Source organism: Paraburkholderia hiiakae (genome assembly GCF_904848665.1).
In the GTDB taxonomy this organism is placed as follows: Bacteria; Pseudomonadota; Gammaproteobacteria; order Burkholderiales; family Burkholderiaceae; genus Paraburkholderia; species Paraburkholderia hiiakae.
Map to the genome: position 1 here is coordinate 687,752 of NZ_CAJHCQ010000001.1, position 56,939 is coordinate 744,690.

Genomic DNA, 56,939 nt, shown 5'->3' on the forward strand with positions numbered 1-56,939 from the left:
TACGTGGCGTTGCTCGAAGCCCATCTGGAAACGCGGCTCATCAACCGCAACACGCGCAGCGCGTCGCTCACCGAGGCAGGAGCCGCCTATGCTCAGGGCTGCCGTCAGGTCCTCGACGATCTGGCGCGCATCGAAACGCATATCGCGCATGGCGTATCGGTACCGTCAGGCACGTTGCGCGTCGTCGCGCATGCATCGTTTTCACTGCACGGCCTCACGCCGATGATCAAGTGCTACCTCGACGCGTTTCCGAAAGTCCGCCTCTCGCTTACGCTGCTGCACCGTCCGGTCGACCTGATCGAGGAAGGTTTCGACGCCGGCATCGTGGCGCCCCGCCAGGTGAGCGGCGGCACGCTGATCCGCCGCCCGCTTTTGAGCGTCGCGCCGGTCGCCGTCGCCTCGGCCGCCTACCTCGCTTGCCATGCGACGCCGCAATGCCCCGCCGATCTCCCCCGCCACACGCTGCTCGCGCCTTCCGCCGATATTCACGGCAACGAATGGCACTTCGAAGGCCCAGGCGGCGACCGCGAACCTGTGCGGATCGAGCCGGCGTACGCTGTGAACAATTCCGTGATGCTGCGTCAGGCCGCGATCGCCGGTATGGGCATCACGATCCTTCCGGCAAACCAGGTGGACGCCGATCTCGCATCCGGCCGGCTCGTGCGCGTGCTCGCCGGGTGGGACATTCGTGACGCAGACAAGGAACTCTCGCTCGTCTACCCCGGCCGCCGCCACGTTCCGGCAAAAACACGTTCGTTCGTTGACTTCACAGTCGAATGGTTTCGCCGGCGCGACACCTCAACGGCAAGCGCGATTACCAGCATTCCCTGTAATAGTTAATTGATCGAAATTGTCTCGATTTCTTTCTGGCCGCCGACTAAGCTAGGAACTGCGAGAAGTGACTCTTCATCGAAGGGTCTCCAAGCTTGAACGCGGCTTCGGCCGCGTTTTTTTTCGCCCGTTTTTCGCCCGCCTAGTGCCCCGTTTTTGCCCGCTTGTTGCTCCTATTCCCCTGCGGCCGTCCATTTCCTGATGTACATCATTCACGCGAGCAGAGCGGCCTGTTGCTCGATTCCGCCCAGCATCGCCTGGCACGTGCGGATGAGCGCGTTGCCTTCCTCACGCAGTTGCTCGGCAGTGTGACTGTTCATGTGACGGCGAAACGTCTCGAGCTCGGCGAGCAGCGCAGGGTATTGCAGCACGCCCACCGCACCGGCGAGCCGGTGATGCCACTCGCGCAAGCGCGCGACATCGGCGTGTTCGAGGAGCGGCGGCAACGCGTCCAGGTCGTCGCGCATCGCCGAAACGAACGAGCCTAGCAACGTCTTCACGGTCGCCTCCCCGCCCCAGACCTGGATCATATGCGTGAGATCCAGCGGCTCGAACGTCCGTGCGTATGCAAGCTTTTCCGCGCGCGCTCCGTCAGAACCCCCGCGCCCCTCGGGAGACGACTCCGATGCCCCAGAAACCTTCGAAACCCTTGAAACCCGCGACGCTGCTTGCCCCGCTGTTGGCCTATTGCCGCCTGCCTTGCGCGCGGCTTCGCCCTGCACGGTACGCCGCATGCCCTCCACGCCGAACCAACGCGCGAGATGCTCGCGCAGCGTGGCCACGCGCGTGGGCTTGATGAGGCAATCGTCCATGCCCGCTTCGCTGCACTGACTCATGTTCTCGGGCGCCGTATTGGCCGTGATGCCGAGTATCGGCAAGCGCCGCGCGCCGCGCGCCTTCTGCTCCATCTGGCGTACGCGCCGCGCGAGATCGTAGCCCGACACGTTCGGCATATGACAGTCGGTTATCAGGCAGCCGTATTCGCATTCGGCCAGCGCTTCGAGCGCCTGCGCACCATCGTCGACGACGTCGCATGCGAACCCGATCAACGCCAGTTGATGGCGGATCAGCTCCTGATTGACGGGATGGTCTTCCGCCACGAGGATGAGGCGGCCGGCAGCGCGTTCCTGCTCCCGATCGGGCGCCGGTAGTGTCTTCTCGACGTCGGCGGCGGGACGCGACGGGCTGGCCGCCTTGACCGGCAGTCCCGCCAGCGCCATCGCGCAAACGACGCTCAAGCCACGCCAGGACAACGGGTTGACGCTCACGCGCACGCCGCTCTCGGCCACGCGATAGCCGCTTGGCTTCGGGTTCTCCGTCAGGCAAAGCACAGGTGCACCGAGCTTGCCCAAACGATCGATCAGCGCTTCCGACACGAACAGTAGATCGGCCTTGTCCGCGCTCGCGGCGCGAGCAGCGTCCGCTGGCGCGACGCGGCGCATTTCCATGCCGAGCGCCGCGCCAAAATGCATCAATGCGGCGGCGACGCTCGCGTCCTCGCACGTCACGAGCGCGCGCTTGCCGCGCAGCCCGGCCGTCGTGCTGCTGCGTGCCTCCACTGGCAATTCGATGTGCAGCGTGAGGCTGGTGCCGCGATCCACTTCGCTCTCGAGCTCCAGCGTGCCGCCCATCAACGCCGAGAGCTTGCGGCAGATCGTGAGGCCGAGCCCCGTGCCGCCGAAGCGTCGCGTGGTCGAGGTCTCGGCCTGCACGAACGGCTCGAAGAGCTGTGCCTGCGCTTCGGGCGCAATGCCGATCCCCGTGTCGGTCACCGAGATCGAAAGCCGCTGATGAGAGGGGAGCGCGCCGCCGCGGGCGCCGACATCGCGTGCGCGAACATGCACGCTCACCTCGCCCGCCAGCGTGAACTTGATCGCATTGCCGAGCAGATTGAAGAGGATCTGCCGTAGGCGCACGCTGTCGCCGCGCAAGAGCGCCGCGACCTCCGGCTCCACATCCACGCGCACCTTCAGCCCCTTCTCGTGCGCACGCGCGGCCAGCAGCCCGACGGCGTTGTCGACGAGCTCGCGCATGTCGAACGGCTGCGAGTCGATCACGAGGTGGCCGGCCTGGATCTTCGAATAGTCGAGCAGATCGTCGAGTATCTGCAGCAGCGCCCCCGCCGATTCGTGCACCATGGCGACCATTTGCGCCTGATCGGGGTTGAGCGGCGTGCGCTCGAGCACCTCGACGAGACCCAGCACGCCGTTCATCGGCGTGCGGATCTCGTGGCTCATCATGGCGAGAAAATCGTCCTTCGCGCGAGAGGCCGCCTCTGCGGTGTCGCGCGCGTGCTCGAGTTCGTCTGCGCGTGCGTGCTCGACGTTCGCATCCAGCGCATAGCCGCTCCAGACGATCGCGCCATCGTCGGCGCGGCGCGGCGCGAACTCCGCGCGCACCCACACGAATCCGGCCGCGCCTTGAAAGCGGAACTCGGCGTGCACGGGGACGAACCGGCGCGCGGAGCGTTCGAGCTGCGAGGCGAGGCGCGCGCGATCGTGACGCCCCACCTGCGAGAGATCGACCGAATGCGCGCGGCGCAGCATGTCGACGGTGTCGCCGAGGAGCCGCTGCGTGTCGCCGCCAATGTACGGAAACGAGTAGCGGCCGTCGAGCGAGCGGCGCAACTGGAACACGATCGCGGGCAGCGAACCCGTCACCTCCGAGAGGAGCCGCTCCGATTCGCGTTCGCGCAGCTCGGCGCGGCGAATGTCGGTGACATCGATCATCGTGCCGAGCACGCAGAACGGCGCGCCCTGCGGGTCGCGGCACAGGCGCGTCCAGAAAATGCCATGACGCGCCTCCCCGCGCGCGTTCTCGAAGATCAGCTCGACACGCTGGCTCTCCCCCTCGACGATCGTGAGCCGGTAGAGATCATCCATGCGGCGGCTGTTTCCGGGCCCCCATGCCATCACGGCCGAACCCGTGCGCCCGACGACGCGGGCGCGCGCCAGACCGGTCGATTCCTCGTAGGCGCGATTGATCGCGAGATAGCGGTTTTCGAGATCCCGCGCACCGAGGGGATACGGGATCATCTCCATCATCGTGTCCTGCAGTTCCACCTGCCGCGCGAGCACCTGCTCCGCGCGCCGCCGCCTGTGCATTTCGCGCTGGAGCAGCACGTAGGCGCGCAGCGTGACGAGAAGCAGCACGCCGAACACGATCAGGAGCGGCAGGAGCCGCAGTGCGTTCACGCTCCAGCCGCCGGCCCGGGTGGAGACGGCTGCGGTCCAGCGATTGCGGATCTTTTGCTGTTCGGCGGGCGACATCGCGCCGAGTGCGCGATTGATGAGTCCAGCGAGCGGGGCGAGGTCGCAGCGCACGGCAAACGCCGTCGAATCATCGACACCTACCGCGCCCAGCACCTTCAGCTTCTCGAGATAGCTGCCGCTGAGCGGCTCGTCGAGCGCGGCCGCGTTGCCCACCAGCACATCGGCCTCGTGGCGATCGACCATCGCGAGCCCTGCTGCGAGGCTTGCCGCGCGCACGACCTGCGTACCCGGCAGTTCCTGCATTTCCGGCGCGTGCGGCGCCAGCACGATGCGGCGGCCCGCAAAGTCGGCAAGCGAGCGCGCCATCGGTTCGTCGCGGCGCCCCACCATGACGAGCGGATAGTGCTCGAACGCGTCCGTGTAGGCCACGCCGGAGTCGAACACACTGTCCCTCACCGCGGTCGCGGCGAGCGCGATCTCACCACGTTGCAACGCGGCGCCCGCGCTCGTCCAGGGAGAAATAGGCACGCGCTCGAAGCGAATGCCAAGGGTGCGCCCCAGATAGTCTAGATAGTCGTTGGCCATGCCCGACGGCTCGCCAGCCTTGTTCGTGAGGCTGAACGGCACCCATCCGCTGTCGTAGCCCGCTTTCAGCGGCGGCAAGGCGCGCAGCCACGCGCGCTCGTCGGCGCTCAGGCTGAACGCGGACGGCGCCCCCTCTCCCGACGCGCCGCCGTCGAACCAGCGTGCCCGCTCGGCCGCTGCCGCGGCAGGCCGCACGCCAGCCAGAAGAAGATCGAGCCGATCGCGCAGGACCGATCTGGAGACCGGCACGCCATAGCGCAGCTCGCGCATGCGGTCGCGCTCCTCGAAGGCGACGCGCAGATCACCGAATCCTTCGAGCGTGAGCTGATAGCGCGCCACTGGCGAAAATCCTGTGTAGACGTCGGCCTTACCCTGCGCGACGGCGCGCAGCGCTGCCTGCGTGGTCGCGAACGTTTCGATGCGCGCCTGCGCGAAGCGCTCGCGCAATGCGGATTCGAGGGCGTAGCCGCGCTCGACTGCAAACGTCGCGCGCGCGAGGCGCGCCGGCTGGGTCGCAAGTGCGGTATTCCCAGCACGCGTGACGAATGCCGTGGTGCCGGTCAGGTACGGCACGGTGAAAGCAAGACAGCGCTCGCGCGACGGCGTGCGCGCGAGGCTCATCACGATGTCGACATCGCCCGCGCAGGCCGCAGCGAGCAACGCTGGCATGTCCGCAAATACGCGTGGCTGAAGCTTGACGCCAGCACCGGCGAGCAGGCGCAGATAGTCGGCGCTGAAACCGGTGAGCGTGTCGCCGTCGAGCACTTCGAGCGGCGCCCAGCCCCCCGCTACCACGCCGACGACGAGCTGCGGCGGCAGCGACGTGGCGATCTGCCGCGAGAGCGCGATGCCCTCGCTTGTTGGCTCACACTGCGTCGCCGCGCTCGCCGCAGCCACGGAAAACGCGAGCACCCATGCCGCGGCGAGCGCGCCAAGGCAGCCAAACCCGCACGCAAGCCCGCGCCCCCGCCACGATGCAGCCGGACGCGCGCGAAGACAGAAGATGCGGAGAATCGACCTCATCGGCAAGCGCCATACGGGATTTCAAACGCCGTCGCGAGATGGCGTAGGGACAATGCGCGAGCGGCGGCCCACGAGGCGGTATGCCGCGCCAGCCGCGGCACCCCCGAACAACGGCGCCGCCCAGAAGAGCCAGAGCTGATCGAGCGCCCATTCGCCGGCGAACAACGCGGGACCGGTCGATCGCGCCGGATTCGCGCCACCGTTGCTCACGGGGATGGCGATGAGATAGATGGCGGCAAGGCAGGCGCCAATGGCGAGCGCCGCAGTCTTGCGGCGTGCGACCGTGCTCGACATCAGAAGGTGGAAGAGGACGAACACGAACGAGACCGCCAGTTCCAGCAGGAACACGGCGGCGAGGGCATATTCGCTCGGCGAATGTTCGTCGTAGCCGTTGCTGCCGAGGTCGGACACCGCGACGGAAAAGCCCGGGCGCCCGCTCGCCACGCGTACGAGCAACGCCGCACCGAGAATGGCCCCGATGGTCTGCGCCGCGAGGTAGGGCCCGGTATCGCGCACCGGAAAGCGCCCGGAAACCGCGTAGCCGATCGTGACAGCGGGATTGAAGTGGGCGCTCGCCGCGCGGGCGGCGGCATAGTTCGCCACCGTGAGCGCGAGCCCGAATGCCGCGGCGACTTCCAGAACGTTGAAGCCCTGGGAAGGCGGGCTCGCGTTGAGCGCCATGGCTGCGCAACCGGCGAACACGAGCCACGCGGTGCCCGCACCCTCGACCGCCAAACGCCTACCGAGCTTCATTGTTTCGTCTCCGTGTCCGGACTACATCCCGGCCCAATTCCGACCGGGCCGTCCTTTGATCGCATTGCCGGGACGGCAATATCTGACGAGCCAAGCGTTGAGCTTGGGATTATCGGGGAGCCGATCCTCGCATTCAGATAGGAGAACTCTTAAAACGCTGTGCGCATTGCGCAAGACAAGGCGAGAGAAATTCCCACGGACGTAGGAATTAATTGGGGACGCGCGACGCCTGGAGATGAATCAGGACAGCCCCACCTGCGTAGCGAAGTCGCTCAGATCGCTCTCCGTGACGAGCCCGAGCTTGCGCATGGTGCTGCGCTTTTGCGCGCTGATTGTTTTGCCGCTGCGCTGAAACCGTTGGGCAATCTGACAGATCGACATACCCTGCGCGTAAAGCTGGAAGACTTCCCATTCGCGCGCGCTCGGCATACCCGCGCAGAGGGCGAACGTGGCGTCGGCCCGCGCGAGCGTTTCGCGTGCGCGGCGCGAGAGAAACGGCTTGCGGGCGCGTGCGGCGGCAACGGCGAGCAGGAGATCGTGCGCGACGTCGCGCTTGTCGACGATGACGTTCAGGCCGTGATGCAGCAGCCCCGTCAGAACGTGCGGTGTCGACACCATGCTCAGGAGGACGACCGCAGGTGCGTCTCGCGTTTGCGCGAGGCGCCGTAGCAGAGTAAGGGAGCCATATTCGCCGTCGAGACCCGGCATGCAGAGATCGGAAATGACGACGTCGCAGGCGGTCATATCGAGCTGCATGGCGAGCCCATGCGTGTTGCTGGCTTCGCCAACGACGAGGGCTCGCGCCGTTGCATGCAGCAGGCTCGCCACGCCGAGCCGGATACACGCGTGGTCATCGGCGACGATCACGCGCAGCGGCTCGCCCGTGCGAGGCGCGTCTTCTCGAACGACCCGGCTAGCCTGCATCGGAGACCGTGCGTGCACAGGATTGCTCAGGTTTGCTCGCTCTGCGTCACGCCGCATTCGACCGCGAAGCGATAGAGCTCGATATCGTTGCTGAGCGCGAGCTTCTTCATCGCCGCGCACTTTTGCGCGCTGATCGTCTTGACGCTGCGCCCAAGCAGACCTGCGATTTCCGTCACGCCGAGTCCCGCTGCATAGTGCGTGATCACCTCGTATTCGCGCCGCGTGAGAAGGCGAGACACCTCTTCGCGCCGCTCGGCGCGCGCGGCTTCCGTCAGCAGGTCACGCACGACTGGCCCGACGTACTTTTCGCGCGCCATCGCCGACATGATCGCAACGGGGATCAGGTCGATGCGGTCGCGCTTGCTGAGCACGGCATTCACCTCGAGATCGATGGCCTTGCGCAGCACCGAAGCCTCGCTTTCCATGGTGAGCACGACCACCGCCTTGTGCGGGAAACCGGCGCGAAAGGCGCGGATGGCATCGGGTCCGTCCAGCTCGCCGGGCAACGCCATGTAAAGGTCCATCAGAACGAGATCGAATGTGTGCTGCTCCGCCACTTCGAACAGTTCGGGCACGCTGCGCGCACGCGCGACGATCTGCACGTTGGGATAGTTGACGAGCATGCTTTCCAGCGCATACACCACGAGCGGATGATCGTCGGCGATGATCACGCGCACAGGTGCCGCGAGGTCGGCCGTATCGGTCATATTGCGCGCCGCCAGAGCCGCATGCTGTTCGTCGTGCTCATGCATGATGCGGCGGGAAGCGGTAGCCACGGCGGCATCATCCGCCAGCGGCAAGGAAGGCAGGTTCATAAGAGTCCGTGCGCCCTGACAAAGGCGAAGAGTCCCGCGTCGTTGCTCACGCCGAGCTTCGACATGGCGTCACGCTTCTGGCTGCTCACCGTGCGCACGTCGCGGCCGAGGGCGCGCGCAATTTCCGTGATCGAACTGCCGCTTGCAAATTTGCGGATCACCTCCGATTCGCGCGGCGTCAAACGCGGCACACACATGTCGGGCGGGCAAGCGGCGGCCGCGAGTTCACGCTCGACGGCCGGGCTGAGATGGGCGAGCCCCTGTGCGGCCCCGCGCACGATGGCGGCGAGTTCGTCCATGGGCTCGGTTTTACGCAACATGGCGATCACGCCTGCGTGCGCCACCGCGCGCAGGATGGTGGCGTTCGCAACGCTGGTCAGCACGACCACGGGGATATGAGGCCAGTCGCGGCGCAAACGCCGCACGAGGCGCAGGCCGTCTTCGGCTTCGCCGGACGCAGGCGGCATGTTGAGGTCAGTGACCACGACGTCGCACGGGACGGTTTCGAGCGTCTGCAATAGCTCTAGCGCGCCGCACGCTTCACCCACGACCTCGATATCGTCTGCCGCGAGGAGCGCAGAGCGAACGCCAAGCAGGACGAATGGATGATCGTCGGCGAGGACGACACGTAACTTCACACTGAATCTCCTTCGAGGTGGATTTGCGTGGGTGCGGTGCGCCGCATGAGCGCACCGGCAACCGACAACATCAGCAAGGTCGTCCATCTGACCATTGAAATCCTGCCGTCGAAATCGGAGATTTCCGAAACGTTAAATATTCCTTAATTCCGGCTTGCACATGAGTTATGCCAGATCGCCGTGACTTTGTAGAATTATTTTGCACGTCAGTTCGATATTTGAGACAAATCCCAAACACAGCGTCATCAAGCCGCGGCACCCTCATGAGCGCGTTGTCGACTGTCGCCGCTGCGCCGGGCGACGCCGCGCTCGCGCGGCGCGCCGAATGCGGGCCATGCCAGCGCGGCGCAAAGCGCAGCCGCCGCCCAGACCACGGGCCATCCAAACGACGACAACAGCAGCGGGATGGCCGAAGGCGCGACGAAGAACGCCAGGAACGCGCCAGTGTTGCCCATGGCAAGCGCGGTTCCGACACGGCCGTTGCCTGCGAGCGTCGCAAGTTCGGTGAAGGCAACGCCATGCCAGGCGGAAGCGGCAATGCCGCCCAACACGATCACCGCGGCAAGCAGCATGACGAATACTCCGTTTGCGCGATGCGTATGCGACGCGAAAGCCGTCAGCGCGGCAAGCACAACGAAAAGCGCGACGGTGAGTGCAGCGCTGCCGCGCAACCAGGTGCGCCGGTCGCCGTGCCGATCGGTCCAACGCCCGCCGTACACACGCATGAACGCCGCGCCGCCCTGCACCGCCGCAAGCGTCGCGCTGACTGCCGCAGTGCCTGCATGGCCGACGTCGTGCAGAAAAATGCTCGCGAACGAGAGCACCGCCACCTGCGGAATGCACAGCACCCCAATGCCCGTCACCATGCGCCACACGGTTACGCTGCGCAGCGGCGAGACTGAACGTTGCACTGGCGCAACCGGCTCGTGCGAGGCGAGCTGCGCATTCGCGGCGTCCTGCATGTGCGCAGGCTCGTGCAACCAGACGATCGTGAGCACGGTGGACACCGCACACATGAAAGCAAGCGCGCCATACACGGCCGCGAATCCCGCATGCTCGGCGAGCGCTGGCAGCACGAGCGCGCCCAGGCCACCGCCGGCTGGTACGGCGGTTTGCCGGATGCTCATCGCGAGGCCGCGCTCGTGGGTGGCGAACCACGCCATCACCGCGCGCCCGCTCGAGCCGTTCACGCTGCCGCCGAGCAGACCGAGCGCGAGCAGGCCCACCGCGAGCATCGTCGCACCGGGCGTATGCGCGCCCGCCGGTGCGCCCCAGCGCGCCATCGCGACGAGTGCGAGCGCTGTGGTGGTCAGCCCCGTGAGCAGCACGCGCCGGTCGCCCCATCGATCCGTCAGGAGTCCCCAGGGAAGCTCGCTCAGCACGATGCCGAGTCCCAGCATGCCAAGCACGACACCCAGTTCGCCCGTACCGATGTGGTAATCCGCGCGGATCAACACGCCCGTTGCGGGAATGCCGCCGAGCGCTGCCGCAAAACTGGCGTTGGCCGCCACACCCACCGCTAGCACCTTCCAGCGGTGTGCCGCGCCCCGCGTAGTACTGCGTCCCATGATGACCTCCAGAAAACGGTTGACTGAGGGCATCGTAGAGGCGCAACATCCATCGGAAAAGCGGGAAATTCCAATTTATAAATTCGGAATTTCCGAATCATCAGATGGCAGGAAACACACCGGATCAAGCTGAACCCATGAACGCACGCGGTTTCGATCTCGCGCAGTTGCGCACATTTATCGCCGTTACCGAAGCGGGCAGTGTTTCCGAAGGTGCGCAGCGGGTGTTCCTTTCGCAGTCGTCGGTGAGCGAGCAGCTCAAGAAGCTCGAAGAGCGCGTAGGCCAGCCGCTTTTCGTGCGCAGCAAGCAGGGCATGTCCGCCACACCCGCGGGCGCGAAGCTGATCGACCACGCGCGCCGCATCGTCGCGCTTTGCGACGCCGCCTTCGACGACATGCTCGGCCGCACACTCGACGGCGAGGTGCGCATCGCGATCACGGACTATTACCGGCCGCACGATGTCGCCGAGATCATCCGGCGCTTCGCAAACCAGCATCCGCGCCTGCGCCTGCATGTGACCGTGCTGCCGAGCGCCGTGATCGACAGTAGCGCCGACGACAATGCCTACGACATCGGGCTATCGCTGCGGCTGATGGAGGAAGGCCGCGGCACGCAGAAGAGCACGTCGATACGGCGCGAAAAACTGGTGTGGGTCGGCGCGGCGCAAACGCTGCGCGAGCGGCCCGCGCTCACGCCGCCCTGGCCGCTCGTGCTGCTGCCGGCGACCTGCCAGTTGCAGCGCCGTGTAGTGAGATTGCTCGAGGAAGCGCGCATGCCCTACCTGATTTCGCATTCGGCGTCGGGCGTGGCCGGGCTGCAGCTCGCGCTCAAGGCGGGGCTGGGGATCTCGTGTCTGAACGAATCGGCAATCGGCGAAGGACTGATGGCGTGCCCGGCTTCATTCGGCTTGCCCGCACTGCCTGCGGCCGAATTTCATCTGTTGCCGGGGCGGCCCGGCGAGGCCGCGCACGTGACGAACGCGCGCGCGGCGCTCGCGGAACTGCTCGGCTGAGGCGCCCCGGCTAGTCGAGGCACCGTCTACAGGGCGCTTTAGCCGGCGGCCTGTACCAGCTCCGCGAAACGCAGCAGATCGACGTTGCCGCCGGAGATGAGCACACCCACGCGCTTGCCACGCACGTCCACCTTACCGTGCAGCACCGCCGCCGCCGCGAGGCAACCCGTGGGTTCGACCACGAGCTTCATGCGGCTCGCGAAGAACTTCATCGTGTCGACGAGTTCCGCGTCGCTCACCGTGACGATCTCGCTCACGCGCTCGCGAATCACGGCGAAGGTCAGGTTGCCGAGGTGCTGGGTTTGCGCGCCGTCGGCGAGCGTCTTGGGCGTGTCGATGTGGACAATCTCACCCGTGTGCAGGCTGCGCTGACCGTCGTTGCCGGCCTCCGGCTCGACGCCGATCACCGTGCACGCGGGCGAGAGCCCATGCGCGGCGGTCGCACAGCCCGATAGCAGTCCGCCACCGCCAAGCGGCGTGATCAGCAGATCGAGCTCGCCCGCATCCTCGAAGAGTTCCTTCGCGGCCGTGCCCTGCCCGGCCATCACGTGCGCGTGGTCGTAGGGCGGAATCAGCGTGAGGCCGCGTTCGGCGGCGAGCCGTTTGCCGAGCGCCTCACGGTCCTCGGTGTAGCGGTCGTAGAAGACAACCTCGCCGCCATAGCCGCGCGTTGCCTCCACCTTCACGGCGGGCGCGTCGTGCGGCATCACGATCACGGCCTTCACGCCGAGCAGACGGGCCGACAGGGCAATCGCCTGCGCATGGTTGCCCGAAGAAAACGTGATCACGCCGCCCGCCTTCTGCTCCGGCGTGAACTGCGCAATCGCGTTATAAGCGCCGCGGAACTTGAACGCGCCCATGCGCTGCAAGTTCTCGCATTTGAAGAAAAGCTGCGCGCCCGTGCGTTCGTTCGCGGTTCGCGAAGTCAGAACCGGCGTGCGATGCGCGACGCCACGCAGGCGTTCGTGGGCGGCGGCGACGTCTTCGAAGGTAATAGGCAGAGTGCTCATGGTCGTTCTTCGGCTGGCAGGTAGGTGTAGACGGTCGAGCGCGCCACGCCGAGCGTGGTGGCCACGTCGGCGAGCGCATGACGCAGGTTCAGATGTCCGTTCGCCGCGAGTTCGCGCACGGCCTCACGGCGCTGCGCGAGCGTCATGCCGATGGGCGTGGTGTTGCGCGTGGCGGCGAAGCGTTCGAGCGCCTCGCGCACGCCGCCTGCGGCGCGCGGCGCGAGCGTTTCGGTCACGGGCGCGGTCGTGCTGGTCTGGATCAGCTGGCCGAGGCCCGCCGTCACCGCGCCGATTAGCGAGACATCCATGTTCAGGCAGAGCGCCGCGACGTACTCGCCCGCGCTGTTCTTCAGGCCGATGGACGTGCTTTTGGCCGGACGCCCGTCTGGAAAGCGGTTCGGATAGTTGGCCACGACTTCGGGAAAGCCGGAGTCGGTGACGCGCGCGAGACCCATTTCGGTGGCGGCGTCGCCGACTTGTCGTCCTGACAGATTGTTCGCGATCGCCACGACGGAATGCTCGGGCCGCGTAAGGTCATGCAGCACGACCTCGACGAGCGGCGCGAGCGTCTGACCAAGCGCAGCGACGATCTTCTCGCCTTCGCGCAGGAGCAGCGCGTTTTCGTCAGTGGAATGGCCGGAAAGGGGTTTGCGGGTTGGCATCATGATAGTGGACATTTTGACAGTTAATGACCAAATGTCAATTACTTGGATTGATCGCTCGGAGTTGCCGTGCATGGCCGCCCGATGCGCGAAAAAAAACCCCGCCCGAAGGCGAGGTCAATCAGACACGAAGAAAAACCACGCAACGCATTGCCACTCAGACCGTGAAGCGCTCGCTGACGAATTGCGCAGACGGCACGCGCGAGCGCGCCGCCACCGCCTGCGCGGCGCTCACCATGGCAGGCGGCCCGCAAACGTAGAGATCGGGCGCAGCACCGCCGCCTGCGAGCGCGGCGGCAAGTGCGTCGACGGGCGTGCTGTGCGCGCCTTGCCTGCCATCAGCCGCTTCGCGCACGCAAAGCTCGACGTGCAGTTGCGGCAGCGCCGCCCGAAGCGCGTCCAGTTCGTCGAGCATGAAAAGCTCGCTCGCGCGATTCACGCCGAAGAAGAGGCGCGCGTCGTTCATCTCACCGTATTCGGCCATGCGGCGCAGCATCGAGAGCACGGGAGCGACGCCCGTGCCGCCCGCCACGAACCAGCGCGGGCGCAAACTGTCGGCGATCAGACCGAACCCGCCTTGCGGGCCGTGCACGGTGAGCACGTCGCCGGGCTGCGCCCGCTCGCGCAGATACGACGAAAATTCGCCTTGCAGCCTCAGCCGGATCAGGAACTCGAGGCGCCCTTCCCAGTTGCTCGTGTTGGAAAGCGAGAACGGGCGCTTGACACCCCCCTGCGGCAACTCCAGCTCCGCGAACTGGCCCGCTTCGAACTCGGCGGCGCTGCCGCTGGTGTCGTCGGCGTCGAGAAGCAGTTCGAGACGGCGTGTGTCGTCGGCGATCGTTTCCAGTGCGGCGATGCGCGCCGCGCGCGTGAGGACCGGCTGCAGTAACACCTTCGTGTGATCGTACGGCGCGGCGACGCGCAAGTCGGTCGAAGGCCTCGTGCGGCACAGCAGTACCGCCTGCGGGTCGCCTGAAGCAAGCGCATCCGCGCTGTGATCGCCGAGCGTGTACGCGCCTTCGGTCACGGTGGCGTGGCACGCGCCGCAGCTGCCGCGCCGGCACTGCGAAGGCAGCGTGATGTCCGCCGCCGCCGCCGCGCTCAGCACGTCCTGCCCCGGCTCGCACGCGAAGCCGAACGCCTGGCCGTCGCGCGTGGTGAGCTCGATTTGATAACTCATGACGTTTTCACCCGCGCTCAAGCGGCCTTGCGTGCAAGCGCCGCGTTCAGGTCCGCTTGCGCATCGCCGATCGGCGAGATGCCGAACTGCTTGACGAGAATGTCGAGAACGTTCGGCGTGAGGAAGGCCGGCAGCGTCGGTCCGAGGTGGATGTTGCGCAGGCCGAGCGCGAGCAGCGTGAGCAGCACCGCGGCGGCCTTCTGCTCGAACCACGACACCACGAGCGTGAGCGGCAGGTCATTCACGCCGCAGTCGAACGACTTCGAGAGCGCGATGGCGATCTGGATCGCCGAGTAGCTGTCGTTGCACTGGCCCAGATCGAGCAGGCGCGGAATGCCGCCGATGTCGCCGAACGCGTGCCGGTTGAAGCGGTACTTGTTGCAGCCGAGTGTCATGACGACGGTGTCGCCGGGCGCGCCCTGCGCGAATTCGGTGTAGTAGTTGCGGCCGGGCGCGGCGCCGTCGCAGCCGCCGATCAGGAAGAAGTGGCGGATCTGGCCGGCCTTCACGGCGTCGATCACCTTGTCGGCCACGCCGAGCACCGTGTTGCGCGCAAAGCCGATGGTGATGGACTCCTGCGGCGCCGTTTCGCGAAAGCCCGGCAGCGCGAGCGCGGCCTGCACGACCGGTGCGAACGCGTGATGCTCGAGATGGCGTACGCCGGCCCAACCCACCGGGCCCGTCGTGAAGATGCGCTGACGGTACTGCGGCAGCGGCTCGATCAGGCAGTTGGACGTCATCAGGATCGGGCCGGGGAAGTTCGCGAAGTCCGATTGCTGATCCTGCCAGGCGCCGCCGTAATTGCCAGCGAGATGCGCATACGCCTTGAGCTTCGGGTAAGCATGCGCGGGCAGCATTTCGCCGTGCGTGTAGATCTGCACACCGGCGCCTTGGGTCGCCTCGAGCAGCGCCTCCAGATCGCCGAGGTCGTGGCCCGAAACCAGAATTGCCTTGCCCGCGGCCGGCGTCACGCGCACGGCAGTGGGTTCGGGCATGCCGAAGCGGCCCGTGTTCGCCGCGTCGAGCAGTTCCATCACCTTCAAATTCAGGTTGCCGAGGGCGAGCGCGTGCTCGAGCAGATCAGCGGCCTGCGCCGGTTCGCTCGCGAGAAACACGAGCGCGGCTTCGACACCCGCGTAGACTTCCTCGCTCTCGTAACCGAGCACACGAGCGTGATGGGCGTATGCACACACACCCTTGAGACCGTAGAGCACGAGGGCGCGCAGGCCCGCGATATCCTCGCCCACCTTCGGGAGCCCGGCCTTGATGCCGACGAGCGCGGCTTGCGCCTGCAGTCCGGCGAGATCGTTGCCCGGTTGCCAGAGCGCTGCGCCGCCCGGCTGCGCAGCGGCAACGCCTTGCGCGAGCGCGAGCGCCTCGTAGGTCGACTTCGCGCGATCTCGGTGTTGCGCGGCCTCGCCCAGCATCGCCACGAAACGGCTGGCGTTGAAGTTGACGTTGGTGAGCGTCGTGAACAGCGCATAGAGCATGAAGCGGTCGGCTTCGCGATCGGGGCTGCCGAGGCCGCGCGCGAGCGCGCCATACTGCGCGATGCCCTTGGTTGCGTAGATCAGCAGGTCCTGCAGATCCGAAGTCGTAGCGTCCTTGCCGCAGTTGCCCTTGGCCGAGGCGCACCCCGGGGTGGCCTGGGTGCGGTCGGTCTGTTCACATTGATAGCAAAACACGGCTTTCTCCTTTTCCTTGTGGGGTGACGGCGCGCGCCGTCTCGTAAGATGCAAAATTAATGCATCTTTTAAATGGTGGCGCGCCGGCGGGAGTTTTGCCGTGACAAAAATCAGAAAACGTGTCGCTTCAGGCGAAGAAGCCACTGTGTGTGCGAATACGCCGCAGTGCGCAGTTCGCACAGGGAAATGAAAAGCCCCGGCTCGACCTTGCGGTCGAACCGGGGCTTCAGGCCCAGCAGATACGTTCGGACGCTTTAGAACGGAATATCGTCGTCCATCTCGTCGAAGCCGCCGCCTGCCGGCGCGCTCGAACGGCCACCGCCTGCGCCGCCACCCGCGCCGCCCGCACCGCCACCGCTCGAACGCGGCGCGCCGCCGCCGCCCGAAGCACGGCCACCGCCGCGCGGAGCGGACTGCTCACGGCTGCTGTAGCCGCCGTCGTCGCCCATGTCGCCGCCCGCCGACGCGCCGCCGCTGCGGCCGCCCAGCATCTGCATCTGGTCGGCGACGATTTCCGTCGAGTAACGGTCGGTGCCGTCCTGCGCCTGCCACTTGCGCGTGCGGATACGGCCTTCGATATACACCGACGAGCCCTTCTTCAGGTACTCCGAGACGATCTCGGCCAGTCGCCCGAAGAACGACACGCGGTGCCATTCCGTCATTTCCTTGAACTCGCCGGACGCCTTGTCCTTGTAGCGGTCGGTCGTCGCGAGGCGGATGTTCGCCACGGCGTCGCCGCTCGGCAGATAGCGCACTTCCGGCTCTGCGCCGAGGTTGCCGACGAGGATCACCTTGTTCACGGATGCCATGAATTTCTCCTGTTTGATTCGGTTGCGAGGAGCGGCCGCGCGGTGCGCGCCGGCGAGCGCCCGATGTATCTCGAGCGCCTTCGCCGGTCGCGGACCGCCTCCGCGAATTGCGTTGCTGTGAACCGTTGGTTCTAACTCAGGCCCGCCTGGCTTTAAGCGCGTTTGGCTTCAGCCCGCTTGGGCGGCGCCTTCATATTGGCCGCGATTATAAGCCAGCACAAGACGAGCCCCGAACACGCGTAGAACACGGCGCTCGCGCCGTCGTGCTTGAGGAGCCATCCGCCCAACACGCCGCCGAGCGCGAGCCCGATCGACTGCGTGGTGTTGTACACGCCCGTGGCCGCGCCCTTGCGGTTGCCAGGTGCCAGCTTCGAGACGAGCGAAGGCTGCGAAGCCTCCAGAACATTGAAGCCGAGGAAATAGACGAACAGCACAGCCGACACGATGACAAGTGTATGCGCGAGCGAGCCGAGCAAAAGCTGGCCGATCAGGATAAGACCGATCGCAGAAACGAGCACGGGCTTCATCTTGCCCCGCTTCTCCGCGACGATGATGGCCGGCACCATCATGACGAACGCGAGGCCCATGACCGGCAGATAGATCTTCCAGTGCGACGCGACCGGCAGGCCCGCGTCGACGAGCAGGCGCGGCACGACGAGAAACAGCGCCGTTTGCGTGGCGTGCAGCACCAGCACGCCGAAATTCAGCCGCAGCAGTTCCACGTTGTGCAGCACCTCGGCAAACGGGGCGCGCACGTGCACGGGCTTGTGCGGCGCATCGGGCACGACCCAGATCACCACGCCCACCGCGAGAATCGAGAACACGCCAACCAGTGCGAACAGACCGCTCATGCCGACCCAGTGGAACACGATCGGCGCGCCGACGATCGCCACGGCGAACGACATGCCGATCGAGCCGCCCACCATCGCCATGGCCTTGGTGCGGTGCTCTTCGGCCGTCAGGTCGGCGATGAACGCCAGCACCGCCGAAGAAACGGCGCCCATGCCCTGAATCACCCGGCCGACGATGATCCACACCATGTCGTGCGCGCCCGCCGCGACGAAGCTGCCGATCGCGAAGATGACGAGGCCGGTGGCGATGACGGGCTTTCTGCCCACCATGTCCGACACCCAGCCGTAGAAAATATAGAGAAGCGACTGCGTGACGCCGTACGCGCCGAGCGCGATGCCGACCAGCAGAAGGTTGTCGCCGCCGGGAATGGTCTTCGCGTAGACGGAAAACACCGGCATGATCATGAAGAGACCGAGCATGCGCAGCGCGAAGATCGCCGCGAGCGATACGGTCGCGCGCAACTCGGGCGCGCTCATGCGTGAGGATGTAGCGGGTGAATTGGAGGACATCGGAGCGTTATGTGTTTGGACCGCAAGTGCCCGCACGTTTGTTGACCGGGACGCTCCCTGACGCGCCTCTTTCGAGGCCCTTGCACTTGCCGCTCCGGGCCCTTTCAAAGACCGTCAGCAAGCCGTAACGGCGGTCTGGAAAAGTCGTTATAGTAGCAGGTTTGGTTTCCCTTTCTCCCGCAGGTTCATGGAACAGATCCGTATCCGTGGGGCCCGAACCCACAACCTGAAGAACGTCAATCTGGACCTGCCGCGCCACAAGCTCGTGGTGATCACCGGGCTGTCGGGCTCGGGCAAGTCCTCACTGGCCTTCGACACGCTCTACGCGGAAGGACAGCGCCGCTACGTGGAAAGCCTGTCGGCGTACGCGCGCCAGTTCCTGCAGCTTATGGAGAAGCCCGACGTCGACCTGATCGAGGGTCTGTCGCCGGCTATTTCCATCGAGCAGAAGGCGACGTCGCACAACCCGCGCTCCACGGTCGGCACCGTCACCGAGATCCACGACTATTTGCGGCTGCTGTACGCACGCATCGGCACGCCCTACTGCCCGGACCACGAGATTCCGCTGGAGTCGCAAAGCGTCTCGCAGATGGTGGACGCCGCGCTCGCCCTGCCCGAAGAAACGAAGCTGATGATCCTCGCGCCCGTGATCGTGGACCGCAAGGGTGAGCACGCCGAGCTCTTCGACGACATGCAGGCGCAAGGTTTTGTGCGCTTTCGGGTGCGCTCGGGCGGCGGCACGGCCAACGAAGGGGAAGCGAAGATCTACGAGGTGGAGTCGCTGCCCAAGCTCAAGAAGAGCGAGCGCCACACCATCGACGTGGTGGTGGACCGCCTGAAGGTGCGCCCCGACATGAAGCAGCGTCTCGCGGAGTCGTTCGAAACCGCGCTGCGCCTGGCCGACGGCCGTGCCATCGCGCTCGAAATGGACACGAACCACGAGCACCTCTTCAGCTCGAAGTTCGCCTGCCCGATCTGCTCGTACTCGCTGCCGGAGCTGGAGCCGCGCCTTTTCTCGTTCAACAACCCGATGGGCGCGTGCCCCGAGTGCGACGGCCTCGGCCAGATCACGTTTTTCGATCCGAAGCGCGTGGTGGCGCATCCATCCCTATCACTCGCGGCGGGCGCGGTGAAGGGCTGGGACCGGCGCAACCAGTTCTACTTCCAGATGCTGCAGAGTCTCGCCGCGTTCTACGACTTCGACATCGACACCGCGTTCGAGGAGCTGCCGGAGAAAGTGCGCAAGATCCTGCTCTACGGCTCGGGCAAGCAGGAGATTCCGTTCTCGTACATCAACGAGCGTGGCCGCACTTCGGTGCGCGAGCACGTCTTCGAAGGGATCATCCCGAACCTGGAGCGCCGCTACCGCGAGACCGACTCGGCCGCGGTGCGCGAGGAGCTTTCGAAGTACCAGAACAACCAGGCCTGCCCGCACTGCGAAGGCACGCGCCTGCGTCGCGAAGCGCGCTTCGTGCGCATCGGCGGCGGTGAAGACGCGCGCGCCATTTACGAAGTGAGCGGCTGGCCGCTGCGCGACACGCTCGGCTACTTCCAGACGCTGCGCCTCGAAGGCGCCAAGCGCGAGATCGCCGACAAGGTGGTCAAGGAAATCGTCGCGCGCCTCATGTTCCTCAACAACGTCGGGCTCGACTATCTCTCGCTCGAACGCAGCGCCGAGACGCTTTCGGGCGGCGAGGCGCAGCGCATCCGCCTCGCCTCGCAAATCGGTTCGGGTTTGACGGGCGTGATGTACGTACTCGACGAGCCCTCCATCGGCCTGCATCAGCGCGACAACGACCGCCTGATCTCCACGCTCAAGCATCTGCGCGACCTCGGCAATTCGGTGATCGTCGTCGAGCACGACGAGGACATGATCCGCATGGCCGACTATGTGGTCGACATGGGCCCGGGCGCGGGCGTACACGGCGGCATGGTGATTTCGCAGGGCACGCCCGGGGAAGTCGAACACGATCCGGCCTCGATGACGGGCCAGTACCTCTCGGGCGCGCGCCGCATCGACTATCCCGACGAGCGCATCGAGCCCGGCGAGCGCCACCTGCGCATCGTCGAGGCCTATGGCAACAACCTCAAGCACGTCACGCTCGACCTGCCGGTGGGCCTGCTCACCTGCGTGACGGGCGTTTCGGGCTCGGGCAAATCCACGCTCATCAACGACACGCTTTATCACGCCGTGTCGCAGCATCTGTATGGATCGTCGGCGGAGCCGGCGCCGTTCGAGGCGATCGAGGGCCTGGAGCACTTCGACAAGGTCATCAACGTCGACCAGTCGCCGATCGGCCGCACGCCGCGCTCGAACCCGGCCACCTACACGGGCCTCTTCACGCCCATCCGCGAGCTGTTCGCCGGCGTGCCGGCCGCCAAGGAGCGCGGCTACGAGTCGGGCCGCTTCTCGTTCAACGTGAAGGGCGGGCGCTGCGAAAGCTGCCAGGGCGACGGCATGCTGAAGGTGGAAATGCACTTCCTGCCCGACGTGTACGTGCCCTGCGACGTCTGCCACGGCAAGCGCTACAACCGCGAAACGCTGGAGATTCAATACAAGGGCCGGAACATCAGCGAAGTGCTCGACATGACGGTCGAAACCGCCTACGAGTTCTTCAAGGCGGTGCCGGTGGTGGCGCGCAAGCTCAAGACGCTGCTGGACGTCGGCCTTGGCTATATCCGCCTTGGCCAGTCGGCCACCACGCTCTCGGGCGGCGAGGCGCAGCGCGTGAAGCTCTCGCTCGAGCTTTCGAAGCGGGACACGGGCCGCACGCTGTATATACTCGACGAGCCGACCACCGGCCTGCACTTCCACGACATCGCGCTTTTGCTGGAAGTGATTCACCGGCTTCGCGATCAGGGCAACACGGTGGTCATCATCGAGCATAATCTCGATGTAATCAAAACCGCCGACTGGGTCGTGGACATGGGACCGGAAGGCGGCGCGGGCGGTGGGCAGATCGTGGCCCAGGGGACGCCCGAACAGGTGGCGAAATCGAAGGCAAGCTTCACGGGCCGCTATCTCGCGCCGCTGCTCAAGCGCCAGATTGCCGCGCTGGACACGGCCGCGGGAAAGTGATCTGCCAAGCGGGCAGGCAACGCCGGAAATTTAGCAGTAGAAATAGCTGCAGCAACAACGGGTCGGGGCGCGTGCGCCCCCGAAGTTTGGAGACGGAATACACCCAACATGGTCAAGCGCAACGAAGCGACCGAAGATAAACAAGTGCGCGACCTGCGGCCAAGGCCGGTCAGGCTCACGAGCGACATGAGCCTGCCGAAACTTTCGGCAGTGGAGATCGGCAGCTATGTGGCCGCGCTCGCCGGCATGCTGGCGGTGCTGCACCTGAACCTGCTCGGCGCGCTGCTCGCGGGCATGCTCGTTTTCCAGCTCGTGCATACCATTTCGCCGCTCATCGAGCGGCGCATGTCGAGCAGCCGTGCACGCTGGCTTTCCGTGGTGCTCGTCTCCATCGTGATCGTGGGCATACTCACGGGGCTCACCGTGGGCGTGATCGAGCAGTTCGAAAACGACGTGCCGAGCGTGCAGAAGGTCATGGCTCAGATGATGACGTTCGTCGACCAGGCGCGCGGGCGCATTCCCGAGTCCATTGCCGCCTATCTGCCCGTGGACGTCGCCCAGATGAAGCTCAAGGCGCTCGCGCTCATGCATGAGCACGCCACCCAGCTCGGCCAGGGCGGCAAGAACGCCGCGCGCATCTTTGGACATATCGTGATCGGCATGATCATCGGGGCGATCATCGCCATTGGCGCGCAGAAGAACGCCACGCGGCTGCCGCTTTCCACGGCGTTCGTCACACGCGTGGCGCGTTTCGCCGACGCGTTTCGCCGCATCGTGTTCGCGCAGGTGAAGATTTCGGCCATCAACACGGTATTCACCGGCCTCTTCCTCCTGCTCGCGCTGCCGGTGTTTCACGCGCCGCTGCCGCTTGCGAAGATGCTGGTCGTGGTGACCTTCGTGGTGGGCCTGCTGCCCGTGATCGGCAACCTGATCTCGAACACGCTGATCGTCGCCATCGCGCTCACCGTGAGCCTGCCGGCGGCGGTCACGGCGCTCGTGTTCCTCATCCTGATCCACAAGCTCGAATACTTCCTGAACGCGCGCATCGTGGGCGGCCAGATCGAGGCGCGCACGTGGGAGCTGCTCGTCGCGATGCTCGTGATGGAAGCCGCGTTCGGCATTCAGGGCGTGATTGCCGCGCCTATTTTTTACGCGTATATCAAGCGCGAACTCATCTATCTGCGGCTCGTCTGAACGTGCACCGCTGAAAAAAATGGCCCCTTCGGGGCCATTTTTGCTCGTCACGCCGCTAAAGCCTGTGCTCAGCGGAACACGACCGTCTTGTGCCCGTTGAGCACAATGCGATGCTCCACGTGCCACTTCACCGCGCGCGCGAGCGTCACGCACTCCACGTCGCGGCCGATGGCGGTGAGCTGGTCCGGCGTCATGTTGTGGTCCACGCGCTCCACTTCCTGCTCGATGATCGGGCCTTCGTCGAGATCGGACGTCACGTAGTGCGCCGTCGCGCCAATGAGCTTCACGCCGCGGTCGAACGCCTGGTAGTACGGCTTCGCGCCCTTGAAGCTCGGCAGGAACGAATGGTGGATGTTGATCGCGCGGCCTTCGAGCGCCCGGCAAAGCTGCGGCGAGAGAATTTGCATGTAGCGCGCGAGCACCACGAGATCGGCGCCTTCGCGGTTCACCACTTCGAGCACACGCGCTTCCTGCGCGGCCTTGTCGGCATCCGTGCCGCCGAGCAGCGGGAAGTGATGGAACGGAATGTTGTAGCTCGCGGCGAGCTGATAGAAGTCCTTGTGATTCGAAATGATCGCCGGAATCTCGATAGGCAGCTGGCCAGTGCGATAGCGGAACAGCAGGTCGTTCAGGCAATGGCCGATCTTCGAGACCATGATGACGACGCGCGGCTTCACGTTCGCGTCATGCAGTTCCCAACGCATGCCGAACTCTTGCGCAAGCGGCTCGAACGCGCTGCGCAAGCCGTCGAGACCCGGATCGCCGCCCACCTGCTGGAAGTGCACGCGCATGAAGAACTCGCCGGTGTGGCTGTCGCCGAACTGGGCCGAGTCGAGAATATTGCTGCCGCGATCGAATAGAAAGCCCGACACGGCATGCACGATGCCTGGCCGGTCGGCGCACGACAGTTTGAGGATGAAGCTGTGATCGGTCGACATGACCTTGGTAACTCCCGTCAATACTTTGGTGTTTCTAAAAGGGCTTTGGGCTTTGCAAAAAGAACCGGCGCCCTTTCACAGCGTCGGCGGTTCGAAGATCGCGGCAATGCCCTCGCACGCGTCTTCGTCTATCCATTGGCGGCGTAGCAGGCAGTCGAGCGTCGCAAGGCTCGCGTCCACCGTCATCGCGCCCTCCTCGATCCAGCGCGCAGTTTCCTCGATACGCGCGAGGCGATGTTCGCCGACTTCGCCGTCCTGGTTGTGCGGGACGAAGTCGGCCGGAAGCACGAGATCGTAGATGAAGATCTGCTCGGCTTGCGTGCCTTCCGGCAGCGACTGCAGCACGTGCACGGTGCGGCCCGCGCGCGCCTCGCGCGCCAGATCCTCGGCAATGCCCGCCTCTTCCCAGCATTCCTTCACGAGCGTGGCCTCGATGCCCAAGCCCCAGCCGATGCCGCCCGCCACGACGTTATCCAGCATGCCGGGGTCGGTGGCCTTGGTATCGCTGCGTCGCGCGATCCACAATTGCGGCGCGCCGGGCGACACGGAATCTGCGTATTCTACGACGCCGTTCAGATGCACCGCGTACGTCATCGTGCCGAAAAAGCGCGACGCCGCGCGTTCGATAAAGGCAAGCGGCGGCGCGTCGAAGGCGTTGCGGATCGCGTAGGTTTCGTTGCGCCAGCCCGGAATGTGCCCTTGCGCCGCGAGTGCGCCGATCACCGAGCCGAGTGCCGCGCTGCGCGCATCGACACTATCGAACTGTGGGGCGAGCGTCACGCGCGCGCTAAGCGCATCGCCGTCGATCTCGAACACCTCGGGCCAGCGCGCGAGCAGCGCCACGTCGTTCTCGCGTATCCAGCCCACGCGCTCGTCGCCGATATGAAACGGCAGATGCGCGCCGACATCGAAACGCCGCGCGTCGATAATGCAAGGCAAGGTCATCGATCAGGACTCCGTAGATCAGTCACGCAGGGCGATGCGAATGCCGATGGCGATGAACGTAAGGCCAGCGAGACGATCGAGCCACAGGCCCGCACGCGGGCGGCGCTTCAGCCAGCCGCCGATCGTGCCCGCGCACAGCCCGAAGAGGGAGAACACCACGACCGTCTGCGCCATGAACACGAGGCCGAGTTCGAGCATCTGCAGCGTGACGCTTTGCGCGCCATGCGCGTCGACGAACTGCGGCAGGAACACGACGAAGAAAAGCGTCACCTTCGGATTCATCATGTTGCCGAGCACGCTCTGGCGAAAGATCGCGGAGAGCGGCTGGCGCGGACGGTCGCCAGTGGCGGCGAGGCCCTGGCTGCGCAGCGCCTTCACGCCGATCCACACGAGGTACGCGGCGCCCGCGAGCTTGAGGATCTGGAATGCGAGCGGCGACGAGCGCAGCACGGCGGCCACGCCGAGCGTGGCGAGCGTGATGTGGAACGTTACGCCTGCGGCGAAGCCGAGCGCGGCTATGAGACCCGCGGCGCGGCCCTGCGAGATGCCGCGCGCGAGCACCTGCAGATTGTCGGGACCGGGCGCGAAGGTGATGGCGATGGAGGTGGCGAGAAAGAGCGCGATATTCGGCATGAGATCGACTCGTGGCGTGATGCGTTCGGGCTTCAGTGGCCGCCGAAGGCGGTCACGGTAAAGAGCGGCAGGCCTGCATCGGCGAGCAGCTTCGAGCCGCCCAGGTCCGGCAGGTCGATGATCGCGGCGCCCTCCACCACGCTCGCGCCGAGGCGTTCGAGCAGCAGCTTGCCGGCCATCATGGTGCCACCGGTGGCGATCAGGTCGTCGACGATCACGACGCGCTCGCCCTTCCCGCAGGCGTCCTCGTGAATCTCGACGGTCGCTTCGCCGTATTCGAGCTTGTAAGTCTCGGAAACGGTCTTGTACGGCAGCTTGCCGATCTTGCGGATCGGAATGAAGCCCACGTTTAGCTCGTAAGCGACGATCGGCGCGATGATGAAGCCGCGCGCATCGAGCCCCGCCACGTAGTCGAGCTTCGCATCGACATAGCGCTCGACGAACAGGTCGATCAGCACGCGCAGGCCCTTCGGATGGCCGATGAGCGGCGTGATGTCGCGGAACTGCACTCCCGGCTGAGGCCAGTCGGGCACCGTGCGGATCAGGCTCTTCACGAACTGGGCGGCTTCAGCGCTCGGGTTCGCAGGTGCGTTGGACATGATCTCTCCGGGTAGCAACTAATAAAGAATGACGGTAGGACGCGTTAACCGGGGCAGGACCCCGAAAGCGCGATTTCGCGACGGGGTAGCGATCGCGGCAACGGCGGGATATCAGGCCGCCGCTGCACCCGCGCCCGCCGCGCCCGGCTTGCGATGCCGCGAAAGCCGCTCCTCGGCCTGCGCGAGCTGCTCGGGCAAACCGCGCAGCACGACGATGTCGGCCTCGCGCAGCTTGGTCGACGGGTCCGGTTCGACGCCGCGAATGCCGTGGCGGCGAATCGCCGTCACCTCGACGCCAAGCTCGTACAGGCCCAGTTCCGCCAGCGTGCGGCCCACGGCATCGGCGCGCTCGTCGACCGGTACGGATTGTAGCCGCACCTGCTCGTGACCGTCCTCGCCCGCATCGTCGGTGCCGTGGAAGTAGCCGCGCAGCAGGCTGTAGCGCTCGTCGCGCAGTTCCTCCACGCGGCGCACCACGCGCCGCATCGGCACGCCCATCAGCACCAGCATGTGCGAGGCGAGCATGAGGCTCCCCTCCACAATCTCCGGAATCACCTCGGTCGCGCCCGCGGCTAGCAGGCGTTCGAGATCGGCGTCGTCCACCGTGCGCACGATCACGGGCAAGGTGGGCTCCAGCTCGTGAATGTGACGGAGCACGCGAAACGCCGATTGCGTGTTGGCATACGTGATCGCCACGGCAGCCGCACGATGGATGCCCGCCGCGACGAGCGACTCGCGCCGCGCCGCGTCGCCAAACACCACCGACTCGCCCGCCGCCGCCGCGGCCGCCACGCGGTCGGGGTCGAGGTCGAGCGCCACGTACGAGAGGCCTTCGTATTCGAGCATGCGTGCGAGGTTCTGCCCCGCGCGACCGTAGCCGCACACGATCACGTGGCCGCTTTGCTTGATGCTTTGCGTGGCGATGCGCGTCATCATCAGCGACTGCTGCATCCATTCCGTCGAGGAGAGGCGCAGCACGATGCGGTCGGCGTTCTGGATCAGGAACGGCGCGGCGAGCATCGACAGCAGCATGGCCGCGAGGATCGCCTGGAGCAGCGTGGCATCGACGAGATGCTTGTCGAGAATGAGGTTCAGCAGCACGAAGCCGAATTCGCCGGCCTGCGCGAGGCCGAGACCCGTGCGCATCGCCACGCCCGGCGACGCGCCGAAAATACGCGTGAGCGCGGTGATGAGCACGGCCTTGAGCACGACCGGCCCGAAGAAGAACGCCGCCACCATGAGTGGGTGCTGCCAGATCACGTGCGGGTTGAGCAGCATGCCCGTGGTTACGAAGAAGAGCCCGAGCAGCACGTCGCGAAACGGCTTGATGTCCTCTTCCACCTGGTGCTTGTACGGCGTTTCGGCGATCAGCATGCCCGCGATGAACGCACCGAGCGCAAGCGAGAGGCCGAACTTGTCGGTGATGAACGCGGCGCCCAGCGTGATGAGCAGCACGTTGAGCACGAACAGTTCCTGCGAGCGGCGCCGCGCGACGATGGTGAGCCAGCGCGTCATGAACTTCTGCCCGACGATGAGCAGAATGCCGAGCGCGAGCACGATCTTCACGGCCGCCGTGCCGAGCGACTCGACGAGCGAAGCCGACGAACCGCCGAACGCCGCGATCACGATGAGCAGCGGCACCACAGCCAGATCCTGGAACAGCAGCACGCCCAGAATGTTGCGGCCGTGCTCCGATTCGATCTCGAGCCGCTCGGAAAGCATCTTGCTGACAATGGCCGTGGACGACATCGCGAGCGCGCCGCCAAGCGCCACGCACGCTTGCCACGTGATATGCACCCACGGCTCCAGCACGAGCCCGAGCAGGAGCGCCACCACGATCGTACCCAGCACCTGCGAAAGCCCGAGGCCGAACACGGCGTGGCGCATGGCGCGCAGCTTCGACAGTGAGAACTCGAGGCCGATGGAGAACATCAGGAATACCACACCGAACTCGGCCAGGTTCTGCGCGCCGTGCGTGTCCGGCACGATGCCGAGCGAGCGCGGGCCCACGAGAATGCCGACCGTGAGGTAGCCGAGCATCGGTGGCAGATTCAGATAACGGAACAGCACGACGCCAACCACCGAGGCGAGCAGCAGGAACAGCGTCATTTCCAGCGGGGAGATCATCGTGTGAAGCGTCCTCGTTCGTCAGTCGCGGTTTGCATGAGCGGCAATGCAAATTCTGCCCCGCGCCGGGTCAATGATCGACGCAAAGGCGGCTACATGGGAAGGGCTACGGAAATACTGCTGGGCAAGCCAGGCGGCTCGCGCACGGGGTTTTGGCGCTGGGGGGCGCTGGCGCGGCGCGCAGACGCCTTTGCTATACTCCGCGGATGATAGCGAAAATCAATGGCGACCGGGCGCTGAAGCTCGCTCGCAACGTGCTCGACATCGAAGCGGACGCCGTGCGCGGGCTTCGCGACCGGCTCGACGACAACTTCGTCGGCGCGGTCGACCTCATCCTCAGTTGCCGCGGGCGCGTCGTCGTTTCCGGCATCGGCAAATCGGGCCACATTGCCCGCAAGCTCGCGGCCACGCTGGCCTCCACCGGCACCCCCGCGTTCTTCGTGCATCCGGCGGAAGCGAGCCACGGCGACCTCGGCATGGTCACCGCGGACGACGTCTTCATCGGCCTGTCGAACTCCGGCGAATCCGAAGAACTCGTGGCGATTCTGCCGCTCGTCAAGCGCATTGGCGCGAAGCTCATCGGCATGACGGGCAACCGCCCGCAATCGACGCTCGGCCAGCTCTCCGACGTCCATCTGGACGCCGGCGTGGAGAAGGAAGCCTGCCCGCTGAACCTCGCGCCCACCGCCAGCACGACGGCGGCGCTCGCGCTCTCGGACGCGCTCGCGGTCGCGGTGCTCGACGCGCGCGGCTTCGGCGCCGACGACTTCGCGCGCTCGCATCCGGGCGGCGCGCTCGGCCGGCGCCTGCTGACCTACGTGCGCGATGTGATGCGCACGGGCGACGAAATCCCGCAGGTGCGCGACGACGTGACCGTGCGCGACGCCCTCTTCCAGCTCACGGCCAAGCGCATGGGCATGACGGCGGTCGTCAATGCCGACGGCCACGTACAAGGCATTTTCACCGACGGCGACCTGCGCCGCGTGCTCGAGCGCGCGGGCGATTTCCGCGACCTGCCGATCGCGCAGGTCATGACGAAAGGCCCGCGCACCATCGGCCCGGACCAGCTTGCTGTCGAAGCCGTGGAACTGATGGAGCGCTACCGCATCAATCAGATGCTGGTCGTCGATGCCGAGGGCACGCTGATCGGCGCGCTCAACATGCACGACCTGTTCTCCAAGAAGGTGATCTGATGGCTACCCCACTCGACGCAACCGCGCGCGCCGCGCGTGTGCGCCTCATGATTTTCGACATCGACGGTGTGCTCACCGACGGCGGCCTGCTCTTCACCGGCGCGGGCGACACGATGAAGGCGTTCAACTCGCTCGACGGCCACGGCGCGAAGCTCCTGCGCGAAGCCGGCATCGACACGGCCATCATCACCGGGCGTCGCTCGGAAATCGTCGCCGTGCGCGCGAAGGAACTCAAAATCACGCACCTGTGGCAGGGCGTGGAAGACAAGCGCGTGGCGTTCGCCGAACTGCTCTCGCAAACGGGCATTGCGCCCGAAGCGTGCGGCTACATGGGCGATGACTGGCCCGACCTCGGCGTGATGCTCCAGTGCGGGTTCGCCGCCGCGCCCGCCAACGCCCATCCGGACGTGCTTTCGCGCGCCCACTGGGTGTCCGGCAAGGTGGGCGGCCACGGCGCCGTGCGCGAAGTCACCGACCTGATCCTGCGCGCGCAGAACCATTACGACGCCATGCTCGCCGCGGCCTGCGCGCCGCTGGCCGGGATGCCGCGATGAACCAGAAGTTCCGCCTCACTTCGCTCGTGCCGCTCGTGTGCGTCGCCGCGCTCGCCGGTTTCACGTGGTGGCTGCTGCAGGCCGTCCAGCCGCGCGAGAAAGAGGCGGCGCCGCGTCCGCTCACGCATACGCCCGACTATTTCGCCGACAACTTCTCGGTGTCCGAACTCGACCAGTCGGGCGCCACGCAGTACCGGCTCACGGCCACGCACATGGTTCACTACGAGGACGACGAGAACAGCGACCTCACGAATCCGGCCGTGCGCGCATTCCAGCCCGGCAAGCCGATCGTCACGGCCACGGGGCTGCGCGGCACGGTCAACGCCGACGCCTCGATCGTCAATCTGTACGACAACGCGCGCATCTTGCGCGCGGCTGGCGCCGGCGACCCGGAAATGCAGGCTGATTCCGAGCATTTCAAAGTGCTCGTGAACGACGATGTGATCCTGACCGAAAAGCCGGTTAAACTTCGACGCGGCCAGTCGGTCATGACGGCCACCAGCGGCATGAACTACAACAATGTCTCCCGGGTCATCCAGCTCTTCGGCAACGTCCGTGGAGCCATCGCCCCGGCTGACTCCGGCGGCTCGTCCTGAACGCCGGGCCGTCCACGCAAGGCACGATTGCATGAACGATTCGCTTCCCCGTCCACTGAACGGCCGTTCGCCCGACGCGCGCCGCGCACGCTTCGCGGCGCTGATGACGCTCGCCGGCGCGCTGCTGTTCGCCGGCTTCGCGCCCGCGGCCCACGCCGAGCGCGCCGACAAGGACAAGCCGCTCAATATCGAAGCGGACAACATGACGTATGACGATCTGAAGCAGCAGACCGTCTTCACCGGCCACGTGGTCGCCACCAAGGGCACGATCCTCATCAAGGCCGACAAGCTCGTCGTCACGCAGGACCCGCAGGGCTACCAGTTCGCGACCGGCACCGTCGCGCCGGGCACGCCCGCCGAGAAGCTCGCCTACTTCCGCCAGAAGCGCGAAGGCCTCGACGAATACGTCGACGGCACCGCTGAGCGCATCGATTACGACGGCAAGCAGGATCTCACCACGCTCACGACGCGCGCCACGGTGCGCCGCCTGCAGGGCCTCTCGACGGTGATGGATCAGGTCCACGGCAGTGTCGTCACCTACGACGGCCAGAACGACTTCTATACGGCAAAGTCGGGCAAGGACGTCGCAGGTCCCGGCAACCCCGGCGGCCGCGTTCGCGCCATGCTCTCGCCGCGCAACACTACCGGCGCACAGCCGGCCGCGGGCGCCCCGGCCGCGCTCACGCCGTCCACCAAGCTGCAGGAAGCGCCGCCACAGTGAATACCGTCACCGCCCCCCAAAGCTACGGCCGCCAGCTGGCCGGCAAGACGAGCACGCTCGTCGTGCGCAACCTGAAGAAGCGCTATGGCTCGCGCACCGTCGTCAAGGACGTTTCGCTCGACGTGAAGAGCGGCGAAGTGGTTGGGCTGCTCGGCCCCAACGGCGCCGGCAAGACCACGTCGTTCTACATGATCGTGGGTCTCGTGCCGCTCGACGCCGGCGAGATCGACCTCGACGGCCGGTCCATCAGCCTCCTGCCCATCCACAAGCGCGCCGCGCTCGGTCTTTCGTATCTGCCGCAGGAAGCTTCGGTGTTCCGCAAGCTCACCGTCGAGGAGAACATCCGCGCGGTGCTCGAACTGCAGGTGGACGGCAACGGCAAACGTCTGTCGAAAGACGTCATCACCGAGCGTGCCGAAGCGCTGATGGACGAACTGCAGATCGCGCATCTTCGCGAGAACCCCGCGCTCTCGCTGTCGGGCGGCGAACGCCGGCGCGTTGAAATCGCGCGCGCGCTCGCAACCGACCCGAGCTTCATTCTGCTCGACGAGCCGTTCGCGGGCGTCGACCCGATCGCCGTCCTGGAAATCCAGAAGATCGTGAAGTTCCTCAAGCAGCGCAACATCGGCGTGCTGATCACGGACCACAACGTGCGCGAGACGCTCGGCATCTGCGACCACGCGTACATCATCAGCGACGGCACCGTGCTCGCGGCCGGTGCGCCTGGCGAAATCATCGAGAACGAAAGCGTGCGCCGCGTTTATCTCGGCGAACACTTCCGCATGTAAGTCCCCGGGCGCGCCTTGCGCGCCCGCTCACCGCAGTCCCACAGCGCTCACCCGGCGCGCGCGATCCGCATTCGCGTTTTTCCGGCCTCATCTTTCGCGTTTCCCCGTGTAACTCCGCTTCATCGACCCTGCCCCCCAAAACGGTGCATGGCAGCGCGAGCAGCGCCCCTGTTTGCGCACCAAATTCCGGGCACACGGCGGCGCGGCACACGCTCGTTTTTGCGAATGCTCCGTGGTTTCGTCCGCGTGGCAAACTCTTTACAATGGTTCGCACACCGCCATGAAAGCCAGCCTCCAACTCCGCCTCTCGCAGCATCTTGCGCTCACGCCACAACTGCAACAGTCCATCCGGCTGCTGCAGCTGTCGACGCTCGAACTGCAGCAGGAGGTCGCGACGGCGATCTCGCAGAACCCGCTGCTCGAAAACGAGGATGACTGGATCGCGAGCCCGCTGCGCGTGGCCTCGGACGGCTCGGTCATCGCGCAGCCGCCCACGTCTTCGGGCGCCGAGCCGATGCAGGGCGCGAGCAGCTCGACCACGGCATCCAGCGGCAGCGGCGAAAACAGCGAGAGCGAGCCGCGAGGCGTGGACGAGTACGACGGCCTGGGCGGCGACGCGAACGGCGACGCAAGCCAGTGGAACCTGGACGACTACGGCCGCTCCGGCAACGCATCTGACGACGACGACCTGCCGCCGCTGCAAATCCACGAATCGACCACCACGCTGCGCGACCATCTCATAGCGCAGTTGCGCGAAACGAACGCGAGCCACCGCGACCGCGCGCTCATCACGTTCCTCATCGAATCGCTCGACGAAGACGGCTACCTCGGCGCGACCTGTGAGGAAATTCTTGCCGACATCCCCGAAGAGCTCGAGGTCGACGTCGACGAATTCAATGCGGCGCTAGCGCTGCTGCATAGCTTCGACCCTGCGGGCGTGGGTGCGCGCTCGGCCTCCGAGTGCCTGAAGCTGCAGTTGCTGCGCGTCAATTCGTCGCCCACGCGCACGCTCGCGCTCGAGATCGTGTCGCACTATCTGGAACTGCTCGCCGCGCGCGATTTCACGCGGTTGCGCAAGCAACTGAAGACGGGCGACGACGAGCTGCGTGAGGCGCATGCGCTGATCCGCTCGCTCGAACCGTTCCCGGGCGCATCGTATGGGAAGACCGAAGCCGATTACGTGGTGCCCGACATCATCGTGAAGAAGGCCGGCCAGAACTGGCATGCCGAACTCAACCCGGAGGTGGTGCCGAAGCTGCGCATCAACCATCTGTACGCGAATATTCTGCGCAACAACCGCGGCGACCCGGGCAGCGGTTCGCTGCGCCAACAGCTGCAGGAAGCGCGCTGGCTGATCAAGAATATCCAGCAGCGTTTCGAGACGATCCTGCGTGTCGCGCAGGCTATCGTCGAGCGTCAGAAGAACTTTTTTGTGCACGGTGAAATCGCCATGCGCCCCTTGGTTTTGAGGGAGATTGCTGATACGCTGGGCCTACACGAATCAACTGTCTCGCGTGTGACAACCGGTAAATACATGCTGACTCCATTCGGGACACTTGAATTTAAGTACTTCTTCGGATCGCATGTATCGACGGACACCGGAGGCGCTGCATCATCCACCGCCATCCGCGCCCTCATCAAGCAACTCATAGGAGCCGAGAACACCAAATCCCCTCTTTCAGACAGCCGCATCGCCGAACTGCTGGCGGAACAGGGCTTCGTGGTCGCGCGACGCACAGTTGCGAAGTATCGCGAGGCGCTGAAGATTCCAGCGGTCAATCTGCGCAAGTCTCTTTAGCTTGTTCCGGCTTTCACGGAGCAGGCGTTTTCCGGTCGCTACGCCCGTTGGCGGACATGGCCGGCCGAGTTAGCCCGCCGTCGCAGGCCTTTCGGGGAGCCGCGCACTGGCAGACAGTCGACCGGCATTGCCGCACTTCACGCGTCACGCGGCCATTAGCCTGGAGAAGCACTATGAATCTGAAGATCAGTGGACACCATCTCGAAGTAACGCCAGCGTTGCGAGAATACGTGATCACCAAACTGGACAGGGTGCTAAGACATTTCGATCAGGTAATCGATGGCAATGTGGTCCTCTCGGTCGACAACCATAAGGAAAAGGATAAGAGACAGAAGGTTGAAGTGAACCTTCATCTGAAAGGCAAGGACATATTTGTGGAGAGCGCTAACGGCGACATGTACGCCGCCATCGATCTCGTGGTCGACAAGCTGGACCGCCAGGTCGTACGTCATAAGGACCGCGTGCAGGGACATCAACATGAGGCGATCAAGCACCAGCCTGCGCCCATCATCGAAATCCCGCCGCAGTGATCCCACAGTGTTCCTTGTGGCAATCCGCGCCATGAACCGGGGCTGGAGTCGATAGTTCATCCTCCGCCCCTCGAAGCGAAGCCGCCCGAACCGGGCGGCTTTTTCGTGAGTTGGCGCAACGCAGGGTTTTACCGCTGGGTGCAACCGGGAAACGAGGGTTGCGCTTATGCGTGGCGCATCGCACCATCGGCGTGGACGCTTGTTCTATAATGGTCCAGTCGTATTACGGGGTCTAACGCACCAACAGGTCCCCACGGTCCCGGCACCGGGCTTCGTCGCCAGATCCAAAGCTGCCGCCAAATCGGGCAGCGGTCGGGGTGTGGAGCATTCAGGCCACGTTTTCGCCTGCCAACATGAATCGTTTAGCCAAAATACTTCCCATCGAGAACGTCGTCGTCGGCCTGTCCGTTACCAGCAAGAAACGCGTCTTCGAACAGGCTGGCCTGATCTTCGAAAACCAGAACGGCATCGCCCGCAGCACGGTCACCGACAATCTTTTCGCCCGCGAGCGCCTCGGCTCCACGGGCCTCGGCGAAGGCGTCGCGATCCCGCACGGCCGCATCAAGGGTCTGAAGCAGCCGCAAGCCGCCTTCGTGCGCCTCGCCGAGCCGATCGCCTTCGAAGCGCCAGACGGTCAGCCCGTCTCGCTCCTCATCTTCCTGCTCGTGCCTGAACAGGCCACGCAGCAGCACCTTGAAATCCTGTCCGAGATCGCACAACTGTTGTCAGATCGCGAAACGCGTGAGCGGCTCCATACGGAAGAAGACCGCGAAACGTTGCATCGCCTGCTCACCCAGTGGCAACCTTGATGTAATGTGCGGCGTCTTGCGGGGCGCGGTCGCGGTACGCGCGGCCGAAAAGCGCGCGCCCGCCGCTCGTTGCAAGGCGCGGGCAGCCGCGAGCCCTCCAGGTTCACACAATCTAGTTAGCCGTTAAGCGAGTCATCTCGCGGAGTCACCGACTCATGGACACTTCCAGCATCAACGCCCAAAGCATCTTCGACGACAACGCCACCACGCTGAAACTCAGCTGGCTGACGGGGCACGAAGGCTGGGAACGCGGCTTTTCGACCGAGACGGTGGCCACGGCCACGGCGAGCGCGGACCTCGTCGGCCACTTGAATCTCATCCATCCGAACCGTATCCAGGTGCTCGGCGACGCCGAAATCCACTACTACCAGCGCCAAACCGACGAAGACCGCTCGCGCCACATGGCCGAGCTGATCGCACTCGAACCGCCCTTCCTCGTGGTCGCCGACGGCATGACCGCGCCGCCCGAGTTGGTGCTGCGTTGTACGCGTTCGTCCACGCCGCTCTTCACCACGCCGATGTCGGCGGCCACCGTCATCGACAGCTTGCGCCTTTACATGTCGCGCATTCTCGCGCCGCGCGCGACGCTGCACGGCGTGTTTCTCGACATTCTGGGCATGGGCGTGCTGCTCACGGGCGACTCGGGTCTCGGCAAGAGCGAACTGGGTCTGGAGCTGATCAGCCGCGGCCATGGCCTCGTGGCCGACGACGCTGTGGATTTCGTGCGCCTCGGCCCCGATTTCGTCGAAGGCCGCTGCCCGCCGCTCTTGCAGAACCTGCTCGAAGTGCGCGGCCTCGGTCTGCTCGACATCAAGACGATCTTCGGTGAAACGGCCGTGCGCCGGAAGATGAAGCTCAAGCTCATCGTGCAGCTCGTGCGCCGCCCGGACGGCGAGTTCCAGCGCCTGCCGCTGGAGAGCCAGACCGTGGACGTGCTTGGCCTGCCCATCAGCAAGGTCACGATCCAGGTGGCCGCGGGCCGCAACCTCGCCGTACTGGTCGAGGCCGCCGTGCGCAACACGATCCTGCAATTGCGCGGTATCGACACGCTGCGCGACTTCATGGACCGCCAGCGTCTGGCCATGCAGGACCCCGACAGCCAGTTTCCCGGCAAGCTGATCTGACGCCCGAATACGTTCCGAACAAGCGCGCGAATCACGCCTCGCACGCCCTCGAAACAAGCCACTGCGGCCCGGAGAGCCAATACAGGCGCGCGGATCGGATGCTATGATGACCCAATCGGGTTCATCGACTCTCCCATGCGTATCATCCTGATCACCGGCATTTCGGGTTCCGGCAAGTCAGTGGCGCTCAACGCGCTCGAAGACGTCGGCTACTATTGCGTCGACAATTTGCCGCCGCGCTTTCTACCGCAACTCGCGCAATATCTCAGCGACGACGGCTACGAACGCCTCGCCGTCGCTATCGATGCGCGCTCGAGTTCGTCGTTCGACGACATGCCGGAGATGATCCGCGACCTCGCGCGTCGCCACGACGTGCGCGTGCTGTTCCTCAATGCGAGCACGCAGTCGCTCATCCAGCGCTTCTCGGAAACACGTCGCCGCCATCCGCTGTCGGGCTCCGCCGCGCACGACGCGAATGTGGGCATGCTCAAGTCGCTCGAAGAAGCCATCGAGCACGAGCGCGAGCTCGTCTCGAACCTTGCCGAATTCGGCCATCAGGTCGATACGAGCAATCTGAGTTCTAACGCGCTGCGTCAGTGGGTCAAGGTGTTCGTGGAAGGCGAGCGGGGCTCGCTCATGCTCACGTTCGAATCGTTCGGCTTCAAACGCGGTGTGCCGCTCGACGCGGACCTCGTGTTCGATGTTCGCACGCTGCCGAACCCGCATTACGACGCCCTTCTAAGGCCACTCACCGGGCTCGATCAGCCCGTGATCGACTTTCTGAATGCGCAGCCGGCCGTCCACGAAATGATCGAAGATATCTACGCGTTCGTCGCGAAGTGGCTGCCGCATTTTCGCGCCGACAACCGCAGCTATCTCACCGTTGCGATTGGCTGCACGGGCGGACAGCATCGCTCGGTGTTCATCGCCCAGACGCTCGCCGCGCGCTTTGCTGGCGAGTCGAACGTTATCGTGCGTCACCGCGACGCGCCTCTCGATGTCGGAGAGTCGTCACGGCTGATCGCCTAACCGGCTGCGCATCGCGCGGCCCTTAACCGAAAGCGTTGCGCCATGTCCTCGTCTCCTGCCGTGCTTGCCGATTTGCCGCTGTTCCCGCTGCATACGGTGCTCTTCCCTGGCGGTCTGCTGCCGCTCAAGATCTTCGAAGCGCGGTACGTGGACATGGCGAGCGAGTGCCTGCGCGAGCACACGCCGTTCGGCGTGTGTCTGCTCAAAAGCGGCGCCGAAGTCGCGCTGCCCGACGAGATCGCCGTGCCGGAGTCCGTTGGCTGCCTCGCGCTCATCGAGCAATGCGATGTCGAAACCGTCGGCATGCTGCATATCCAGGCGCATGGCACGCAGCGCTTTCATCTGCTCTCGCATCGCGTGGAAGCCGACGGCCTGCTCGTGGGCATGGCCGAACTGATCCCCGAAGACATTCCACTGGAAGGCGGCAAACAGCTCGCGCAATTCGGCGCGTGTGCGGAAGTGCTCGAGCGCATCATCGCGACGATTCGCGAGCGCGATCCCGCAAGCCTGCCGTTTGCGGAGCCGTTTCGCTTCGACGATCCCTCGTGGGTATCGAACCGTCTCGCCGAGGTGCTGCCGATCGCTCTGCGCGCGCGTCAGAAGCTCATGGAGCTGAACGACGCGGGTGCGCGTATCGAAATCGTGCATCACTACATGCAGCAGCATCAGTTGCTTTGAGGCGGTAACGGCCTCTGGATCGCGCGGTCATCCTCGCTCCCGCTGCAGAAGAGAGCGCATCCAAAATACATGCTCAAGGATCCACCCAAGGTTTGGCAAGGGCAAGCGTGATGAGGTATCGCCTCTCGTCAGGTTGCTTGTCATCCCGGAAACATGCCATGCCAAGCATAATCTGGAAACGCTGACCAGCACTCCAATAGACTACATTGGGCTGGCACGCCGCCAAGGCCGCACGCCAGTCCGGCGTATCGGCGAACGGCGGATCGTCCATGGCGTGGATGGGCTCCCATCCTCCCTTACGCCACTGCTCTTGCAGGTCCAGTGCAACCTTCAGCGCGTCGTTAAGCGCAAGCGGCTCGATCTGCGGCGACATGCGCACGCTATCCACAAGCCCTTTCGCGTAGCTCACAGTGAAGAAACGGGCTTGCGGGGTCACAAATCCGTACTGAGGATCAACGAAGCGCAGTCGTGCATCTGACTTCGGGATGTTGTACCAAATTTCGTCTGGAATCGCCGGATCAATCCTTGCGCTGGAACGCTGACGCATACTTTCCCAAGGCTCGCCGATTACCAGCGCAATTTCTGGATTCTTGGGATGCGCCCGTTCCCACCATAGCAGGGCTGCCAGTAAGAGCATGCCCAATGCGAGCAAGCCAGGCCCAATTCGCCCGTAGCCCTTGGGTGCCAGCCATTTCATCGCACACCTTGCCCTGCTGCAATATCCTGAATGGATTGCTCAACAAGGCTGCGATTGGCGTTGTGAAGCATCTCGTCAAACCGAGCCGCAGCCTTGAGAACAAAGGGCATGCGCTGATTAGCGTCGGATAGGTCGGCTGCGGGGTTCCTGCTAAAGCTGATGCTGCGTCCGTCATCAATGCGGCCGCACTGACTGGTGAGCGTAAGTTCGATAGCCTCAGCCACACCAGACGGAAAGCCAGTGACATAGGACGCCTGGTCAGCACGCAGCAGAGCTACTAATTGTGGGTCGCCGTACATCGCCGGTTGCAGGATGTTGATCTGCTCATGCTGCGCCAAATAAACAACACTCTCGGCTATATACCCAGAATCAATGGCCTCGAAGGCCTGCAGGATTTGAGGGTAATCCCAACCAAAGGGCAATCTATCTACGATTGGCCATAAGACAGGAGGAGACTGCCTAACTATCCTTTGGCGTGCACGCAGGCAGACTTTAAGCTCGCTGAGCCCACGCTTCTTGTAGAAGGCATGTAATGGAAACACGTCCAGGAACAGCGTCGTATTGCCCAAGGCGAGCATATCGTACATATGCTGGTACTGCTGCTGCGCCAGCGATAGCAGATCGCCATCGCGGCGAACGTCAATGCTTGGCACCGGATTGCTGCGGCGAGCCTGCTCGTAGTTGCGTTGTGCGATCTCATCGACCTTGCTGACACTGAGCAGGCCGGGAATGCCCCAGCTTGGCCTGGAACTTTGTGCCATGCGCTGAGCAGCATCATGTTCAGCTTGAATCTTCTTGATCGAATCGGCGGCATGCAGCAGGCCGCAGCCAACCTGCTTAGAGGCGAAGGCCGCAAGGCCGGCCCATTGAAAGCGGGGATCGCTCAACCATAACTTGGCATAGGCAGCGTTGATTGCGCGGTTCCGGATTTTTGGATCGGCAATCAATGTGCCACCCGGTGCCACAATGTCTTCCGCTTCTTTCTGGTATTCACGCCAAATGCACGCACAGGTGAGCACCGGCACTTCAGTGATCTTAACCTTCCGCCCGTTCTCTTCGGTGAAGTAGCTCTCGCACTCTGCGAGCGCCGTTGTGTTCTTGTGCAACTCCAAATCGTCGCACGCGTGGTCCTTGAAGCACTGTGTCATCGTCCCCTCCTGGAAGAGGACCACCGTAGCAAGTCTGACTGGAGGGGTATTGACGATAGACAGGAAACTTCTGCGCAGGTACTACAACGCGAAACATCCGATCGCTACGCGCGAGATCACGCATTTCAACTTCGCATGACGAGGGCGCCCTACATTTTGCGCGCAGAGTCACACGAGCGGAAGGCGGGTGCCCAGTTCGTGAGGCAAAGCTAGAAGCGCGATGCGTGCCGTCCAGGTGGGCTAACCGCCTGCATCTACCGTCGAATTACCCGATCAGATCAGCGGTCCACGCAAACCGTCGAGCAACTTGCGCACTGGTGCGGGCAGACCATACGCGTCGATATTGCCGAGCGACACCCATGCGTTCTGTCCATCGTTCACTTCGAGCGGCGTGGCGTTGCGCTTCAGTTCGATCACGCGCGGCTCGATGTCGAGCTTGAAGTGCGTGAACGTATGCGTAAGCGGCATGAGCGCGGAGCTTGACGCCGCGCGCTCAGGCGTCACGCCGAAGTCGCGCGCGCGCTCAGCGAGCGCGGGTTCATCGGCGGCTTCGGGCAGGCTCCACAAACCGCCCCAGATACCCGATGGCGGGCGCTTCTCCAGCATCACCGCGTCGCCGTCGAGCAGCACGAGCATCCACGTGCGCCGCGTGGGCACGGTCTTCTTCGGACGCGCGGCAGGCAGTTCGCGCTGACGTCCCATCGTGTTCGCCACGCAGTCGTCGGCGAACGGGCAGCGCGCGCAATCGGGCTTGCCTCGTCCACACAGCGTCGCGCCGAGATCCATCAAGCCTTGCGTGTACGCGCTCACATCGGCGTCGCTCGCTTTGGGACCCGGCACGAGCGTTTCGGCGAGCGTCCACATCGCGTTCTCTACGCGCTTTTCGCCAGGAAAGCCTTCCACGCCGAACACGCGAGCGAGCACGCGCTTCACGTTGCCGTCGAGGATCGTCGCGCGCGCGCCGAACGCGAACGACGCGATCGCCGCCGCCGTCGAGCGGCCAATGCCTGGCAGCTCTGCGAGCGCCTCGACCGTCGACGGAAACTTGCCGCCGTGGGTTTGCGTCACGACCTGAGCGCAGCGGTGCAGATTGCGCGCGCGCGAGTAATAACCGAGGCCGGCCCAGAGCGCCATCACGTCGTCGTCGGGCGCAGCGGAGAGCGATTCGACCGTGGGAAAGCGCTCGAGAAAACGCGTGTAGTACGGAATCACAGTCGAGACCTGGGTCTGTTGCAGCATGATTTCCGAGAGCCAGATGCGGTACGGGTCGCGCGTGTTCTGCCACGGGAGGTCGTGACGGCCGTGCTCGCGCTGCCAGGCAATCAGGCGCGGCGCAAAGCCGGTGAGCAGTTCAGCGGGATATGCGCCAGCCGGCAGCGGCGCGGAAGTGGACGAAGTTCGGTACATATAAAAGCTTGGCGCTCAGCGCTGGCAGCGCGGACAGAAGTAAGTGGAACGCTGGCCCTGCACGATCTGCTTGATCGGCGTGCCGCACACGCGGCAGGGTTGGCCCGCCCGGTCATAAACGAAGTATTCGAGCTGGAAATAGCCGCTTTCGCCGTTGCTGCCAACGAAGTCGCGCAGCGTGCTTCCGCCCTTCTCGATGGCCGAGGCGAGCACGGCGCGCACGGCGTCCGCGAGGAGTTCGTAGCGGGCGAGCGAAACGCGCCCGGCTGGAGTCGTCGGCCGGATACCGGCACGGAACAGACTCTCCGACGCGTAGATATTCCCAACGCCCACCACAATGTCGCCCGCGAGGAGCGCCTGCTTGACGGCAACCTTGCGCCCGCGTGTCCCGCGAAAGAGCAGTGCGCCGTCGAATGCCGGCGTGAACGGCTCGATGCCGAGCCCCGCCAGCAGCGGATGGCCGAGCACGTCGCCAGCCTCGCGCGGATGCCAGAGCACGGCGCCGAAACGGCGTGGGTCGCGAAAGCGCAGCGTGAAGTCGTCGAAAAACCAGTCGACGTGGTCGTGCTTCTCCGCGGCAGGGGGCTTGGGCAGATTGCGCAGCACGCGCAGCGTGCCGGTCATGCCCAGGTGCACGATGAACCAGCCCTCGTCGATCTCGAACAGCAAATATTTGCCGCGGCGGCCGACGGAACGGATCGTGCGGCCGCGCAGCGTACGGGCGAGCGTGGCCGGCACGGGCCAGCGCAATGCGGGGTTGCGCACCTCCACACGCTCAACGCGGCGGCCCGCGACCCACGGTTCGATCCCCCTTCGGGTAACCTCAACTTCTGGTAACTCTGGCATGTCTGGCGGCCTGATTCGGATGCTGGTCCGGGTTGGTCTGCAACTTGCGTAAACGTGTGTGCGCGTTGTGCGCGTATTGTAGCCAGCGCGTTACAATCGACCGAAACATTCGACGGAATTCCATGGAACTGTCTTTCGTTAAGCTGTTCGCGAAGCGTCCCGCGACGCGCCGCATGCCTGCCGCCCTCGCGCGTCGCCTCCTTGGCACCGCGGTTCTCGCGGCCTGGGCGTTGACCACGCCGAGCGCGTATGCGCAGGATCCGTCCCCCGACACGGACGACACTTCCGTCACCATGCCGGACGCTTTCGGTCCGGCCTCGCCCGACGAAAAGAAGGATCTGCCGAGCGTGCCGCTGTCGAGCCAGATCGTCTTTCAGGTGCTCGCCGCAGAAGTCGCGCTGCAACGCGACCAGCCCGCGCCCGCCTTTCAAACCTATCTCGCGCTCGCGCGCGACACGCACGACCCGCGCATGGCGCAGCGCGCGACCGAAATCGCGCTCGCGGCGCAAAGCCCTTCTGACGCCCTGACTGCGGTCCAGCTCTGGCAGCAGTACGCGCCCGACTCCGAGCGTGCCGCGCAACTCGACGCCTCGCTGCTGGTGCTCGCCGGCAAGCCCGACGACGCCCAGCCGCTGCTCGCGAGCGAACTGGCGAAAGTACCGGCCGACAGCCGCGGCCAGGCAATCCTCTCGCTGCAGCTTCTGCTTTCGCGCGGCCCGAATCGCGTGGGCGGCCTGAATGTGCTCAAGACGCTGCTCAAGGACGACTTGAACCGCCCCGAGGCGCAGCTCGCGATCGGCCGCCAGCAACTGCTCGCCGACGACGTGCCCGACGCGCGCAAGTCGTTCGAGCAGGCGCTCGCGCTCAAGCCCGACTATCTTCCCGCCGCGCTGATGCTCGCGCAGATGGGGCCGGAGGAGCGCGCCGAAGGCATTGCGTCGATCGAAAAGTACGTCCAGCAGAATCCGAAGTCGCGCGAAGGCCGTCTTGCGCTCGCGCAAACCTATCTCGCCGCCGACCGCCTCGACGACGCGCAGAAGCAGTTCGAGATCCTGCACAAGGACAACGCGAACGACCTGATGCCGCTCATGGCGCTCTCGCTTATCAGTGTGCAGCAGAAAAAGTTCGACGCCGCGCAGAAGTATCTGACGCAATACGCGCAACTTGCCGAGAAGAATCCGGCCGCGGACCCCGGTCAGGCCTATATCTACCTCGCGCAACTTGCGGTCGAGCAGAAGGACGATGCCGGCGCGCAGAAGTGGCTCGACAAGATCCAGCCGAGCAGCCAGCAGTACGTGCCGGCCCAGATCACGCGCGCGCAAATCCTGGACAAGGAAGGCAAGACCGACGACGCGCGCCGCCAGCTCGCGAGCATTCAGGCCGACGATCCGCGCGACCAGGCGCTGATCGCGCGCACCGACGCCGCGATCCTGTTCGACGCGAAGCGCTACCCGGAAGCCGAGGCACGGCTTGCGAAGGCGACCGCCGACTTCCCGGACGACCCGGACCTCACCTATGACTACGCGATGGCCGCCGAAAAAAACGGCCATTACGACATCATGGAAGCGCAATTGCGCAAGCTGATCAAGACGCAGCCTGACAATCCGCAGGCCTACAACGCGCTCGGCTATTCGCTCGCGGACCGCAACCAGCGCCTGCAGGAAGCCGACAAACTGGTTGAAAAAGCCTCGGCGCTCGCACCGGACGACGCGTTCATCATGGACAGCGTGGGCTGGGTGAAATACCGCCTGGGCGACAACGCCGACGCGATCAAGCTCTTGCGCAAGGCCTACAGTCTCCAGCCGAACGCGGAAATTGGCGCGCACCTCGGCGAAGTGCTCTGGAAAAACGGCGACCAGGACGCCGCACGCGCCGCGTGGCGCGAGGCCCGCAAGCTCGAACCCGACAATGACACGCTCCAGAAGACGCTCAAGCGCCTCCAGGTCAACGATCTCTGATGGCAGATTTTTTCACTTCAGTTTCCCCAAAGGCCCTGTGCACTACGCGCGCCGCCCGCTTTGTGCGGCGGGCGTCGCTTGGCGCAACGGCGGCGGCGCTCCTCGTACTCGCGGGCTGCGCCACGCAACAACCGCCGCGCCAGCCGTCCACCTCGAATGCCACGACCTCGCTCACTACGCAGACTAACCGTGCCTATCATGGCCGTTTCGCTGTGCAGTATGTCGACCAGAACGGCCAGCAGCGCAACGCGTACGGCAACTTCGAGTGGCACGAGACCGATTCGACGGTGACGCTGCAACTGCTCAATCCGCTCGGCCAAACGCTCGCGCTCGTCACTTCCGCGCCGTCGCAAGCCACGCTGGAACTGCCTAACCGCCAGCCGCTCACGGCCGACAACGTGAGCACGCTCATGCAGCAGGCGCTCGGCTTCGCCCTGCCCGTGGAAGGGCTGCGCTACTGGCTGCAGCCATCGGTTGCGCCCACGTCGCGCGCGCGCACCACGCCCGACCCGCAGAATCCGCAACGGCTTTCGCAGATCGAACAGGACGGCTGGACCATCGATTACGTCGCCTATGCAGACGCGCCGGCCACGGGCGTGAAGCGCGTCAATCTCACGCGCGAAGATCCGCCGCTCCAGATCAAGCTCGTGCTCGACCAGTAAGCGGGCTGCTTACTGTCCGACAACTGTCTCTCATCAGCAAGATCTGGCCGGCACGCGCCGGCCAGGATCCAGGCATCATCCCTAGAGCATCATGATCGAAACCCAGGACTCGCTGCGCGACTGCCTAGCGCCCGCGAAACTCAATCTCTTCCTGCACATCACAGGTCGCCGTCCCAATGGCTATCACGATCTGCAGACCGTGTTCCAGTTGCTCGACTGGGGCGACACACTGCATTTCACGCGCCGCCGGGACGGCCGCATCACGCGCACCGTCGAAGTGGAAGGCGTACCGGCCGAGCACGACCTCACCGTGCGCGCGGCGACGCTGCTCAAGGAACACACGGGCACGGGCGAGGGCGTCGAGATCGACATCGAAAAGCGTCTGCCGATGGGCGCGGGTCTCGGTGGCGGCAGCTCGGACGCGGCCACGACGCTGCTCGCACTCAACCGCCTCTGGAAGCTCAACTTGCAGCGCGAAGAATTGCAGGCGCTCGCACTCAAGCTGGGCGCGGACGTGCCCTTCTTCGTGTTCGGGAAAAATGCATTCGCGGAGGGTGTTGGAGAAGCATTGGAGGCTGTACAATTGCCCCCGCGTCATTTTTTGGTTGTGACGCCGCGGGTTCATGTTCCTACTGCTGAGATTTTTTCGGAAAACTCGTTGACAAGGGACACAAAGACCTGCACAATAGCAGTCTTTCTTGCACAGCAGGCAACGCAAAACGGATGGCCAGATAGCTTCGGCCATAACGATATGCAAGCGGTTGTCGCGGGAAAATACGCGGAAGTAGCGCAGGTGCTTCGATGGTTTGAGAATGTCTCAAACAGCATCGCACCAGCGCGGATGACCGGATCGGGTGCCAGCGTTTTTGCAGCATTCGCCAGTCGGTCCGAAGCAGAATCGGCACAAGCCAAACTGCTTGCGGAACAACCGGACTGGAGAAGCGCGGTAGCTTCGAGTCTGAATACGCATCCACTCTTCGCTTTCGCGGCATAGTTTTGCGTGGTTGATTGACCTACCGGTCAGCCAGGCTCAAGTTGAGTGTAGGGGAGTCGCCAAGTTGGTTAAGGCACCGGATTTTGATTCCGGCATGCGAGGGTTCGAGTCCTTCCTCCCCTGCCAAAATTTCCAGGCAGTTCGCACTGTGGGTTACCCAGAGCAGTTCGCCTAAGTAGTTCCTCTCGCCCCCCCAAGTCCGCAGCAGGTGCATGATGAGCAGCCATGACGGCCTGATGGTTTTTACTGGCAACGCAAATCCCGCGCTTGCCCAGGAAGTCGTCAAGATCCTCGGTATTCCCCTCGGCAAGGCTATGGTTAGCCGCTTTTCCGACGGTGAAATCCAGGTCGAAATCCAGGAAAACGTGCGCGGCAAGGACGTCTTCGTCCTTCAGTCGACTTGCGCGCCGACCAACGACAACCTGATGGAACTGATGATCATGGTCGATGCGCTCAAGCGCGCATCCGCAGGCCGGATCACAGCAGCTATCCCCTACTTCGGCTATGCCCGTCAAGACCGCCGCCCCCGTTCGGCGCGCGTCGCCATCTCGGCGAAGGTCGTGGCGAACATGCTGGAAATCGCCGGCGTCGAGCGGATCATCACGATGGATCTGCACGCCGACCAGATTCAGGGCTTCTTCGACATTCCCGTCGACAATATTTACGCAACGCCCGTGCTGCTCGGCGATCTGCGCAAGCAGAATCACGAGAACCTGCTGGTCGTTTCGCCGGACGTCGGCGGCGTGGTGCGCGCCCGTGCGCTCGCCAAGCAACTGAATTGCGATCTCGCCATCATCGACAAGCGTCGTCCGAAGGCGAACGTCGCCGAAGTGATGAACATCATCGGTGAAGTCGAAGGCCGCACCTGCGTGATCATGGACGACATGGTCGATACCGCCGGCACGCTCTGCAAGGCGGCGCAAGTGCTGAAGGAACGCGGCGCGAAGAAGGTGTTCGCTTACGCCACGCACCCGGTTCTCTCGGGTGGCGCAGGCGAGCGTATCGCCGCCTCGGCGCTCGACGAGCTGGTCGTCACCGACACGATTCCGCTCGGCGCCGAAGCGCGTTCGTGCGCGAAGATCCGCTCGCTCACGAGCGCAGGACTTCTCGCCGAAACGTTCTCGCGTATCCGTCGCGGCGACTCGGTGATGTCGCTCTTCGCGGAAAGCTGATAAGAATTGACGCGCAAGGCGCGGTGTTCGCAAGAACGCCGCGCTTTTGCACGTAATCGGCGCGAACGGACGAAGGTTCGCGCTGCATCGCTGGGGGCCCTAAGGCGGGCATTCTGCTAAAAAGGCCCCGTTTTACTGCCTGGTCGCGGGCAGTGCATTGGAGAATCAAATGAAAGTCATCGCTTTCGAGCGTAACCTGCAAGGTACGGGTGCGAGCCGCCGCCTGCGCATTGCTGGCAAGACCCCTGGCATCGTGTACGGTGTCGGCGCGGAGCCGGAACTGATCGAAGTCGATCACAACGCGCTGTGGCACGCCCTCAAGAAAGAAGCCTTCCACTCGTCGATCCTCGACCTCGAAGTGGCCGGCAAGTCGCAGCAAGTGCTGCTGCGCGACGTGCAATACCACCCGTTCCGTCAGCTCGTGCTGCACGTGGACTTCCAGCGCGTGGATCCGAACAAGAAGCTCCACACGAAGGTGCCCCTGCACTTCATGAACCAGGAAACCAACCCGGCTGTGAAGACGGGTGGCGCGATCATCTCGCACGTTCTGGCTGAAATCGAAATCCAGTGCCTGCCGGGCCAACTGCCGGAATTCATCGAAGTCGACCTCGCCAAGATCGAAGCTGGCCAGTCGCTGCACGCCAAGGACATCACGCTGCCGGCCGGCGTGACGCTCGTCCCGCACGTGGAAAGCGAAAACCCGGTCGTCGCGTCGGCACCCGTGCCGGCTGGCGCCCAGGCGGCTGCTGAAGGCGAAGAAGCGCCGGCTGCAGAGTAATCGCAGCGGCTTCAACGAGCCGATCCTCTCGATCCGTTTCCCTGAAACGGACGACGTGACCCGCCGCGGTTCGCCCCGGCGGGTTTTTTTTCGCACTTTTTCGTACACTTGCGGGTCGACTTACTGACTTCCGCAGGCGGAACACCACAATGATCAGGTTGATCGTCGGGCTCGGCAATCCGGGCGCCGAATACACGGCGACGCGCCACAACGCGGGCTTCTGGCTCGTGGACCAGCTCGCGCGCGAAGCCGGGACGACACTGCGCGACGAGCGGCGCTTCCACGGCCACTACGCGAAGGCGCGCCTCTACGGCGAGGAAGTGCATCTGCTCGAGCCGCAGACCTATATGAACCGCTCGGGGCAATCGGTCGTTGCGCTCGCGGCCTTCTTCAAGATCCTGCCCGATGAGATCCTCGTCGCGCACGACGAGCTCGATTTGCCCCCCGGCACCGTCAAGCTCAAGCTCGGCGGCGGCAGCGGCGGCCACAACGGCTTGAAGGATATTTCCGCGCATCTCTCGACCCAACAGTACTGGCGCTTGCGCATCGGCATCGGCCATCCGCGCGATCTGATTCCCGAAGGCGCGCGCGCAGGCGCCAAGCCCGATGTCGCGAACTTCGTGCTGAAGCCGCCGCGCCGCGAAGAGCAGGACGTGATCGACGCCTCGATCGAGCGCGCGCTCGCCGTGATGCCGACGTTCGTGAAGGGCGAGGCCGAACGCGCGGTGATGCAGTTGCATCGCAATGGTTGAAACAAGGAGAGCGTCTTGAGTCGTTACTGGAGTGACATCGTCAACCGGCTCGTGCCCTACGTGCCGGGCGAACAGCCCGCGCTCGCGAAGCCGGTCAAGCTCAATACCAACGAGAACCCCTATGCACCCTCCCCGCGCGTGCTCGAGGCGATCCACCACGAGCTGGGCGAGACGGGCGAGTCGCTGCGCCGCTATCCCGACCCCGTCGCGAAGCGCCTGCGCGCCGCTGTGGCCGCACATCACGGCATCCGCGCGGAACAGGTGTTCGTGGGTAACGGCTCGGACGAGGTGCTAGCCCACGCGTTCCAGGCACTGCTCAAGCACGACAAGCCGATCCTCTTTCCGGACATCACCTACAGCTTCTACCCGACCTACGCGCGGCTCTACGACGTCGAGTACCACACGGTGCCGCTTACCGGGCAGTTCACGATTCGCGTCGACGATTACTTGCAGCCGAATGGCGGCGTGATCTTTCCGAATCCGAATGCGCCCACGGGTCACGCGCTGCCACTCGTGGAAATCGAGCGGCTCGTCGCTGCGAACCCGGAATCGGTGGTGGTGATCGACGAAGCCTATGTGGATTTCGGCGCAGAATCGGCAATCGCGTTGATCGACCGCTATTCCAACTTGCTGGTCGTGCACACGACTTCGAAGTCGCGCTCGCTCGCGGGCATGCGCGTGGGGTTCGCGTTCGGTCACCCCGATCTCATCGATGCGCTCAACCGCGTGAAGGACAGCTTCAACTCGTACCCGCTCGACCGCCTCGCGCAAGCTGCTGCGACGGCCGCTTACGAAGACGCCGAATGGCTCAAGACGACAAGCGCGCGCGTGATCGCAAGCCGCGAGCGTCTGACGGCCGCGCTCTCGGCGCTCGGCTTCGAAGTGGTGCCTTCGGCGGCAAATTTCGTGTTCGCGAAGCATCCCGCACACGACGCGGCCGCAATTGCGGCCAAACTGCGCGAAAAGGAGATCTTCGTGCGCCATTTCAACGCGCCGCGCGTAAATCAGCATCTGCGTATCTCGATCGGCACCGATGCCGAGTGCGATACCCTCGCCGATGCGTTGAAGGCCATCGTCGCGTAAGAAGCCGGCAAGATGAAATAAAAAACGCGCCAGTTGGCGCGTTTTTTATTTCCGGAGGATTCAGCGATTCAGGCGGCGTTCTTCGCCGCCGTCAGCGCGTGATACTTCTGCATCAATTGCTCGGGCGACTCGGCATGCTCCGAATTCTTGGGAATGCATTCCACCGGGCACACCTGAATGCACTGCGGCTCACCGAAATGGCCGACACACTCGGTGCACTTCCTCGGGTCGATCACATAGATTTCCGGGCCCATCGAGATCGCGTCGTTCGGGCACTCGGGCTCGCACACGTCGCAATTGATGCACTCGTCGGTAATCATCAGGGCCATGCTTATCTCACTTCCTGCCGGCGCGAGGGCCGGCTCACACGTTGCTTAGCCCCATAGTTTACGCTGCTTTCGCCGCGCGTTCACGCCTTCGTGACCGGGCCGCCCATCGAGGCCACCTTGTCCTGCAGGCGCTTTTCCACGGAAGGAAACACAAACTTGCTGACATCTCCGCCCAATTGGGCGATTTCGCGCACAATCGTGCCCGAAATGAACTGATACTGGTCCGAAGGCGTCATGAACATCGTCTCGACGTCGGGCAGCAGATAGCGGTTCATGCCTGCCATCTGAAACTCGTACTCGAAGTCCGATACCGCGCGCAGGCCGCGCACGATCACGCGTGCGTTGTTGGTGCGCACGAAGTCCTTCAGGAGCCCCTTGAAGCTCATGACCTGGACATTCGGATAATGTCCGAGCACCTCGTGGGCAATCTCGAGCCGCTCCTCGAGCGAGAAGAAAGGCTTCTTGTTGCGGCTGTCCGCAACGCCGACTACCAGCGTGTCGAAAATACTCGACGCGCGCCGCACGAGATCTTCGTGGCCGCGCGTGAGCGGGTCGAAGGTACCGGGGTACACGGCGACTACCATGAGGCTTCTCCTCTCAACAGAAATGGGGCGCAATGCAGTGTCGTGGCGACGCATGCGCACGTGCGCGCGTGACGGCCAAGCCGCCCGCCGCTTCTTATCGAACGCGCATTATTCCTCATTTTCGCGCTGCAGCAAATGATAGTGAACCGCACCCGCCTTGCCCTCGCGCGCCACGCGCCAGCCTGCCAGCGCGGGCCGCGCAGCCGGATCGACCGGCTCGCCAGACTCCACGTAAAACCATCCGCCCGGGGCGACAAGCGGCGCGGCGAGTTCTAGCGAGCGTTCGAGCAGCGCGGTGTCGCCGAACGGCGGATCGAGGAACACCACATCGAACGAGCCTGGCGCGAGATTGGCCGCGAGGCGCAGGGCGTCGGCTTCCGCGATTTCGATCGTGCGCGCGCCAAGGCGCGCCTGGTTCGCGCGCAACTGCGCAGCGGCGCGCGCGCTGCGCTCCACCATCACGACGCGCGCGGCGCCGCGCGAGGCCGCCTCGAAGCCAAGGCCGCCGCTGCCCGCGAACAGGTCGAGGCAGCGCAGGCCGTCGAGGCGCTGGCCGAGCCAGTTGAAAAGCGTTTCGCGCACGCGGTCGGGGGTCGGGCGTAGTCCATCGAGATCGAGCACCGGCAGCGGCGTGCGCTTCCAGTCGCCGCCGATGATACGGACCGTGTGTGCGCCGCCGCCACGTGTGCGCGGATCGGACTGATGGGAGCGGCTGCCTTGGCCACGTGAGGACGAGGAACGGGTCATGCGTTGGGTCGTACGGCTGTGTGCATTTGACCGCCGGCAGTCAACCTGCCGGTGGAACTCGACTGCGAGGTTCGGGCGCCACGCTTTCGCGTCGCATCCTCCAATGCGCGCACGTTACCACAGGGACGCGCACGTGCCGCACGCACGCCGCAACGCTCCCCTCAGCGACGCCGCAGCGACTCCAGCTAATGTGCCTGATAAAATGCCATGTTTTCCGCGCGTTACCTCTTCCCTTGCCGTCGCTGACCGCCCCTCGGTCCGACCCGCAGCGCGCCTGACCCACCCCATACCATGTTCAGTTTCTTCAAACGATTCCGCGGCTCGAAGGATGCCGAGAACGCTTCGGCCGAGAACGCTCAGGACGAAGCCACGCTCGAGGCGCCGGACGAGGCCGTTGAGGCACCCGTCAGCACGGCGCGCGAAACGTCGCCTGCGCCGTCCGTTACCCCGGCCGTGACCGCGCCGCCCGTGACCGCTCCGGTCAAGCCTGTCGCTCCGCCGCAAGCCATCGCCGCCGACGATGACGAACCGGAAACCGTCGAGATCGTCCCACCGCCCGCGCTCGAGGCCGCTGCAAAGCAATCCTGGCTCAAGCGCCTGAGGTCAGGGCTCTCGAAAACGGGCTCGAACATCCAGAGCATCTTCGTGAACGCGAAGATCGACGACGATCTTTACGAGGAGCTTGAAACCGCGCTGCTGATGTCGGACGCGGGCGTCGATGCCACGGAATATCTGCTGGAAACGCTGCGCCAGAAAGTACGCGCCGAGCGCCTGACCGACGCGCAGCAGGTGAAGAATGCCCTGCGCGAGCTGCTCATCGGCCTGCTCAAACCACTCGAAAAGTCGCTCATGCTCGGTCACGCTCAGCCGCTCGTGATGATGATCGCGGGCGTGAATGGCGCGGGCAAGACCACCAGCATCGGCAAGCTGGCGAAGCATCTGCAGAGCTTCGACCAGAGCGTGCTGCTCGCCGCGGGCGACACCTTCCGCGCCGCCGCGCGCGAACAGCTCGCCATCTGGGGTCAGCGCAACAACGTGACAGTCGTGCAGCAGGAAGGCGGCGACCCGGCCGCGGTGATCTTCGACGCCGTGAGCGCCGCGCGCGCACGCCGCATCGACGTGGTGATGGCCGACACCGCGGGCCGCCTGCCCACGCAATTGCATCTGATGGACGAGTTGAAGAAGGTTAAGCGCGTGATCGGCAAGGCGTTCGACGGTGCGCCGCACGAGGTAGTGCTCGTGATCGACGCGAACACAGGCCAGAACGCGCTCGCGCAGGTCAAGGCCTTCGACGACGCGCTCGGTCTCACCGGCCTTATCGTGACGAAGCTCGACGGCACCGCCAAGGGCGGCATTCTCGCCGCGATCGCGCGGCAACGCCCGATTCCCGTGTATTTCATCGGCGTGGGCGAGAAGGTCGAAGACCTGCAACCGTTCGTGGCCGAGGAATTCACCGACGCGCTGCTTGGCGGCTAAAAGCACACGTTTAACCGGATTTAGATACACAAAGGGCGTCGTTCTCGCGAACGACGCCCTTTTTTATTAACGAGGCCAACGTAAGCCGGTCAGCCGCTCACTCCGAATCCGGTTGCACGCCGGGCGCGGCGCGCGCGAACGCGTCGAGCGTGAGCGCGTAGTCGTTGATGCGCTGAATAGTCGGGTAACGCGTCGTGTCGATCTTGAACCGGTTCGCGTTGTAGACCTGCGGCACGATGCAAAGATCGGCGACGGTGGGCGTGTCGCCGAAAGAGAGCTTGCCGGTGCGCGAATCGCTCGCGAGCCGCTGTTCCAGCGTCGCGAAACCCGCCTCGATCCAGTGGCGGTACCACGCGTCTTTCGTCGCGTCGTCCGCGCCAACGGTGTGCTTGAGGTACTTCAGCACGCGCAGGTTGTCCACCGGGTGAATCTCACATGCCACCTGCAGCGCGAGCGAGCGAACGTGCGCGCGATCGGCGGGCGACTGCGGCAGCAGCGGCGGCTCGGGATGCGTCTCCTCCAGATACTCGATGATCGCGAGCGACTGCTGGAGCGTGTGCCCTTCGTCGTCGACGAACGCCGGCACGATCGCGTCGGGATTGACCTCGAGATAGGCAGGCTTGAGCTGCTCGCCGCCGTCGCGCACGAGATGGATCGGCACGTACTCGTACGACAGGTTCTTCAGATTCAGCGCAATGCGCACTCGATACGATGCCGAACTGCGGAAATAGCTGTAAAGCTTCATGCTCCTCTCTTGCTCCTTTTGAATCGTGATGCGGACCGCGCCGCTCAGACGACCCGCACGGCGAATTCGCCGATCCCCGCCACACCGCCCGTCATCAGATCGCCCTTCACGACGGCGCCCACGCCTTCGGGCGTGCCCGTATAGATCAGGTCGCCAGCCTTGAGCTCGAACAGCGTCGAAAGGAACGCGATCGTGTCGGCAACCGGCCAGATCATTTGCGAGATGTCGGAGCGCTGCTTGTCCTCGCCGTTGACCGCGAGCCAAATTTCTCCCTTCGCGAGCTGGCCGATTTTCGAAACCGGATGGATCGGTCCGATGGGCGCCGAATGATCGAAGCCCTTCGCCGTATCCCACGGACGACCTAGCTTCTTCGCCTCGCCCTGCAAGTCCCGGCGCGTCATATCGAGACCGAGCGCATAGCCGTAGACATGGTCGAGCGCGCTTGCGACCGGAATATCCTTGCCGCCCTTGCCGATCGCCGCGACAAGTTCCATCTCGAAGTGCACGTTCTTAGATTGCGCGGGATAGGGAAACTCGGCGGTCGAACCGGGTGCGACATAGAGCACGGCGTCGGCGGGCTTGGAGAAGAAGAACGGCGGCTCACGGTTCGGATCGTGGCCCATCTCGCGCGCATGCGCCTCGTAGTTGCGGCCAACGCAGTAGATGCGCCGCACGGGAAAACGCGAGTCGCTGCCAGCCACCGGCACCGAGGCGAGCGCCGCCGGTTCGAATACGTACGTCATGGAGTTCTCCGTCTTTGTGATGGGGTGTGCGCGAGGCACGCGGGCCTGTAGATCTTTACGGCTTGTCAGGCGTGGAGGTGCGGCTTGCGCGCCAGAACAATCGCGAGTGTAACGCGCGACGGTGAGCGCGCGCGGCGGAGTCTTCAGGTGGCCGGCGAGGCACAGCGTGCTCATGCGATACTTGTCGCATCCCCAATTCAATACGACGGCGGCGCGCCGCGCGCCGTCGAACGAACCGCGCTCGCCCATGACCACCGCCGATTCCACCGACATCTTCCCGTGCGCCCGCTTCATCAAGGAGATCGGCCGCGGACCGCACGGGGCTCGCTCGCTTTCGGCCGAAGACACGCACGCGCTCTACGCCGCGATGCTCGACGGCCGCGTGCCCGAGCTGGAGCTAGGCGCGGTGCTGCTCGCCTACCGCCTCAAGGGCGAAACTGCAGTGGAACTCGCTGCCATGCTGCGCGCGGCACACGCGTCGTTCGCACCGCTGGCAACGCCGGCAGGCGACTATCGGCCTGTTTCAATTCCCAGCTACAACGGCGCGCGCAAGCAGCCGAATCTCGTGCCGCTGCTGGCCCTGCTGCTCGCGCGCGAAGGCGTGCCGACGCTCGTGCACGGCGTCGCCACCGATCCGGGCCGCGTGACGAGCGCTGAAATCTTCGCCGCGCTGAACCGGCCCGAAGCACACAATCACGCCGAAATCGAGGCGCAGCTCGCGTCGAGCCGCGTGGCGTTTTCTTCGATCGAAACGCTCGCGCCGCAGCTCGCACGGCTGCTTTCGCTGCGTCGGCGCATGGGTGTGCGCAACTCGACCCATACGCTCGTCAAGCTGCTGCAACCGTTCGCCGAGCCGGGCCTGCGCCTCGTGAACTACACGCACCCGCCGTACCGGGAAAGCCTGAGCGCGCTCTTCGCGGCGCACCCGGACGCGGCTGTCGGCGGCGCATTGCTCGCGCGCGGCACCGAAGGGGAAGCTGTCGCCGATACGCGGCGCCAGGTGCAGGTGGACTGGCTGCACGACGGCATCTGCGAGACGCTGATCGAGCCGGAGCGTTCATCACCCGGCGCTCCCGAAATCGATCTTCCGGAAGGTCGCGATGCGCCCACTACGGCGGCATGGATCGAAGCGGTGCTGCGCGGCGAAGCGCCGGTTCCCGAAGCCATCGCGCGTCAGATCGAGACGATCAAGCGCATCGCGAAACGTTAAAGACCGATCGAATCCGCGCGCCGCCCAATGCGCTGAAAGCCGCGCGGACGGGCGACCCGCGTCGATAGGTAGAAACGCATCGGCGCGCTTTGTCGGCTATCTTCACGCATCTTCACGTGGCCTATCTGCAAATTCCCTGTTGACACGCGCATCCGCCCTGATTTACATTGGACGGATGCGTTCCTACCCGAACACCCTCCGCATTGCCTTCGGCCTACTATCGGCCCTATCGCTACGCCTAGCCTAAAGCTGGTGTAGCGCCGCAACGACCCCCTCTCCGGTCACCGCGGTCCTCCCAAAGCAGTTCTCGTAGTACCCCAAATCCGCTGTATCTCTACAACCTGTCGTCTGCATTCGTCCGCTTACCGTTCGGACGAGTCGCGAGGTCAAAATGCACGTTGCATGGGCATCGTTCACGTCCGCTTTCGCCGCGCCGGCTACCGCCGTCACCGTGGCCGTCTTCTTCGCGTCCGAGGTTGCCGCCCGTACGCATGAAGTTTCGCGCATCGTGCTCCGTCGCCAGCCCGCTAGCCGCCCGCTGCCGACAGCCATCGCAAACGACACCATGAAGAACGAGGCTCGTCATGTTGCGTAATCCCGCCGAGAAGTACCGCCCCTTCCCCGCCATCCGCTTGAACGGCCGCAAATGGCCGACGCGCACCGTCGAACGCGCGCCGATCTGGATGAGCACCGACCTGCGCGACGGCAACCAGTCGCTGATCGAGCCGATGAGCATCGAGCAGAAGACCGAGTTTTTCGAGATGCTCGTCGCGATCGGATTCAAGGAAATCGAAGTCGGCTTTCCGTCCGCTTCGCAGACCGACTTCGATTTCGTGCGCAAGCTGATCGAAGAAAAGCGCATTCCTGACGACGTGACCATCGAAGTGCTCGTCCAGTCGCGTGAAGAACTGATCGCACGCACCTTCGAAGCGCTCGAAGGCGTGCCGCGCGCAATCGTCCACCTCTACAACGCGATCTGCCCATCGTTCCGCAAGATCGTGTTCGGTCATTCGAAGGAGGAAGTCAAGGCGCTCGCGGTCGAAGGCACGCGCATCATTCGCGAACATGCTGACAAAAACCCGCAAACGCACTGGATTTACCAGTACTCGCCCGAAACGTTCAGCATGACCGAGTTGACCTTCGCGCGCGAAGTCTGCGATGCGGTGGCCCAGACGTGGCGCCCGACGCGCGATCACAAGATGATCGTGAATCTCCCGGCGACCGTCGAAGCGGCGATGCCCAACGTCTACGCCGACCAGATCGAGTGGATGGACCGCAACCTCGCGTATCGCGACAGCATCGTCCTTTCCGTGCACCCGCATAACGACCGCGGCACGGCCGTGGCCGCCGCCGAAATGGCGCTGCTCGCGGGTGCGGACCGCATCGAAGGCTGCCTGTTCGGTAATGGCGAACGCACCGGCAACGTCGATCTCGTCACGCTCGCGATGAACCTCTACACCCAGGGCATCGACCCGGGCCTCGACTTTTCCGATATCGACGCCGTGCGCCGCGTGGTCGAGCGCTGCAACCAGTTGCCCGTGCACCCGCGCCATCCGTATGCCGGCGACCTCGTGTTCACGGCGTTCTCGGGCTCGCACCAGGATGCGATCCGCAAGGGCTTCGCGCAGCAACGGCCCGACACCGTTTGGGAAGTGCCCTATCTTCCGATCGATCCCGCTGATCTCGGCCGCAGCTATGACGCCGTGATCCGCGTGAACAGCCAGTCGGGCAAGGGCGGCGCGACGTATCTGCTCGAGCGCGGCATGGGCTTCACGCCGCCGCGCCGCGTGCAGATCGAGTTCAGCCACGCCGTGCAGACCGTCGCCGATACGTCGGGCGAGGAAATCACGGGCGATGCAGTCTGCGCGCTCTTCGCGCGTGAATATTTCGAAACGCGCGGACCGGCCGCCAACATCGGTCCAGGTCGTGTGCGCTGGGAAGGCCGCGACGTCGCCATGCCGGCTGCCGCGAGCATCGATGAAGCGCATGCGCAAGCTGTGGCCGCCGCAATCGCGGCGATGGCGGGCGAGAGAATTGAAATCACGTCGTTCGAGAGCGAGCGTACGGCGCAGGGCGGCACGGCCGTATTTGTCGGCGCGCGTGTGGGCAGCCAGCCGCTGCGCCACGGCGTGGGCGTGGGCGAAGACGCGGTCCATGCGTGCATTGCGGCAGTGGTCAGCGCGGTGAATCGTGCGGTCTGGACG

The 56,939-nt window shown here is 64.7% G+C and carries 51 protein-coding genes and 1 tRNA gene (2 of these 52 running past the window's edge); 26 read left to right on the plus strand and 26 right to left on the minus strand.

The window, feature by feature from the left end; genetic code table 11:
• Window positions 1-840 carry the 3' portion of a LysR family transcriptional regulator gene (locus JMY28_RS02940; protein ID WP_201694405.1) on the plus strand. It extends 105 nt beyond the left edge of the window, so only the last 840 of its 945 coding nucleotides appear in the window; its start codon lies beyond the left edge, outside the window; its stop codon occupies window positions 838-840.
• Window positions 841-1,043: 203 nt separating this feature from the next.
• Here JMY28_RS02940 and JMY28_RS02945 read toward each other — a convergent pair whose 3' ends face one another.
• The 6 genes from JMY28_RS02945 to JMY28_RS02970 all read right to left on the minus strand — a co-directional run bounded on the left by JMY28_RS02945 (window position 1,044) and on the right by JMY28_RS02970 (window position 10,349).
• Window positions 1,044-5,651, minus strand: coding sequence for an ATP-binding protein (locus tag JMY28_RS02945; RefSeq protein ID WP_201694406.1), 4,608 nt, complete (start codon window positions 5,649-5,651; stop codon window positions 1,044-1,046).
• 21 nt (window positions 5,652-5,672) lie between these two features.
• Window positions 5,673-6,404 (minus strand): aquaporin, encoded by a 732-nt coding sequence (locus JMY28_RS02950; RefSeq protein ID WP_201694407.1) that lies wholly within the window; start codon window positions 6,402-6,404, stop codon window positions 5,673-5,675.
• Between the two features lie 240 nt (window positions 6,405-6,644).
• Window positions 6,645-7,328 (minus strand): response regulator transcription factor, encoded by a 684-nt coding sequence (locus tag JMY28_RS02955; RefSeq protein ID WP_201694408.1) that lies wholly within the window; start codon window positions 7,326-7,328, stop codon window positions 6,645-6,647.
• A gap of 26 nt (window positions 7,329-7,354) precedes the next feature.
• Window positions 7,355-8,035 (minus strand): response regulator transcription factor, encoded by a 681-nt coding sequence (locus tag JMY28_RS02960; RefSeq protein ID WP_201694602.1) that lies wholly within the window; start codon window positions 8,033-8,035, stop codon window positions 7,355-7,357.
• A 104-nt stretch (window positions 8,036-8,139) separates the two neighbouring features.
• Complete coding sequence (locus JMY28_RS02965; RefSeq protein ID WP_236596661.1) at window positions 8,140-8,781, minus strand: response regulator transcription factor; 642 nt, start codon at window positions 8,779-8,781, stop codon at window positions 8,140-8,142.
• 245 nt (window positions 8,782-9,026) lie between these two features.
• Window positions 9,027-10,349, minus strand: a complete 1,323-nt coding sequence (locus tag JMY28_RS02970) for an MFS transporter (RefSeq protein ID WP_201694410.1) — start codon at window positions 10,347-10,349, stop codon at window positions 9,027-9,029.
• A gap of 137 nt (window positions 10,350-10,486) precedes the next feature.
• Here JMY28_RS02970 and JMY28_RS02975 point away from each other — a divergent pair, with 137 nt between their 5' ends.
• Window positions 10,487-11,362: a LysR family transcriptional regulator gene (locus JMY28_RS02975; RefSeq protein ID WP_201694411.1), complete on the plus strand. Its 876-nt coding sequence runs from the start codon at window positions 10,487-10,489 to the stop codon at window positions 11,360-11,362.
• Window positions 11,363-11,400: 38 nt separating this feature from the next.
• On the opposite strand, the gene JMY28_RS02980 is transcribed toward JMY28_RS02975, so the two are convergent.
• The 6 genes from JMY28_RS02980 to JMY28_RS03005 form a co-directional block, all read right to left on the minus strand.
• Complete coding sequence (locus JMY28_RS02980) at window positions 11,401-12,372, minus strand: threo-3-hydroxy-L-aspartate ammonia-lyase (RefSeq protein ID WP_201694412.1); 972 nt, start codon at window positions 12,370-12,372, stop codon at window positions 11,401-11,403.
• The gene (locus tag JMY28_RS02985) at window positions 12,369-13,037 is read right to left on the minus strand and encodes a helix-turn-helix transcriptional regulator (protein WP_236596662.1); all 669 of its coding nucleotides are present in this window, start codon (window positions 13,035-13,037) and stop codon (window positions 12,369-12,371) included. The genes JMY28_RS02980 and JMY28_RS02985 overlap by 4 nt, the downstream gene beginning before the upstream one ends.
• 154 nt (window positions 13,038-13,191) lie before the next feature.
• The gene (locus JMY28_RS02990) at window positions 13,192-14,214 is read right to left on the minus strand and encodes a 2Fe-2S iron-sulfur cluster binding domain-containing protein (RefSeq protein ID WP_201694413.1); all 1,023 of its coding nucleotides are present in this window, start codon (window positions 14,212-14,214) and stop codon (window positions 13,192-13,194) included.
• Between the two features lie 17 nt (window positions 14,215-14,231).
• Window positions 14,232-15,899 (minus strand): hydroxylamine reductase, encoded by a 1,668-nt coding sequence (hcp, locus tag JMY28_RS02995; RefSeq protein ID WP_201694414.1) that lies wholly within the window; start codon window positions 15,897-15,899, stop codon window positions 14,232-14,234.
• Window positions 15,900-16,153: 254 nt separating this feature from the next.
• Window positions 16,154-16,708 carry a single-stranded DNA-binding protein gene (locus JMY28_RS03000; RefSeq protein WP_201694415.1) on the minus strand — a complete coding sequence of 185 codons (555 nt, stop codon included), beginning with the start codon at window positions 16,706-16,708 and terminating at the stop codon, window positions 16,154-16,156.
• A gap of 152 nt (window positions 16,709-16,860) precedes the next feature.
• Window positions 16,861-18,069, minus strand: coding sequence for an MFS transporter (locus JMY28_RS03005; RefSeq protein ID WP_407945458.1), 1,209 nt, complete (start codon window positions 18,067-18,069; stop codon window positions 16,861-16,863).
• Window positions 18,070-18,256: 187 nt separating this feature from the next.
• On the opposite strand from JMY28_RS03005, the gene uvrA reads away from it, so the two are divergent.
• Both uvrA and JMY28_RS03015 read left to right on the plus strand, forming a co-directional pair.
• Window positions 18,257-21,148 (plus strand): excinuclease ABC subunit UvrA, encoded by a 2,892-nt coding sequence (gene uvrA, locus JMY28_RS03010; RefSeq protein WP_201694416.1) that lies wholly within the window; start codon window positions 18,257-18,259, stop codon window positions 21,146-21,148.
• 108 nt (window positions 21,149-21,256) lie between these two features.
• Window positions 21,257-22,342 carry an AI-2E family transporter gene (locus tag JMY28_RS03015; RefSeq protein WP_201694417.1) on the plus strand — a complete coding sequence of 362 codons (1,086 nt, stop codon included), beginning with the start codon at window positions 21,257-21,259 and terminating at the stop codon, window positions 22,340-22,342.
• Between the two features lie 68 nt (window positions 22,343-22,410).
• On the opposite strand, the gene purU is transcribed toward JMY28_RS03015, so the two are convergent.
• The 5 genes from purU to JMY28_RS03040 all read right to left on the minus strand — a co-directional run bounded on the left by purU (window position 22,411) and on the right by JMY28_RS03040 (window position 27,584).
• A complete protein-coding gene (gene purU, locus JMY28_RS03020) occupies window positions 22,411-23,280 on the minus strand; it encodes a formyltetrahydrofolate deformylase (protein ID WP_158756875.1) in 870 nt (289 codons plus the stop codon).
• A 75-nt stretch (window positions 23,281-23,355) separates the two neighbouring features.
• Entirely contained in the window at window positions 23,356-24,225 is an 870-nt protein-coding gene (locus JMY28_RS03025; protein WP_201694418.1) for an NUDIX hydrolase, read from the minus strand.
• Window positions 24,226-24,243: 18 nt separating this feature from the next.
• The gene (locus tag JMY28_RS03030; RefSeq protein ID WP_201694419.1) at window positions 24,244-24,858 is read right to left on the minus strand and encodes a LysE family translocator; all 615 of its coding nucleotides are present in this window, start codon (window positions 24,856-24,858) and stop codon (window positions 24,244-24,246) included.
• A 32-nt stretch (window positions 24,859-24,890) separates the two neighbouring features.
• Window positions 24,891-25,457: an adenine phosphoribosyltransferase gene (locus JMY28_RS03035; protein WP_201694420.1), complete on the minus strand. Its 567-nt coding sequence runs from the start codon at window positions 25,455-25,457 to the stop codon at window positions 24,891-24,893.
• Window positions 25,458-25,568: 111 nt separating this feature from the next.
• Entirely contained in the window at window positions 25,569-27,584 is a 2,016-nt protein-coding gene (locus JMY28_RS03040; RefSeq protein WP_201694421.1) for a monovalent cation:proton antiporter family protein, read from the minus strand.
• A 206-nt stretch (window positions 27,585-27,790) separates the two neighbouring features.
• Between JMY28_RS03040 and kdsD the strand changes: the two genes are divergently transcribed.
• The 11 genes from kdsD (at window position 27,791) to JMY28_RS03095 (ending at window position 37,404) form a co-directional block, all read left to right on the plus strand.
• Window positions 27,791-28,777 carry an arabinose 5-phosphate isomerase KdsD gene (gene kdsD / locus JMY28_RS03045; protein WP_201694422.1) on the plus strand — a complete coding sequence of 329 codons (987 nt, stop codon included), beginning with the start codon at window positions 27,791-27,793 and terminating at the stop codon, window positions 28,775-28,777.
• Entirely contained in the window at window positions 28,777-29,331 is a 555-nt protein-coding gene (locus JMY28_RS03050) for a KdsC family phosphatase (RefSeq protein WP_201694423.1), read from the plus strand. The genes kdsD and JMY28_RS03050 overlap by 1 nt, the downstream gene beginning before the upstream one ends.
• Window positions 29,328-29,927: an LPS export ABC transporter periplasmic protein LptC gene (lptC, locus tag JMY28_RS03055; RefSeq protein WP_042269979.1), complete on the plus strand. Its 600-nt coding sequence runs from the start codon at window positions 29,328-29,330 to the stop codon at window positions 29,925-29,927. Before JMY28_RS03050 ends, lptC begins: the two co-directional genes overlap by 4 nt.
• 31 nt (window positions 29,928-29,958) lie before the next feature.
• Entirely contained in the window at window positions 29,959-30,648 is a 690-nt protein-coding gene (lptA, locus tag JMY28_RS03060; protein WP_201694424.1) for a lipopolysaccharide transport periplasmic protein LptA, read from the plus strand.
• Window positions 30,645-31,436: an LPS export ABC transporter ATP-binding protein gene (gene lptB / locus JMY28_RS03065; protein WP_201694425.1), complete on the plus strand. Its 792-nt coding sequence runs from the start codon at window positions 30,645-30,647 to the stop codon at window positions 31,434-31,436. Before lptA ends, lptB begins: the two co-directional genes overlap by 4 nt.
• Window positions 31,437-31,716: 280 nt before the next feature.
• Window positions 31,717-33,234, plus strand: coding sequence for an RNA polymerase factor sigma-54 (locus JMY28_RS03070; RefSeq protein ID WP_201694426.1), 1,518 nt, complete (start codon window positions 31,717-31,719; stop codon window positions 33,232-33,234).
• Window positions 33,235-33,407: 173 nt separating this feature from the next.
• The gene (gene hpf, locus JMY28_RS03075) at window positions 33,408-33,764 is read left to right on the plus strand and encodes a ribosome hibernation-promoting factor, HPF/YfiA family (protein ID WP_028201861.1); all 357 of its coding nucleotides are present in this window, start codon (window positions 33,408-33,410) and stop codon (window positions 33,762-33,764) included.
• Window positions 33,765-34,117: 353 nt separating this feature from the next.
• A complete protein-coding gene (ptsN, locus tag JMY28_RS03080; protein ID WP_028201860.1) occupies window positions 34,118-34,573 on the plus strand; it encodes a PTS IIA-like nitrogen regulatory protein PtsN in 456 nt (151 codons plus the stop codon).
• 155 nt (window positions 34,574-34,728) lie between these two features.
• On the plus strand, window positions 34,729-35,697 hold the full coding sequence (gene hprK / locus JMY28_RS03085) for an HPr(Ser) kinase/phosphatase (RefSeq protein ID WP_028201859.1): 969 nt from the start codon (window positions 34,729-34,731) through the stop codon (window positions 35,695-35,697).
• Window positions 35,698-35,832: 135 nt separating this feature from the next.
• Entirely contained in the window at window positions 35,833-36,726 is an 894-nt protein-coding gene (gene rapZ, locus JMY28_RS03090; RefSeq protein WP_201694427.1) for an RNase adapter RapZ, read from the plus strand.
• A 42-nt stretch (window positions 36,727-36,768) separates the two neighbouring features.
• On the plus strand, window positions 36,769-37,404 hold the full coding sequence (locus JMY28_RS03095) for an LON peptidase substrate-binding domain-containing protein (protein WP_201694428.1): 636 nt from the start codon (window positions 36,769-36,771) through the stop codon (window positions 37,402-37,404).
• Between the two features lie 73 nt (window positions 37,405-37,477).
• Here the strand turns inward: JMY28_RS03095 and JMY28_RS03100 are convergent, their stop codons facing one another.
• The 4 genes from JMY28_RS03100 to mutM all read right to left on the minus strand — a co-directional run bounded on the left by JMY28_RS03100 (window position 37,478) and on the right by mutM (window position 41,502).
• Window positions 37,478-38,101 carry a flagellar biosynthesis sigma factor gene (locus JMY28_RS03100; protein ID WP_201694429.1) on the minus strand — a complete coding sequence of 208 codons (624 nt, stop codon included), beginning with the start codon at window positions 38,099-38,101 and terminating at the stop codon, window positions 37,478-37,480.
• Window positions 38,098-39,249 carry a DUF2515 family protein gene (locus JMY28_RS03105; protein WP_201694430.1) on the minus strand — a complete coding sequence of 384 codons (1,152 nt, stop codon included), beginning with the start codon at window positions 39,247-39,249 and terminating at the stop codon, window positions 38,098-38,100. The genes JMY28_RS03100 and JMY28_RS03105 overlap by 4 nt, the downstream gene beginning before the upstream one ends.
• Window positions 39,250-39,522: 273 nt before the next feature.
• On the minus strand, window positions 39,523-40,656 hold the full coding sequence (gene mutY, locus JMY28_RS03110) for an A/G-specific adenine glycosylase (RefSeq protein WP_201694431.1): 1,134 nt from the start codon (window positions 40,654-40,656) through the stop codon (window positions 39,523-39,525).
• A 15-nt stretch (window positions 40,657-40,671) separates the two neighbouring features.
• Entirely contained in the window at window positions 40,672-41,502 is an 831-nt protein-coding gene (mutM, locus tag JMY28_RS03115) for a bifunctional DNA-formamidopyrimidine glycosylase/DNA-(apurinic or apyrimidinic site) lyase (RefSeq protein ID WP_201694432.1), read from the minus strand.
• Window positions 41,503-41,624: 122 nt separating this feature from the next.
• Between mutM and JMY28_RS03120 the strand changes: the two genes are divergently transcribed.
• The 8 genes from JMY28_RS03120 to hisC all read left to right on the plus strand — a co-directional run bounded on the left by JMY28_RS03120 (window position 41,625) and on the right by hisC (window position 48,901).
• Window positions 41,625-43,460 carry a tetratricopeptide repeat protein gene (locus tag JMY28_RS03120; RefSeq protein ID WP_201694433.1) on the plus strand — a complete coding sequence of 612 codons (1,836 nt, stop codon included), beginning with the start codon at window positions 41,625-41,627 and terminating at the stop codon, window positions 43,458-43,460.
• A complete protein-coding gene (gene lolB, locus JMY28_RS03125; RefSeq protein WP_201694434.1) occupies window positions 43,460-44,122 on the plus strand; it encodes a lipoprotein insertase outer membrane protein LolB in 663 nt (220 codons plus the stop codon). Before JMY28_RS03120 ends, lolB begins: the two co-directional genes overlap by 1 nt.
• A gap of 91 nt (window positions 44,123-44,213) precedes the next feature.
• Window positions 44,214-45,116, plus strand: coding sequence for a 4-(cytidine 5'-diphospho)-2-C-methyl-D-erythritol kinase (gene ispE / locus JMY28_RS03130; protein WP_201694435.1), 903 nt, complete (start codon window positions 44,214-44,216; stop codon window positions 45,114-45,116).
• Window positions 45,117-45,165: 49 nt separating this feature from the next.
• Window positions 45,166-45,242 (plus strand) — tRNA-Gln (locus JMY28_RS03135).
• 89 nt (window positions 45,243-45,331) lie between these two features.
• A complete protein-coding gene (locus JMY28_RS03140) occupies window positions 45,332-46,288 on the plus strand; it encodes a ribose-phosphate pyrophosphokinase (RefSeq protein ID WP_069265235.1) in 957 nt (318 codons plus the stop codon).
• A gap of 169 nt (window positions 46,289-46,457) precedes the next feature.
• Window positions 46,458-47,066 carry a 50S ribosomal protein L25/general stress protein Ctc gene (locus JMY28_RS03145; RefSeq protein WP_201694436.1) on the plus strand — a complete coding sequence of 203 codons (609 nt, stop codon included), beginning with the start codon at window positions 46,458-46,460 and terminating at the stop codon, window positions 47,064-47,066.
• A gap of 149 nt (window positions 47,067-47,215) precedes the next feature.
• Entirely contained in the window at window positions 47,216-47,818 is a 603-nt protein-coding gene (gene pth / locus JMY28_RS03150) for an aminoacyl-tRNA hydrolase (protein WP_201694437.1), read from the plus strand.
• A gap of 15 nt (window positions 47,819-47,833) precedes the next feature.
• Window positions 47,834-48,901 (plus strand): histidinol-phosphate transaminase, encoded by a 1,068-nt coding sequence (gene hisC / locus JMY28_RS03155; RefSeq protein ID WP_201694438.1) that lies wholly within the window; start codon window positions 47,834-47,836, stop codon window positions 48,899-48,901.
• 68 nt (window positions 48,902-48,969) lie between these two features.
• Here the strand turns inward: hisC and JMY28_RS03160 are convergent, their stop codons facing one another.
• From JMY28_RS03160 to rsmD, 3 genes are all read right to left on the minus strand, one after another.
• Window positions 48,970-49,230: a YfhL family 4Fe-4S dicluster ferredoxin gene (locus tag JMY28_RS03160; protein ID WP_201694439.1), complete on the minus strand. Its 261-nt coding sequence runs from the start codon at window positions 49,228-49,230 to the stop codon at window positions 48,970-48,972.
• Between the two features lie 80 nt (window positions 49,231-49,310).
• On the minus strand, window positions 49,311-49,814 hold the full coding sequence (coaD, locus tag JMY28_RS03165) for a pantetheine-phosphate adenylyltransferase (protein WP_201694440.1): 504 nt from the start codon (window positions 49,812-49,814) through the stop codon (window positions 49,311-49,313).
• A 108-nt stretch (window positions 49,815-49,922) separates the two neighbouring features.
• Window positions 49,923-50,561, minus strand: coding sequence for a 16S rRNA (guanine(966)-N(2))-methyltransferase RsmD (rsmD, locus tag JMY28_RS03170; protein WP_201694441.1), 639 nt, complete (start codon window positions 50,559-50,561; stop codon window positions 49,923-49,925).
• Window positions 50,562-50,852: 291 nt separating this feature from the next.
• Here rsmD and ftsY point away from each other — a divergent pair, with 291 nt between their 5' ends.
• On the plus strand, window positions 50,853-52,037 hold the full coding sequence (ftsY, locus tag JMY28_RS03175; RefSeq protein ID WP_201694442.1) for a signal recognition particle-docking protein FtsY: 1,185 nt from the start codon (window positions 50,853-50,855) through the stop codon (window positions 52,035-52,037).
• A 97-nt stretch (window positions 52,038-52,134) separates the two neighbouring features.
• On the opposite strand, the gene maiA is transcribed toward ftsY, so the two are convergent.
• On the minus strand, window positions 52,135-52,782 hold the full coding sequence (gene maiA / locus JMY28_RS03180) for a maleylacetoacetate isomerase (protein ID WP_201694443.1): 648 nt from the start codon (window positions 52,780-52,782) through the stop codon (window positions 52,135-52,137).
• Window positions 52,783-52,826: 44 nt separating this feature from the next.
• Window positions 52,827-53,525, minus strand: coding sequence for a fumarylacetoacetate hydrolase family protein (locus JMY28_RS03185; RefSeq protein ID WP_201694444.1), 699 nt, complete (start codon window positions 53,523-53,525; stop codon window positions 52,827-52,829).
• Between the two features lie 247 nt (window positions 53,526-53,772).
• Between JMY28_RS03185 and ybiB the strand changes: the two genes are divergently transcribed.
• A complete protein-coding gene (ybiB, locus tag JMY28_RS03190) occupies window positions 53,773-54,735 on the plus strand; it encodes a DNA-binding protein YbiB (protein ID WP_201694445.1) in 963 nt (320 codons plus the stop codon).
• A gap of 584 nt (window positions 54,736-55,319) precedes the next feature.
• Window positions 55,320-56,939, plus strand: partial view of a 2-isopropylmalate synthase gene (leuA, locus tag JMY28_RS03195; RefSeq protein ID WP_201694446.1) — the 5' portion only. The gene runs 27 nt beyond the window's last position; only the first 1,620 of its 1,647 coding nucleotides appear in the window; the start codon lies at window positions 55,320-55,322; its stop codon lies off the right edge, out of view.

Excerpts from the sequence above, each read along its gene's own strand:
- JMY28_RS02960 (WP_201694602.1), bottom strand. The coding sequence starts at position 8,035 with ATGACCGATACGGCCGACCTCGCGGCACCTGTGCGCGTGATCATCGCC.
- mutY (WP_201694431.1), bottom strand. The coding sequence starts at position 40,656 with ATGTACCGAACTTCGTCCACTTCCGCGCCGCTGCCGGCTGGCGCATAT.
- JMY28_RS02945 (WP_201694406.1), bottom strand. The coding sequence starts at position 5,651 with ATGAGGTCGATTCTCCGCATCTTCTGTCTTCGCGCGCGTCCGGCTGCA.
- coaD (WP_201694440.1), bottom strand. The coding sequence starts at position 49,814 with ATGGTAGTCGCCGTGTACCCCGGTACCTTCGACCCGCTCACGCGCGGC.
- JMY28_RS03040 (WP_201694421.1), bottom strand. The coding sequence starts at position 27,584 with ATGATCTCCCCGCTGGAAATGACGCTGTTCCTGCTGCTCGCCTCGGTG.
- lolB (WP_201694434.1), top strand. The coding sequence starts at position 43,460 with ATGGCAGATTTTTTCACTTCAGTTTCCCCAAAGGCCCTGTGCACTACG.
- JMY28_RS03025 (WP_201694418.1), bottom strand. The coding sequence starts at position 24,225 with ATGACCTTGCCTTGCATTATCGACGCGCGGCGTTTCGATGTCGGCGCG.
- JMY28_RS02985 (WP_236596662.1), bottom strand. The coding sequence starts at position 13,037 with ATGATGCCAACCCGCAAACCCCTTTCCGGCCATTCCACTGACGAAAAC.
- JMY28_RS03070 (WP_201694426.1), top strand. The coding sequence starts at position 31,717 with ATGAAAGCCAGCCTCCAACTCCGCCTCTCGCAGCATCTTGCGCTCACG.
- rsmD (WP_201694441.1), bottom strand. The coding sequence starts at position 50,561 with ATGACCCGTTCCTCGTCCTCACGTGGCCAAGGCAGCCGCTCCCATCAG.
- rapZ (WP_201694427.1), top strand. The coding sequence starts at position 35,833 with ATGCGTATCATCCTGATCACCGGCATTTCGGGTTCCGGCAAGTCAGTG.
- pth (WP_201694437.1), top strand. The coding sequence starts at position 47,216 with ATGATCAGGTTGATCGTCGGGCTCGGCAATCCGGGCGCCGAATACACG.
- JMY28_RS03185 (WP_201694444.1), bottom strand. The coding sequence starts at position 53,525 with ATGACGTACGTATTCGAACCGGCGGCGCTCGCCTCGGTGCCGGTGGCT.
- JMY28_RS03120 (WP_201694433.1), top strand. The coding sequence starts at position 41,625 with ATGGAACTGTCTTTCGTTAAGCTGTTCGCGAAGCGTCCCGCGACGCGC.
- JMY28_RS02975 (WP_201694411.1), top strand. The coding sequence starts at position 10,487 with ATGAACGCACGCGGTTTCGATCTCGCGCAGTTGCGCACATTTATCGCC.
- JMY28_RS03095 (WP_201694428.1), top strand. The coding sequence starts at position 36,769 with ATGTCCTCGTCTCCTGCCGTGCTTGCCGATTTGCCGCTGTTCCCGCTG.
- JMY28_RS03030 (WP_201694419.1), bottom strand. The coding sequence starts at position 24,858 with ATGCCGAATATCGCGCTCTTTCTCGCCACCTCCATCGCCATCACCTTC.
- JMY28_RS03005 (WP_407945458.1), bottom strand. The coding sequence starts at position 18,069 with ATGTCCTCCAATTCACCCGCTACATCCTCACGCATGAGCGCGCCCGAG.
- JMY28_RS03140 (WP_069265235.1), top strand. The coding sequence starts at position 45,332 with ATGAGCAGCCATGACGGCCTGATGGTTTTTACTGGCAACGCAAATCCC.
- JMY28_RS03035 (WP_201694420.1), bottom strand. The coding sequence starts at position 25,457 with ATGTCCAACGCACCTGCGAACCCGAGCGCTGAAGCCGCCCAGTTCGTG.
- JMY28_RS03050 (WP_201694423.1), top strand. The coding sequence starts at position 28,777 with ATGGCTACCCCACTCGACGCAACCGCGCGCGCCGCGCGTGTGCGCCTC.
- kdsD (WP_201694422.1), top strand. The coding sequence starts at position 27,791 with ATGATAGCGAAAATCAATGGCGACCGGGCGCTGAAGCTCGCTCGCAAC.
- maiA (WP_201694443.1), bottom strand. The coding sequence starts at position 52,782 with ATGAAGCTTTACAGCTATTTCCGCAGTTCGGCATCGTATCGAGTGCGC.
- JMY28_RS02980 (WP_201694412.1), bottom strand. The coding sequence starts at position 12,372 with ATGAGCACTCTGCCTATTACCTTCGAAGACGTCGCCGCCGCCCACGAA.
- ptsN (WP_028201860.1), top strand. The coding sequence starts at position 34,118 with ATGAATCGTTTAGCCAAAATACTTCCCATCGAGAACGTCGTCGTCGGC.
- lptA (WP_201694424.1), top strand. The coding sequence starts at position 29,959 with ATGAACGATTCGCTTCCCCGTCCACTGAACGGCCGTTCGCCCGACGCG.
- hprK (WP_028201859.1), top strand. The coding sequence starts at position 34,729 with ATGGACACTTCCAGCATCAACGCCCAAAGCATCTTCGACGACAACGCC.
- JMY28_RS02970 (WP_201694410.1), bottom strand. The coding sequence starts at position 10,349 with ATGGGACGCAGTACTACGCGGGGCGCGGCACACCGCTGGAAGGTGCTA.
- JMY28_RS03145 (WP_201694436.1), top strand. The coding sequence starts at position 46,458 with ATGAAAGTCATCGCTTTCGAGCGTAACCTGCAAGGTACGGGTGCGAGC.
- JMY28_RS03105 (WP_201694430.1), bottom strand. The coding sequence starts at position 39,249 with ATGACACAGTGCTTCAAGGACCACGCGTGCGACGATTTGGAGTTGCAC.
- uvrA (WP_201694416.1), top strand. The coding sequence starts at position 18,257 with ATGGAACAGATCCGTATCCGTGGGGCCCGAACCCACAACCTGAAGAAC.
- JMY28_RS02950 (WP_201694407.1), bottom strand. The coding sequence starts at position 6,404 with ATGAAGCTCGGTAGGCGTTTGGCGGTCGAGGGTGCGGGCACCGCGTGG.
- JMY28_RS02990 (WP_201694413.1), bottom strand. The coding sequence starts at position 14,214 with ATGAGTTATCAAATCGAGCTCACCACGCGCGACGGCCAGGCGTTCGGC.
- ispE (WP_201694435.1), top strand. The coding sequence starts at position 44,214 with ATGATCGAAACCCAGGACTCGCTGCGCGACTGCCTAGCGCCCGCGAAA.
- JMY28_RS03160 (WP_201694439.1), bottom strand. The coding sequence starts at position 49,230 with ATGGCCCTGATGATTACCGACGAGTGCATCAATTGCGACGTGTGCGAG.
- JMY28_RS03000 (WP_201694415.1), bottom strand. The coding sequence starts at position 16,708 with ATGGCATCCGTGAACAAGGTGATCCTCGTCGGCAACCTCGGCGCAGAG.
- ftsY (WP_201694442.1), top strand. The coding sequence starts at position 50,853 with ATGTTCAGTTTCTTCAAACGATTCCGCGGCTCGAAGGATGCCGAGAAC.
- JMY28_RS03100 (WP_201694429.1), bottom strand. The coding sequence starts at position 38,101 with ATGAAATGGCTGGCACCCAAGGGCTACGGGCGAATTGGGCCTGGCTTG.
- lptC (WP_042269979.1), top strand. The coding sequence starts at position 29,328 with ATGAACCAGAAGTTCCGCCTCACTTCGCTCGTGCCGCTCGTGTGCGTC.
- mutM (WP_201694432.1), bottom strand. The coding sequence starts at position 41,502 with ATGCCAGAGTTACCAGAAGTTGAGGTTACCCGAAGGGGGATCGAACCG.
- JMY28_RS02955 (WP_201694408.1), bottom strand. The coding sequence starts at position 7,328 with ATGCAGGCTAGCCGGGTCGTTCGAGAAGACGCGCCTCGCACGGGCGAG.
- purU (WP_158756875.1), bottom strand. The coding sequence starts at position 23,280 with ATGTCGACCGATCACAGCTTCATCCTCAAACTGTCGTGCGCCGACCGG.
- hpf (WP_028201861.1), top strand. The coding sequence starts at position 33,408 with ATGAATCTGAAGATCAGTGGACACCATCTCGAAGTAACGCCAGCGTTG.
- JMY28_RS03015 (WP_201694417.1), top strand. The coding sequence starts at position 21,257 with ATGGTCAAGCGCAACGAAGCGACCGAAGATAAACAAGTGCGCGACCTG.
- ybiB (WP_201694445.1), top strand. The coding sequence starts at position 53,773 with ATGACCACCGCCGATTCCACCGACATCTTCCCGTGCGCCCGCTTCATC.